This is a genomic window from Paenibacillus ferrarius (genome assembly GCF_002027705.1).
Lineage (GTDB): Bacteria > Bacillota > Bacilli > Paenibacillales > NBRC-103111 > Paenibacillus_E > Paenibacillus_E ferrarius.
Genome location: NZ_MBTG01000012.1, coordinates 1 through 57,671, shown reverse-complemented (window position 1 = coordinate 57,671; position 57,671 = coordinate 1). Strand labels below are relative to the sequence as shown.

General features: G+C 45.9%; 53 protein-coding genes and 1 pseudogene. 11 read left to right on the top strand and 43 right to left on the bottom strand.

Annotated features, from left to right (window positions below; all coding sequences use genetic code 11):
* Positions 1–92 precede the first annotated feature (92 nt).
* A complete protein-coding gene (locus BC351_RS13520; RefSeq protein WP_079412808.1) occupies positions 93–1,208 on the top strand; it encodes an aminopeptidase in 1,116 nt (371 codons plus the stop codon).
* A gap of 103 nt (positions 1,209–1,311) precedes the next feature.
* On the opposite strand, the gene BC351_RS13515 is transcribed toward BC351_RS13520, so the two are convergent.
* Positions 1,312–2,793, bottom strand: a complete 1,482-nt coding sequence (locus BC351_RS13515; protein WP_079412806.1) for a L,D-transpeptidase — start codon at positions 2,791–2,793, stop codon at positions 1,312–1,314.
* Positions 2,794–2,961: 168 nt separating this feature from the next.
* Between BC351_RS13515 and BC351_RS43895 the strand changes: the two genes are divergently transcribed.
* A complete protein-coding gene (locus BC351_RS43895) occupies positions 2,962–3,096 on the top strand; it encodes a hypothetical protein (RefSeq protein WP_279628337.1) in 135 nt (44 codons plus the stop codon).
* A 72-nt stretch (positions 3,097–3,168) separates the two neighbouring features.
* Here BC351_RS43895 and cyoD read toward each other — a convergent pair whose 3' ends face one another.
* The 5 genes from cyoD to BC351_RS13490 form a co-directional block, all read right to left on the bottom strand.
* Positions 3,169–3,498, bottom strand: a complete 330-nt coding sequence (gene cyoD, locus BC351_RS13510; protein WP_079412804.1) for a cytochrome o ubiquinol oxidase subunit IV — start codon at positions 3,496–3,498, stop codon at positions 3,169–3,171.
* Position 3,499: 1 nt separating this feature from the next.
* On the bottom strand, positions 3,500–4,117 hold the full coding sequence (gene cyoC / locus BC351_RS13505; protein WP_079412802.1) for a cytochrome o ubiquinol oxidase subunit III: 618 nt from the start codon (positions 4,115–4,117) through the stop codon (positions 3,500–3,502).
* Positions 4,117–6,090, bottom strand: coding sequence for a cbb3-type cytochrome c oxidase subunit I (locus tag BC351_RS13500; RefSeq protein WP_079412800.1), 1,974 nt, complete (start codon positions 6,088–6,090; stop codon positions 4,117–4,119). Before BC351_RS13500 ends, cyoC begins: the two co-directional genes overlap by 1 nt.
* Before the next feature lie 34 nt (positions 6,091–6,124).
* On the bottom strand, positions 6,125–7,105 hold the full coding sequence (cyoA, locus tag BC351_RS13495) for a ubiquinol oxidase subunit II (RefSeq protein ID WP_079412798.1): 981 nt from the start codon (positions 7,103–7,105) through the stop codon (positions 6,125–6,127).
* Positions 7,106–7,379: 274 nt separating this feature from the next.
* Positions 7,380–7,640, bottom strand: a complete 261-nt coding sequence (locus tag BC351_RS13490) for a hypothetical protein (RefSeq protein ID WP_079412796.1) — start codon at positions 7,638–7,640, stop codon at positions 7,380–7,382.
* A 247-nt stretch (positions 7,641–7,887) separates the two neighbouring features.
* On the opposite strand from BC351_RS13490, the gene BC351_RS13485 reads away from it, so the two are divergent.
* Entirely contained in the window at positions 7,888–8,640 is a 753-nt protein-coding gene (locus BC351_RS13485; protein WP_079412794.1) for an MBL fold metallo-hydrolase, read from the top strand.
* A 450-nt stretch (positions 8,641–9,090) separates the two neighbouring features.
* Here the strand turns inward: BC351_RS13485 and BC351_RS13480 are convergent, their stop codons facing one another.
* From BC351_RS13480 to BC351_RS13470, 4 genes are all read right to left on the bottom strand, one after another.
* On the bottom strand, positions 9,091–9,396 hold the full coding sequence (locus BC351_RS13480; RefSeq protein ID WP_079412792.1) for a magnetosome magnetite crystal formation protein family: 306 nt from the start codon (positions 9,394–9,396) through the stop codon (positions 9,091–9,093).
* A gap of 134 nt (positions 9,397–9,530) precedes the next feature.
* Complete coding sequence (locus BC351_RS13475; RefSeq protein ID WP_079412790.1) at positions 9,531–10,715, bottom strand: FAD-dependent monooxygenase; 1,185 nt, start codon at positions 10,713–10,715, stop codon at positions 9,531–9,533.
* A gap of 119 nt (positions 10,716–10,834) precedes the next feature.
* Positions 10,835–10,984 carry a hypothetical protein gene (locus BC351_RS42225; protein WP_158082077.1) on the bottom strand — a complete coding sequence of 50 codons (150 nt, stop codon included), beginning with the start codon at positions 10,982–10,984 and terminating at the stop codon, positions 10,835–10,837.
* A gap of 234 nt (positions 10,985–11,218) precedes the next feature.
* Positions 11,219–11,875, bottom strand: coding sequence for a deoxynucleoside kinase (locus BC351_RS13470; RefSeq protein WP_079412788.1), 657 nt, complete (start codon positions 11,873–11,875; stop codon positions 11,219–11,221).
* 264 nt (positions 11,876–12,139) lie between these two features.
* Here BC351_RS13470 and BC351_RS13465 point away from each other — a divergent pair, with 264 nt between their 5' ends.
* Positions 12,140–12,370 carry a hypothetical protein gene (locus tag BC351_RS13465; protein WP_244208988.1) on the top strand — a complete coding sequence of 77 codons (231 nt, stop codon included), beginning with the start codon at positions 12,140–12,142 and terminating at the stop codon, positions 12,368–12,370.
* Between the two features lie 55 nt (positions 12,371–12,425).
* Here the strand turns inward: BC351_RS13465 and BC351_RS13460 are convergent, their stop codons facing one another.
* Positions 12,426–14,672 carry a PAS domain S-box protein gene (locus BC351_RS13460; RefSeq protein ID WP_079412786.1) on the bottom strand — a complete coding sequence of 749 codons (2,247 nt, stop codon included), beginning with the start codon at positions 14,670–14,672 and terminating at the stop codon, positions 12,426–12,428.
* A gap of 197 nt (positions 14,673–14,869) precedes the next feature.
* Here BC351_RS13460 and BC351_RS13455 point away from each other — a divergent pair, with 197 nt between their 5' ends.
* Entirely contained in the window at positions 14,870–15,802 is a 933-nt protein-coding gene (locus BC351_RS13455; RefSeq protein ID WP_079412784.1) for a zinc dependent phospholipase C family protein, read from the top strand.
* Here the strand turns inward: BC351_RS13455 and BC351_RS13450 are convergent.
* Genes BC351_RS13450 through BC351_RS13435 form a run of 4 tightly spaced genes read right to left on the bottom strand, consistent with a single transcriptional unit; the run spans position 15,799 to position 20,793 of the window.
* Complete coding sequence (locus BC351_RS13450; protein WP_079412782.1) at positions 15,799–17,493, bottom strand: M3 family oligoendopeptidase; 1,695 nt, start codon at positions 17,491–17,493, stop codon at positions 15,799–15,801. The two genes, BC351_RS13455 and BC351_RS13450, sit on opposite strands and share 4 nt — an antisense overlap.
* Before the next feature lie 24 nt (positions 17,494–17,517).
* Positions 17,518–17,823 (bottom strand): YciI family protein, encoded by a 306-nt coding sequence (locus BC351_RS13445; protein WP_079412780.1) that lies wholly within the window; start codon positions 17,821–17,823, stop codon positions 17,518–17,520.
* Positions 17,816–18,523 (bottom strand): uracil-DNA glycosylase, encoded by a 708-nt coding sequence (locus BC351_RS13440; RefSeq protein WP_079412778.1) that lies wholly within the window; start codon positions 18,521–18,523, stop codon positions 17,816–17,818. Before BC351_RS13440 ends, BC351_RS13445 begins: the two co-directional genes overlap by 8 nt.
* A gap of 14 nt (positions 18,524–18,537) precedes the next feature.
* Positions 18,538–20,793 (bottom strand): type IA DNA topoisomerase, encoded by a 2,256-nt coding sequence (locus BC351_RS13435; RefSeq protein WP_079412776.1) that lies wholly within the window; start codon positions 20,791–20,793, stop codon positions 18,538–18,540.
* A gap of 272 nt (positions 20,794–21,065) precedes the next feature.
* On the opposite strand from BC351_RS13435, the gene BC351_RS13430 reads away from it, so the two are divergent.
* Entirely contained in the window at positions 21,066–22,109 is a 1,044-nt protein-coding gene (locus BC351_RS13430) for a glycosyltransferase family 4 protein (protein ID WP_158082076.1), read from the top strand.
* A 59-nt stretch (positions 22,110–22,168) separates the two neighbouring features.
* Here BC351_RS13430 and BC351_RS13425 read toward each other — a convergent pair whose 3' ends face one another.
* Positions 22,169–22,774, bottom strand: coding sequence for a DedA family protein (locus tag BC351_RS13425; RefSeq protein WP_079412772.1), 606 nt, complete (start codon positions 22,772–22,774; stop codon positions 22,169–22,171).
* A 273-nt stretch (positions 22,775–23,047) separates the two neighbouring features.
* Between BC351_RS13425 and BC351_RS13420 the strand changes: the two genes are divergently transcribed.
* Positions 23,048–23,554, top strand: coding sequence for a C40 family peptidase (locus BC351_RS13420; RefSeq protein ID WP_079413546.1), 507 nt, complete (start codon positions 23,048–23,050; stop codon positions 23,552–23,554).
* 65 nt (positions 23,555–23,619) lie between these two features.
* Here the strand turns inward: BC351_RS13420 and BC351_RS13415 are convergent, their stop codons facing one another.
* The 20 genes from BC351_RS13415 to BC351_RS13320 form a co-directional block, all read right to left on the bottom strand.
* Positions 23,620–23,799: a hypothetical protein gene (locus tag BC351_RS13415; protein WP_079412770.1), complete on the bottom strand. Its 180-nt coding sequence runs from the start codon at positions 23,797–23,799 to the stop codon at positions 23,620–23,622.
* A 20-nt stretch (positions 23,800–23,819) separates the two neighbouring features.
* The gene (locus BC351_RS13410) at positions 23,820–24,938 is read right to left on the bottom strand and encodes an MGDG synthase family glycosyltransferase (protein WP_158082075.1); all 1,119 of its coding nucleotides are present in this window, start codon (positions 24,936–24,938) and stop codon (positions 23,820–23,822) included.
* A 31-nt stretch (positions 24,939–24,969) separates the two neighbouring features.
* Entirely contained in the window at positions 24,970–25,656 is a 687-nt protein-coding gene (locus BC351_RS13405; RefSeq protein WP_079412766.1) for a response regulator transcription factor, read from the bottom strand.
* On the bottom strand, positions 25,653–27,131 hold the full coding sequence (locus tag BC351_RS13400) for a sensor histidine kinase (protein ID WP_079412764.1): 1,479 nt from the start codon (positions 27,129–27,131) through the stop codon (positions 25,653–25,655). Before BC351_RS13400 ends, BC351_RS13405 begins: the two co-directional genes overlap by 4 nt.
* 15 nt (positions 27,132–27,146) lie before the next feature.
* Positions 27,147–27,893, bottom strand: coding sequence for an ABC transporter permease (locus BC351_RS13395; protein ID WP_079412762.1), 747 nt, complete (start codon positions 27,891–27,893; stop codon positions 27,147–27,149).
* Positions 27,886–28,623 carry an ABC transporter ATP-binding protein gene (locus BC351_RS13390; RefSeq protein ID WP_079412760.1) on the bottom strand — a complete coding sequence of 246 codons (738 nt, stop codon included), beginning with the start codon at positions 28,621–28,623 and terminating at the stop codon, positions 27,886–27,888. The genes BC351_RS13395 and BC351_RS13390 overlap by 8 nt, the downstream gene beginning before the upstream one ends.
* A gap of 91 nt (positions 28,624–28,714) precedes the next feature.
* Positions 28,715–29,635, bottom strand: coding sequence for a hypothetical protein (locus BC351_RS13385; RefSeq protein ID WP_079412758.1), 921 nt, complete (start codon positions 29,633–29,635; stop codon positions 28,715–28,717).
* A gap of 203 nt (positions 29,636–29,838) precedes the next feature.
* A complete protein-coding gene (locus BC351_RS13380; RefSeq protein ID WP_079412756.1) occupies positions 29,839–30,456 on the bottom strand; it encodes an undecaprenyl-diphosphatase in 618 nt (205 codons plus the stop codon).
* Positions 30,457–30,548: 92 nt separating this feature from the next.
* A complete protein-coding gene (locus BC351_RS13375) occupies positions 30,549–31,967 on the bottom strand; it encodes a HAMP domain-containing sensor histidine kinase (RefSeq protein ID WP_079412754.1) in 1,419 nt (472 codons plus the stop codon).
* Positions 31,964–32,638 carry a response regulator transcription factor gene (locus BC351_RS13370; RefSeq protein ID WP_079412752.1) on the bottom strand — a complete coding sequence of 225 codons (675 nt, stop codon included), beginning with the start codon at positions 32,636–32,638 and terminating at the stop codon, positions 31,964–31,966. Before BC351_RS13370 ends, BC351_RS13375 begins: the two co-directional genes overlap by 4 nt.
* Before the next feature lie 554 nt (positions 32,639–33,192).
* Entirely contained in the window at positions 33,193–36,831 is a 3,639-nt protein-coding gene (locus BC351_RS13365; RefSeq protein WP_079412750.1) for an alpha-helical endospore appendage domain-containing protein, read from the bottom strand.
* Positions 36,832–36,947: 116 nt separating this feature from the next.
* Positions 36,948–38,534, bottom strand: a complete 1,587-nt coding sequence (locus BC351_RS13360; protein WP_079412748.1) for an exosporium glycoprotein BclB-related protein — start codon at positions 38,532–38,534, stop codon at positions 36,948–36,950.
* A gap of 164 nt (positions 38,535–38,698) precedes the next feature.
* A complete protein-coding gene (locus tag BC351_RS13355; RefSeq protein WP_079412746.1) occupies positions 38,699–39,265 on the bottom strand; it encodes a hypothetical protein in 567 nt (188 codons plus the stop codon).
* Positions 39,246–39,626 (bottom strand): alpha-helical endospore appendage domain-containing protein, encoded by a 381-nt coding sequence (locus tag BC351_RS13350; RefSeq protein ID WP_079412744.1) that lies wholly within the window; start codon positions 39,624–39,626, stop codon positions 39,246–39,248. The genes BC351_RS13355 and BC351_RS13350 overlap by 20 nt, the downstream gene beginning before the upstream one ends.
* A 32-nt stretch (positions 39,627–39,658) precedes the next feature.
* Entirely contained in the window at positions 39,659–39,979 is a 321-nt protein-coding gene (locus BC351_RS13345; protein ID WP_079412742.1) for an alpha-helical endospore appendage domain-containing protein, read from the bottom strand.
* Positions 39,980–40,135: 156 nt separating this feature from the next.
* Positions 40,136–40,450 carry an alpha-helical endospore appendage domain-containing protein gene (locus BC351_RS13340; protein WP_079412741.1) on the bottom strand — a complete coding sequence of 105 codons (315 nt, stop codon included), beginning with the start codon at positions 40,448–40,450 and terminating at the stop codon, positions 40,136–40,138.
* A gap of 81 nt (positions 40,451–40,531) precedes the next feature.
* Complete coding sequence (locus BC351_RS13335) at positions 40,532–42,436, bottom strand: glycosyltransferase (RefSeq protein WP_144028382.1); 1,905 nt, start codon at positions 42,434–42,436, stop codon at positions 40,532–40,534.
* Positions 42,433–43,518, bottom strand: coding sequence for a glycosyltransferase family 2 protein (locus tag BC351_RS13330; protein ID WP_208629717.1), 1,086 nt, complete (start codon positions 43,516–43,518; stop codon positions 42,433–42,435). Before BC351_RS13330 ends, BC351_RS13335 begins: the two co-directional genes overlap by 4 nt.
* Before the next feature lie 4 nt (positions 43,519–43,522).
* Positions 43,523–44,218 (bottom strand): glycosyltransferase, encoded by a 696-nt coding sequence (locus BC351_RS13325; RefSeq protein ID WP_079412737.1) that lies wholly within the window; start codon positions 44,216–44,218, stop codon positions 43,523–43,525.
* Positions 44,211–45,062 carry a class I SAM-dependent methyltransferase gene (locus tag BC351_RS13320; RefSeq protein ID WP_079412736.1) on the bottom strand — a complete coding sequence of 284 codons (852 nt, stop codon included), beginning with the start codon at positions 45,060–45,062 and terminating at the stop codon, positions 44,211–44,213. The genes BC351_RS13325 and BC351_RS13320 overlap by 8 nt, the downstream gene beginning before the upstream one ends.
* Positions 45,063–45,161: 99 nt before the next feature.
* On the opposite strand from BC351_RS13320, the gene BC351_RS13315 reads away from it, so the two are divergent.
* Positions 45,162–46,310 (top strand): glycosyltransferase family 2 protein, encoded by a 1,149-nt coding sequence (locus tag BC351_RS13315; RefSeq protein ID WP_079412734.1) that lies wholly within the window; start codon positions 45,162–45,164, stop codon positions 46,308–46,310.
* A 103-nt stretch (positions 46,311–46,413) separates the two neighbouring features.
* Here BC351_RS13315 and BC351_RS13310 read toward each other — a convergent pair whose 3' ends face one another.
* Complete coding sequence (locus BC351_RS13310; protein ID WP_079412732.1) at positions 46,414–46,911, bottom strand: metallophosphoesterase family protein; 498 nt, start codon at positions 46,909–46,911, stop codon at positions 46,414–46,416.
* Between the two features lie 116 nt (positions 46,912–47,027).
* Between BC351_RS13310 and BC351_RS13305 the strand changes: the two genes are divergently transcribed.
* Together BC351_RS13305 and BC351_RS13300 are read left to right on the top strand one after the other, a co-directional pair.
* Positions 47,028–48,329, top strand: coding sequence for an AAA family ATPase (locus tag BC351_RS13305; protein ID WP_079412730.1), 1,302 nt, complete (start codon positions 47,028–47,030; stop codon positions 48,327–48,329).
* 12 nt (positions 48,330–48,341) lie between these two features.
* The gene (locus BC351_RS13300) at positions 48,342–50,054 is read left to right on the top strand and encodes a vWA domain-containing protein (protein ID WP_079412728.1); all 1,713 of its coding nucleotides are present in this window, start codon (positions 48,342–48,344) and stop codon (positions 50,052–50,054) included.
* 81 nt (positions 50,055–50,135) lie between these two features.
* On the opposite strand, the gene BC351_RS13295 is transcribed toward BC351_RS13300, so the two are convergent.
* From BC351_RS13295 to BC351_RS13275, 5 genes are all read right to left on the bottom strand, one after another.
* Entirely contained in the window at positions 50,136–51,269 is a 1,134-nt protein-coding gene (locus BC351_RS13295; protein ID WP_079412726.1) for a DNA methyltransferase, read from the bottom strand.
* 174 nt (positions 51,270–51,443) lie between these two features.
* Positions 51,444–51,647 (bottom strand): hypothetical protein, encoded by a 204-nt coding sequence (locus tag BC351_RS13290; protein WP_079412724.1) that lies wholly within the window; start codon positions 51,645–51,647, stop codon positions 51,444–51,446.
* 125 nt (positions 51,648–51,772) lie between these two features.
* Positions 51,773–52,462 (bottom strand): PIG-L deacetylase family protein, encoded by a 690-nt coding sequence (locus tag BC351_RS13285; RefSeq protein WP_079412722.1) that lies wholly within the window; start codon positions 52,460–52,462, stop codon positions 51,773–51,775.
* A 26-nt stretch (positions 52,463–52,488) separates the two neighbouring features.
* Positions 52,489–52,851 carry a His/Gly/Thr/Pro-type tRNA ligase C-terminal domain-containing protein gene (locus BC351_RS13280; RefSeq protein WP_079412720.1) on the bottom strand — a complete coding sequence of 121 codons (363 nt, stop codon included), beginning with the start codon at positions 52,849–52,851 and terminating at the stop codon, positions 52,489–52,491.
* A gap of 250 nt (positions 52,852–53,101) precedes the next feature.
* Complete coding sequence (locus BC351_RS13275; RefSeq protein WP_079412718.1) at positions 53,102–53,581, bottom strand: glutathione peroxidase; 480 nt, start codon at positions 53,579–53,581, stop codon at positions 53,102–53,104.
* Between the two features lie 172 nt (positions 53,582–53,753).
* Between BC351_RS13275 and BC351_RS13270 the strand changes: the two genes are divergently transcribed.
* Complete coding sequence (locus BC351_RS13270) at positions 53,754–55,916, top strand: HelD family protein (protein WP_079412716.1); 2,163 nt, start codon at positions 53,754–53,756, stop codon at positions 55,914–55,916.
* Between the two features lie 520 nt (positions 55,917–56,436).
* Here BC351_RS13270 and BC351_RS13265 read toward each other — a convergent pair.
* Positions 56,437–57,593 (bottom strand): annotated as a pseudogene (locus BC351_RS13265) (IS3 family transposase).
* Between the last annotated feature and the right edge of the window lie 78 nt (positions 57,594–57,671).

The following is a 57,671-nucleotide window of genomic DNA, read 5'->3' as shown; positions in this document are numbered from 1 at the left end:
AAGCCTAAGAAATGATTGCTCACATTGGCTTTAGCTCTTGTAGTGCGATATAATTTCTAAGTATTAATTTTAAATTAAGGGAGACCTAACGAATGAGAGATCCACGACTGCAAACTTTTGCCCGCAACATTATTCGCTACTCGGTAAGCCTTCAACCCGGCGAGAACATATTGATTGAAATGATTGGCGTCAAAGATCCTGAGCTTGCCAAATGCTTGATTGAAGAAGTATACGCGGTAGGCGGCAAACCATTCATCGAGCTTCGTGATCCCATGATTACCAGAAGTTTGCAAATGAAAGGCACTCAAGAACAATTCAGCGAGTGGTCTGACTTTGAGCTCGCACGCATGAAGCAAATGGACGCTTATGTGGCTGTGCGCAGCGGAGACAACATTACTGAGTCATCCGATGTGCCTGAAGATCAAATGAAACTTTATCTCAAGTATTTCCAGCGTCCGCTCTTCGACGAGCGTATTAACAATACGAAGTGGTGCGTCATGCGCTACCCGAACCCTTCCATGGCTCAACTGGCAGGCAAAAGCACGGAAGAATTCGAAAACTTCTACTTCAATGTGTGCAATCTGGATTACAGCAAAATGGCTGTCGCCATGGAATCGCTTGTTGATCTCATGAATCGGACAGACCGTGTACGACTTGTTTCCAAAGGAACAGATCTCAGCTTCTCCATCAAAAATATTGGTTCTGTCCCTTGCTCCGGCCTGAGAAACATCCCGGATGGCGAAGTTTATTCCGCTCCTGTGAAAGACTCTGTGAATGGCGTAATCAGCTACAATACGCCTACGATTTACTCCGGTACTTCGTTCGAGAACATTGTGCTCCGTTTTGAGAATGGACGCATTGTTGAAGCAACCAGCAATGATACGAAGAAATTGAATGACATTTTGGATACGGATGAAGGCGCGCGTTATATCGGTGAGTTCGCCATTGGCGTAAACCCCTATATCCAACATCCTATGAAAGATATTTTATTTGATGAGAAGATTGACGGCAGCATCCACTTTACACCAGGGCAAGCCTATGAAACCGCAGATAATACCAATCGTTCCTCCGTTCACTGGGATATGGTATTGATTCAACGTCCTGAATACGGTGGCGGCGAAATTTACTTTGATGATGTGCTGATTCGCAAAGATGGACGCTTCGTGATTCCAGAGCTTGAGAAGCTAAACCCCGAAAACTTAATGTAGTTAACGATAAAAAAGCAGTTGAGGCCTCTGGTTCACCAGAGAGCTTCAGCTGCTTTTTTCTATGGAATATGAGGAACATTAGCCTCATTAACGATCATAATACTTAACCCAGCCAATGAAATATCACCTTTTCCGGCGATTGGTCAAGAGCAGGCTGCTTCGCTGGAATAAGCGTTTCGGTATGCTCAACCGGTACAGCGGCAGCCGAGTTCCACTTCGCAGCTTCAATCTGGACTTCGGTCCCTTTGGGGACAAAAGGAAACAATTGCTGCACGTCCTCATTCGAGAGCCGCACACAACCCAGCGATTTATCGGTGCCGATCGAGCTCTCATCATAGGTGCCATGAAGAGCAATGCTGCCCAGCCCCAATCCCGCGTCGCCATAACTGAGCACATGGCTGCCTTTGGGCTGTTGAACGCGGTCCAGCACGATGAAATCCCCCTGCGGTGTCCCCCCGTTGGCTCCAAGCCCGATTTCCTTATCCCAGATTACATAGTCGCCGCTCACCAGCTTCAAGTGATGCTCAGCTTTATTAATCTCAATGTGGACGGGTTCATAAGGAATACGGCCAACGCCTGATGCGTTTGCGTAAAACATCTGCTCCGGATCCACTGCCTTGCCATCATAGACCCATCCGCCTCGACCGTTATAAGCCGCTGAGACCTCATTAGAGCCTGTTTCAGCCTCGTTTGGAATAAAGCTTAGGTAGTTGTTTGGATAGTCCTGTAGAAGCGAATCCAGGCTCTCTGGAGCATTTCCGTGATCCTTCTTGTAGCCTTCCAGCGCCGTACGAACTAAATTAGCACCAATCGCACTAAGCGGTTGGTGCTTGTCATACTCGGAATTAAGGAATCGAATTCGTACAGAGTTATCTGATGCTGGGTAATACTGAGCGACGACAATCGCGCTTTTCGTTAAAGCGTCATTGGTGAGCAGCATTGTTTTTCCTTTATTGGTATTATCCAAGGAAACAACGCCATAAATGAGAATGCTGCGATTAGGCATTTCATCTGCTAACACTAGCGCCTGCTTGTGCAGGGCATTTTCAATCTCCTCGTTTTTGGTATCGGGCGCCAAGTACATGACGAATGGGACATCAACCGTCTCATAGGTAATATCGCTCCCTACTCCCCATACCTTCATTTTGGAGATCGTTTTGTAAATCGGACTATCTCCCACGAACAGCAGCACCAGCAGCAAGTTAAGGACGAGCAGAACGAGCAGCAGTGTTTTCAAGAAAGGCGGCAGCAGCGGCTTATTCTTCCCTGGAAATGCTTGCTGCAGGCTTGCGGCATGCGCAGCTTGTTGTTGGTCTAGATGTTGAATGGCTCGATTAGCAGCAGAATAAAACGGCGAAGGATACGTTCTTAGCACTTCTTTGTAATGAAAAACAGCTCGCTTCACATTGCCTTTCAGCTGGAATTTCTGCCCAATTTTGAAATGAGCTTCTGGCGAGTTGGCATCCAAATACCGTATAACTTTCTCATAGTATTGAGGATCGGAAGGGCTTACAAAGAAATTCTTGTGCAAATGAATCAGATTGTCATCCAGATGGTTGCGAAAACGCTGGTTTCGGCGAATCATTCGGCTCCTCTCCGTTCTATGTAGTTGCTTGTCCAATCATGGTGTTGATACATTTAGTATCTCTGATACATAATGTATCATATTGATTTTGGAAAGACAACCCTTTTGTTCTTCCCCTGAATGATTGGTCTGCGTTTAGCAAAAGCTGAAACACGGAGGTGATCAACCATGGGTGGAAGAAACAACAAACCGAAGAACACCGGACCTGCCGGCAGCCCTTCTCGCTTGGATCAATTCGGGGAGAAAGCCGTTCAACAAGAAAAACAAGAATCCAAAGAGCAAAAAAGACTACCGATTCTTTAAGGCATTAACGAAAGACAAAGACGCCCTCACCTATGCAAGATGAGGGCGTCTTTTTATTAACCAAATTCACACTTAATGCGCAACTTGGTTGTAAGTCATAATCCAGATGGAACCAGCGACAATTGTTATTAAGATAACTAAACCAAAGATCAGCGCCATGATGTTCCATTTCGCGTTCTCGCCTTCCTTCACATGCATGAAGAACAGGAGTTGTACGCAGAATTGCAGAATCGCCATAATGAGAATCAAAACCAGCGTACCAGTTCTGTTCAGCATGTGATTCATCACCACGACCAATGGGATGATCGTCAGGATAATCGATAAGGCGAAGCCCAGGATATAAGATTTCAACGAACCATGAGCGTCATGATTCTGATGTGAATCTGTATGCGGTTGACTCATCTTACATCACCCCCATCAAGTAAACGATCGTAAATACGAAGATCCAAACCACATCAAGAAAATGCCAGTACAACGAAATAACTGCGACTTTGCGCTTCGTTACTGCTGTAATCCCTCTACGTTTCAACTGAATCATGAGTCCCACCATCCAGATCAAACCAACCGAAACGTGCAAACCATGCGTTCCTACCAAAGCGAAAAAGGCAGATAAGAATGCGCTCGTGCTGATTGTTGCTCCTTCATGATTAACCATGGTAATAAACTCATTCAGCTCTAAACCGACGAATGAAGCTCCTAGCAGCACGGTAACAGCTAACCAGCCAAGCAATTGCTTCATGTTCCCTTTGTTCATGCCAAGGACGGCTAGACCGCTTGTGAAGCTGCTCGTAAGCAAGATGAAGGTCTCGGCAATGATCCCTGGCATCTTAAATAGTTCTTCCGGTGTTGGTCCACCGTTCGTATTCTGGTGCAGAACCATATAGGTCGCAAACAACGATCCAAAAAGAATACAGTCCGTTATTAGAAATATCCAAAAACCAAACGTTTTGAGCGATTCGTGATCATGCTCATGGTCGTGTGCATGGTCGTGCTGACCACCTTGCGCGGCTGCATGTGCCATTAGACTTTCGCTCCTTTCAATGCGGCTTCTGTACGTTTCACTTCATCAGCCGGAATATAATAATCCGTATCATACGAGAACGAACGTGCAATCATACAGATCCCAACACCGATTAAAGCCGGAATTGTGAGCCACATCCAGCCCCACACAAACCCGAATCCGGCAAAAAACCATAAGGCCGAAATGAGGAATGGAATAGCTGAATTCTTAGGCATATGAATCGGTTCATACACTATCGGTGCCGACGGCTTAGCGGAGGCTCCTGATTTCTCCTTCTCTTCCCACCAAGCGTCTGCTTCGCTAACTTGCGGCAGCACAGCAAAGTTATAGATCGGTGCCGGCGAAGGAATGGACCATTCCAGTGTCCGGCCATCCCATGGATCTCCGGAAACATCCGGCTCTCTGAATTTAATCGAGTGGGCAATTTGCCACACTTGGAAGAGGAACCCGATCCCCATCAGGAAACCACCGACGGTGGATACCAGATTGAGCGGTCCCCAGCCCATATCGAAGCTGTACGTGTAGGTACGACGCGTCATACCATCCAAGCCCAAGAAGTATTGCGGCATGAAGCACACGTAGAAGCCAATGTTCCACAGCCAGAAAGCCCATTTCCCTAAATGCTCGTTAAGCTTGAAACCGAACATTTTTGGCCACCAGTAGTACAGTCCTGCGAAGTAACCGAACGCTACCCCACCGATCAACACTTGGTGGAAATGCGCAATCAAGAAGTAACTGTTATGGAACTGGAAGTCTGCAGGTGCAACCGAAAGCAGCACCCCGGTCATCCCCCCAATGACGAAACATGGAATGAACGCGACTGTCCACATCATTGGCGTAGTGAATCGAATTTTACCGCGGTACATCGTGAAGAGCCAGTTGAACACTTTGGCTCCTGTCGGGATAGCAATCAGCATGGTACTGATGGCGAAAAAGGCGTTGACATTCGCGCCGGATCCCATGGTGAAGAAGTGATGCGCCCAGGTGAAGAAGGACAGTAAACTAATAATCAACATGGCGAACACCATGGATTTGTAACCAAACAACTTCTTTTTGGAGAAGGTTGACACCACTTCCGAGAAGATCCCGAAAGCAGGAACAACAACAATGTAAACCTCGGGGTGCCCCCACATCCAAATCAAGTTGATGTACATCATCGGATTTCCTCCACCATCCAAGGTGAAGAAGTGCGCGCCAAGGAAGCGATCCAGGAACAGCAGCGCAAGCGTCACTGTTAAGATCGGGAATGCAAAGATAATCATGATACAACTGGAAAATACGGACCATGTGAACATTGGCATTTTCATCAATTTCATGCCTGGTGCGCGCATTTTCAGAATCGTTACGATAAAGTTAATCCCTGTTGCTAAACTGCCGATACCTGAAATTTGAATACCCCAGATATAGAAGTTTTCTCCCACGCCGGGACTATGCGACATCTCTGAAAGCGGCGGATAGCTCAGCCATCCTGCATCTGGTGATCCACCGATAACGAACGATACGTTGAACAGCATCGCTCCCCAGAAGAACATCCAGAAACTTAGCGAGTTCAGAAACGGATACGCGACGTCTCTGGCTCCAATTTGCAGAGGAACAACGATATTAAACAAACCAAACATCAATGGCATCGCCATGAACAAAATCATAATTACGCCATGTGTTGTAAAAATTTGATTATAGTGGTCTGCTTGCAGAAATTCACTATTCGGCATAGCCAACTGCAGACGCATCAGAAGTGCATCCACGCCGCCGCGGAACAACATCATAATCGAACAGATGATATACATAATACCAATCCGTTTATGATCGACGCTTGTTAACCATTCACGCCAGAGCCAGACCCATTTTTTGAAATAGGTCAGCACGAATACCATGGCGACCATTGACAGTCCAATACTGACTTGAGCGCCTAAGATGAGTGGATCGCCCGTTACGAAAAATTCCGATGCGAACTGTTTGATTGTATCCAACATGAGCATGACTTCCTTTCTTTGAAGCTTCAGTCGATCACTTCGTCGTTTTCATTTGACTGTGGTCCATTTGATGTTCCATCGTTCCATTCTTATCTGAACCCGAGGATTTTGGCGTTTCTTTCGTGGTTTCAGCTGCTGCGCCATGTCCACTGTGAATGGATTGGCCTTTCGTATATTTCGTAACAATTTTCTCGAACAACCCATCAGGAATTGCTGAGAAATATTGAACGCCAGACTTGCCTGGCTTCGCTAATGCTTCGTAGCTTTCCATTGTAAGCTTATTTGGCACTTTTTTCGTTTTGGCTACGAATGCATCAAAATCCTGCTTGGATGTTGCATTCACGTCAAAAGTCATATCCGCGAAGTGTTCGCCACTGAAATTTGCCCCTGTCCCGAAATAATGACCAATCTCATCCGCTTGCAAGTAAAGCGTCATGGCCATGCCGGACATCGTGTAGATTTGGCCGCCAAGCTGCGGAACCCAGAATGAGTTCATCGGCGCATCCGAGGTCAGTTCGAACTTAATTGGCGTGTCCTCCGGTATTTGCAAATAGTTAACGGTTGCGATACCCAGCTCCGGATACGTGAACAACCATTTCCAATCAAGGGATGTCACTTGAACCGTAATTGGTGCTTTATCGGATTTCAATGGCTTAGATGGTTCGAGCGCATGCGTGTAACGGATAGTTACAACAGCCAGCGTCGCGATAATGACGATCGGAATTGCCCACCATACAACTTCTAATGTTGTACTGTGTGCCCAATTTGGTTTATAAGAGGCTCTATTGCCCTCTTTATCCCGATACCGCCAAACAATCCAGGCCGTAAGAGCAAGCACCGGCACGAGGATAATCGTGCATAACACGGTTGATATCATAATTAAATCTCTTTGTTCGGCACCTACAGGACCTTTGGGGTCCAATACCATCGGTTGAGTACCGCAGCCTGCCAGAAGCACAATCATGGCAATCATCATGACGGGCATCAAAGCTTGTACGAATTTTCTTTTCTTCATTCCGCTAACCTCCCTGTCCGCAAATCTGCAAAATGCTCATTTCTCATTTTTTTATTTAACTTGCATGATATCGTTCTATTAACAAGATATCAAATTGCGCTTAAAAGTACACATCCATAAACATGACTTAACAAATACGTCAAAGGATCGACGTTTTACTGTAAAACAAATGTCACAGAACGTTTGTTGACTATTATGAAAATGTATGAAAACCAAAAAGCCCTTCAAGTTACTCACTTGAAAGGCTTTATTCAATTGTTTAATTGCCGGAACCTTATTCAGACTTCGAAACAGCACGTGAATGAACCAGATGAATCGCTGTCCGAATCACATAAATATGCACACTGCCGACCATGAAGCCAACGCCAACCATTAATGAAGCATTGCGGTCACTAAAATGATTTATGTTGAGCAAGCTCAAAACTAATCCTATACCTAGTAAAGCCCATGCCGCAATCGTCATCATCTTCACTAATGGCATCACATCGCGCTCATTGTGCTCAATACTACTGATTGAAATAGCTTTATTCGCCATATTTATCACTCCAAACTCAAATGTAAGTGCTTAATAAATATAGTATACCACAAAAAAAGAATTTTGTTCATATTTTATTCACACGTTGCTCAAATTTTAGACAAAACTAAGTCTGCAAGCGCTAAAATAATATTCACTTGACTTTTAAACTAAATTATGTTATATTTAAATATTTATTTGACATATAACCTCCTTTTAGATAAGATAGCCCTATTCTTTCTAATCGATTTTCCATGGAGGGTTTCTGATGCAAATTGCTGCTGGTCTTTTTGTGCTTGAACTAGCTGTTCCTATGATGGGCGGTATAGACGTTATCCATCCCACACTTTTACTCGATCAGCATGGCGCCGTTTTAGTGGATACCGGTTATCCAGGTGTCTTCCCCCTCATTCGCAAAGCGATGGAACAACATCATGCAGCTGTGCAAGACCTACACACGATTATTATTACCCACCAAGACATTGATCATATCGGCAGCTTGCCGACTATTAGGCAAGAATCCCCTCAGAAGCTGAATGTACTAGCTAATGAATTAGAAAAGCCTTATATTCAAGGCGACAAATTGCTGATTAAAATTACACCGGAAACCATCGACAAAGCCGTTGCAAGTCTGCCTGCGGATACTTCCCCCGAGTGGCGCAAAGCTTTTCGCTCAACGCTGGAGAATCCTCCCAAGGGCGAGGTCACCGGGCTTCTCGCAGACGGTCAACAGCTGCCTTATGCAGGCGGCCTTACAGTCATTGAAACGCCGGGGCATACCCCTGGCCATATCAGTCTTTATCATACCCCCAGCAAAACATTAATTGCAGCCGATGCATTGGTCATCGTGGACGGTCAACTTCTAGGACCCGTGCCGGAATACTGCGTTAACTATGAACAAGCCTTGCAGTCAGTGAAGAAGCTTACAGCGTTTGATATTGAAACCGTGATTTGTTATCATGGCGGCGTTTATAGAAACAACGTCAATCATCGCATGGCTGAGATCGCGGCTGATCTTTAATTTCTGGGAAACACAAAGAGCTGTCCCATAAGTAGATAAACTACTTGAAGACAGCCCTCATTTGTTCTAACACTTTCCTCATTGCCTTGTTGCAGATCTGCTCTAGTTCCACTCGTAATGGCCACATTCATAAAAATTCCTGCAATTGTGCATCCTTTTTACTCTTGGAGTAGCCCCAATCAGTAAATTCCTGCAATTGTGCATGCTTTTGAGGATTTCCCTGCATTAGAAGCCCTAAAAGATGAAAATACCTGCACATTTGCAGGTATTTCCACTTTTCAACCGAAATCACCCAAAAATCCCTGCACTTTCGCAGGTTTTCCCAAACAGGTGAACCGAACTAGAAACCCAACAATCCCACGTCATGCTGCAAAGTATGAACTCCATAAGCGATCGACGCTTGAACACTAAACTCGGCTTATCGCAAAGCCTTATTTATGTACGTCAAACTTATTTCAAAAGCGTGTAATTGCCGATGATCGGCAGAGGTTTGACTTGACCTTGTGCGGCAGCAACAATACCAAGAATGGCAAAAATAAAAATCGCCAAGTTCACCAGCGGCAGCAAGAGAAAACCAATAAACGGAATAATACTCAAAACCACATTGAGAATAACAGCCACTACCAGCAAGGTGAGACCTTGGTTTGCATGATACCACGCAAATTTTGAATCTTTGGCCAAGATAAGCGGGATGAAAAACAAGATGTACCCTACAATAGCCATACCCTTATTACTTTGAATATCCGTTGAATCCATGGACAGCACCTCTTTTTCTCAAAGTTTACTCTTTCATTATATTCGGAGTTTTCCATCAATTCTATGGATTTTTCATAATTCCAAAAATATTTTTCAAGTAAAATCGGTCATAGGCGGATCTGCCTTTATCGGACTTACACACGATGCCCCAGCAGACCGTCCAGTTGTTTGATTTGCAGCTTCGCCGGCAATCGGCTCAGCAGCTGATTACGAAGCACCGTCCCCAGAGGGCTGCTCATCTGTACGAGGCGAGCCATTCTTCTGGACTGCTTTACCACTTGGTAGACGCGCGGCATCCGAATCTTCTCATAATCGGTCAAAGCAGCCCGCATCGCCTCACTCGAATTTACATCCACTTGCGCAAGTCTACTCGTCAGCACATAAGCATCTTCCATTGCTTGTGCTCCGCCTTGTCCCAAATTCGGCAGCATCGGGTGTGCGGCATCTCCAAGCAGCGTGACCCTGCCGATGCTCCACCGAGCAAGCGGTTTGCGATCATAAATATCATGAACCAGAATAGAAGTCTCCTTTGTTGCCCGGATGACATCCTCAATAGGATCATGCCAGCCTTCAAGCTGCTTAAGAACAAATTCTTTCTTATGAACAATCTCCGAGCCGTGCGCTGCATTGATCGCAGCGAACCAATAGACCTGATTCTCACCGATTTGCGAGAAGCCGAAGCGCTTCCCTTTGCCCCATGCTTCAAATCCCCCGCCGATCTCAGCCAAATACCGCTGATCCGTATAGGGGGTTATCCCGCGCAAAGCCTTAAAACCCGAATACCGCAGCAGGCTGCGACCAAACAGCATATTCGCAGCTTGTGAATGAATGCCATCTGCTCCGATGAGGATATGCCCCGTATCTGCCGTTCCATCCTCAAATCGAACCGTGACGCTTTGCTCAGCCTGCTCCAGAGCCATCAGTCTTTTATTCACATGCAGCGTTACTCGCTCATTCAGGTGTTCGACCAAGATACCTTGGAGCTTGGCTCTATGAATGAGGTAACTGTAGGTTCCATATAAAGCTGCTTGCTGATCTACCGGCACCGCCGTAATGGCTTTGCCCTGCCAGCTGCCAATGTCCGCTTTCCCCACTTTAGCTCCCGCCTGCTTTACTTTCTCCGCTAATCCGAGCTTATCCAATACATGCAGAGCATTCGCGGCAAGGACAAGCCCTGCCCCGAATTCGGAGAGTTCTTGTTTTTTTTCATAGATGACGATGTCCCAGCCTTGTTCCTGCAAGAAAAGGGCGGACATTAAACCACCAATGCCAGCTCCCAGAATGAGCGCCTTTTTTGAAGCAGGTGCGCTACTGTTCATGTCAGTTTCCCACTTTCAGCCATTTCCATCTACTGTACCATATCCATAGCAAGACAAAAACTCCTTAAATAAAGCACTAAGGAGTTAAGATGCAAAACTGCACGTAGTTGTTGGAGAGATTAGGTGGCAACCAATTGCTGCTGAACTTCAACTAATTCAAGATTCGAAAAAAAACGGCTAAGCTTTGCCATTTTCTCTGTTGCTGCCAATTGAGGCATCGGTTTGGACATCGGCTTTCCTTGATAACATACGATAAATAACAAATTCATCACCTTAACCTTCAATGAATTCTGGTTCGATACAAATTGTATCACACTTATGTATTCCCGACAATATCAGATTCTATTCGCTAAATAATTGTAAGTTCTCAGGACTATATACCCGCAAGTCCCCTCTTTCAAACAAGCATTTCAAAAAAGAATTAAAAAACTTTTTAATTCGACATCAAATGCTAGCTTCTATATAATACGAAAGACCCCCTCATAATTGAGGGGGTCTCCTAATCACATGATAGATAATTCTGAAAGCTTAGCACGCACTTGATCAACTAGCGCGGCAGCGTCTTCCTCGCGATTCACAACATCCACCCGATCCATATCGACAATCAGCACTTCTGAGGCGTGATAATGGTTCATGACCCAGTCATCATAGCCCGACCACAGCTGTCGATAATATTCGACTAAGGATTCATCTTGTTCAAAGCTGCGGCCGCGCAACCCAATACGATGCAAAACCGTATCAAAGGACGCTTTGAGGTATACCATGAGATCAGGCGCCTTCTTAGGAAGCTCAGCCAGCTCGGCCATCATATTGTCAGCTAATCCTTCATAAACATCAAATTCCAGTTGAGAAATACGGCCCAGCTCGCGATTTACTTTCGCAAAGTACCAATCTTCATAGATGCTGCGATCGAGAACATTGCGATTATGTACCAATGCCTGTTTAATCGCCTTAAATCTTGTATTCAGAAAGTGCAATTGCAGGAGAAACGGATATCGTTTCTTCTCAATCTCTTCCGGAGATGACGTATAAAATAACGGTAATATCGGATTATCATCAACACTCTCATAAAATACATTTGAATTCAGCTCTTGTCCCAGCAACGTGGATACTGATGTCTTACCAAGACCGATCATTCCCCCAACCACAATCACAGCCATTGACCCCTTTCTCCTTCTGCCCATTCATAATCTACCAATAGTCAATTCTCACAAAGCTTCCCTATTATACAAGGAATTCTATGCGGTGGGAACCCACTTTTTTTACCTGTCCCTCTCCTGGATTGCTCATATTCTACATATTTCAGGAAATCCTCAACGGAAACGTCACAAAATAATCCAAGATCATTTGTGATTATTTCTGCGTTCATGCTGTCACTACTTATATGCGCAACTTCATCAAAAAAAATAGACAGAGGTGTGAAGATGATTTACGGAACTAAACTACTGGATACAGATATAGAGATATTCATTGCAGCTCTCTCCAAAACACCAGTCTATGTTTGGTCGTTAGATCCATTAGGCGTTTATTATCAGGTAAATTCGGGGATTATCGTCAAATATACACCTGATGCAGTACGAATTCATAATGAACAAGATCCTCAAATCACACAATGGTATTCCAGAGAATCAAATGAATTTAGCATTAATTTCTAACATAAGAAACCGCCTTTCCTGTTCTCAGGTCAGGCGGTTTTTTGGCATTTGCACCTTAAGGCATATCAATTCTATCTTGATCATCTGGTTGGAGCGGCAAAAACACATCAATAATCGTGCCTTCACCCAGTTGGCTTTGAATCGTCATCGTCCCTTTATGGGCTTCGACGATTTTGAAACACATCATTAATCCAAGCCCTGTCCCTTTTTCCTTCGTTGTATAGAAGGGTTCCCCTAACTGTTTAAGCCTCTCCTCCGGAATACCACAGCCGTTATCCACAGTTCGGATTCGAATCAGATCACTTTCCTGGATCGAAACCGTCAATTTAATCTGCCCATCCTTCGGAATAGCCTCCATTGCATTTTTAACCAGATTAATAAATAATTGCTTCAAGTGCATCTCAGAGCAAATCAATTCCGGAATCTCTGACTCAAACTCCAAGACCAACTCCACATCACAAAGCACGGCTTGCGTATCCAATAAGGCGATCACGGTTTGTAAAATCTCTTTCAAGTCGCTCTTTTTATAATGAATCGCTTCCGGTTTAGCTATGACGAGAAATTCACTGACAATGAAATTGATCCGATCCAACTCGGAGAGCATAATGTCAAAATAATGCTGTTTTCCCTTCATATCGTTCTGCAGAAGCTGCAGAAAGCCGCGCAGGGAAGTAAGCGGATTGCGAATTTCATGAGCAAGTCCTGCCGCTAATTGGCCGGCAACAGAAAGCTTATCCGACTTTCGCAGCAATTCCTCCGTGCGTTTCCGCTCCGTAATATCACGCGTAATTCCAGCGAATCCGATGATCTCGCCCTTTTCATTCTTCCTTGGCGTTTTGGTCACACTGACATGGACGAGCTGACCATCCTTGCGCAAACGGACCGTTTCCAACCCGGAAATTTGCTTGCCGGCTTTCAGCATCTCATAAATTTCTTTGCGCTGTTCCTCCAGAAACTCTGGATAGATCGGCAAAGTTTGACCCAGCAGCTCATCTTGGTTCCAGCCAAAAATATGCTCATAGGCCGCATTCACAGAAATTACGCAGGAATGCAAATCAAGAACACAAATCGCATCTGTTGTATTATTAATGAATGATTCCAGAAGCTCCTTGGTTTCCCTGAGCTCTGTCTCCATCTGTTTGCGTTCTGTGATATCTACACATGAGCCGATCACTTCAATGACGCGCCCTTGTTCAAATATGGGCCTCAAGGAGGTTAGATAAGTAATCCCTCGAAAGGTCGTTTCATAGAGTACATTTTCATCGCCATTCCATGCCATTCTATAATATCTTTCAATATTCGCAGCCATTTCATATGGCCAAATTTGAAACAAATCATTGCCGATAATTTGGGACGGCTTATTGCCCAGTCGATAAAGAAGCTCCCCATCACATAACGTATGGATGAAGTTCCCGCGCATATATCTGAATTTCATCGTCATCCCTTGTTGTCTGCGGACAGTATCATGCAGATCCTGCTGCGCAATTCTAAGCGATTCGCGATCCAGATTGTGCTGGGTAATATCCCTGGCTATGAGATAGACGCCTTCGAACGTTCCATCCACAATAATAGGCACATTTTTCAAGCCTAGTTCTATTTTGTCCCCATTTTTGTGGGAAACCTTAAGCATGTAATTATCTGCTTGCAGGATTAGATTATCCGTTGAGCTTTCAATCAGACTCTCTTCGCCCCAGAAGTGGTTGATGGACAATCCAAGCATTTCCGATTCCAAATACCCCAGAATTCGTTCCATGGCGGGATTCACACTTTTGATCCAACCATCCAAGTCACAGGTTAGAATCCCTGCCGGATTATGTTCAATTAGGGATTTATAGCGCTGTTCGCTTTCAGCAAGCTTTTGTTCCATTTCCGATTTCGTAGGCAGTGCTTTGAGTTGAAAGATATAGTAAAGTGGTTGGTTATATGCGTCTCTTGCCAACGAAATTCCGCATTCCACGTCCAGAAGCGTATTATCCTTCTGCTTCATTCGCTTGTCGAATTGAGCAGAACGAATTTCACCAGACAGCAATTGAGCGTTGATTCCCCGCATTTTCACAATTTCTTCAGGCAGAAATAGGTCATTAAGATCCCTGTATAATAATTCATCCTCGGAATAACCTGACAGCTGACATAGACTAGGGTTGACCCTGATCCATCGTCCTTGAAGTGAAACAAGTGCCATTCCAACCGTACTAAATTCAAAGACTGAAGCAAACGAAGGTTCCGTACTCGAAAACAGACCCTGAATATTGTCTGGATCTGCACTGCGCATTACATTCAGCGGATTATTGACCATATTCATTCTATATCTCCCATCTTAAAAGTGCATTGGATGGTTTCCATCACCGACTGTTTGAATTCGACGATTTGCAGATTATTCCTGCCTTAGTAAGAGTTGGATCTGAAATTGTTCATGAAATGTGACCTCAAGTTTCCTTGATATGTTAAAATGTAAGGGCTCTATCCCATCAACTCGTCTATTTAGGGAGGAATATCGGTTTGCCTAATATTTGGACTCATCTTATTTTTGGTCAAGAATTGATGAAACAACTGGGCCATGCCCCCATGCTGAATGATAAGCAATTGCGGAACCTATTTTCACTTGGATGTCAGGGGCCTGATTTCCTGTTCTATCATAACTATTTGCCTTGGAAAAAGGACAAAAAAATGAATGAGCTAGGGAGTCTGATGCATACGCAGCAGTGCGGCCCTTTTATTGAAGATTTGCTCCGCCAAGTGGGAGGAAGAGGCTTATATAATCCCGCTGTCGTATATGTGCTTGGATTCGTGACACACCATATTCTAGACCGCAACATGCATCCCTATGTCTTCTATAAATCCGGCTTCAAGAAATGGGATCACCAACGGTTTGAAATTATTATGGACACCCTGATTGTACGCAAAAAATTAGGCTTGCAGACTTGGAAAACGCCTGTGTGGAAAGAAATTTATGTAGGCGAGACGCTCCCGCTTGGCATCGTACCCGCACTCGCTCATGCAGCTGCCAACCAGTACAAGGACCATGTCGCAGCTATATCTGACCAAGATTGGAACGATGCTTACCTTGATATGATTCGAGCGCAGCGGCTGTTTCACGATCCTAAAGGCATAAAACGCATCCTAACCTTCGGTCAAATATCCCCGCTGGTCTATACCAAACATCCGGCTCCACTCGATTATTTGAACGAAGCCCAGACGGTTTGGCATTGTCCTACCTCTGAGGAGGAAACGTACACCTACAGCATTTGGGACTTATGGGATATCGCCCTCAAAGATGGCATGCGTGTGCTTCAAGCGGCCATAAAGGCTTTGCAAAGCGGCTCTTCAGAAGATCACCACATATTCCATGACATGCTTGGCAATCGCTCTTATGAAACCGGCAAAGCCTGTGACAGCGGACTGAAGATCACGTATGTGAAGCCCATGATTTAAAGGCTTTTGTCATCAATCTGATCAAGCCAGGATTCTATTTGACCAATGACTGACGCTACGCAGCCGTCTTTAAAAGGAGAAATCAGCTGAGCGACTTCAACCAGCTCCGTGAAATTTCGGCTTCCTCCCTGCTGGCATAGACGCAAGTAATCTTGCCAAGCTAGTGCCGGATTCTCATTTGCTCTTTTCCAGAACTGAAACGCGCACACTTGAGCCAAGGTGTAGTCGATGTAATAGAAAGGGCTCTTGAAGATGTGCTGCTGCTGATGCCAGAAGCCGCCTCTCTCCAAATAATCATTATCCGCGTATTCACGGTGCGGCAAATATTTGCGCTCAACCTCACGCCAAACCTGCTTCCGCTCTGCTGGAGTCAGATCCGGTTGTTCATAAACGCGATGCTGGAATTCATCAACGGCAACCCCATACGGGATGAACAGAAGCGATTCGCTCAGATGTTTAAATTTATATTTATCCGTTTCGTCTTCGAAGAACAAGGACATCCATGGCCAAGCAAGAAACTCCATACTCATCGAATGAATTTCGCACGCTTCCAAGGTTGGAAACGTATATTCCGGCACTTGGAATTCGCGGCTGCTGAAGCCTTGAAAAGCGTGGCCGACTTCATGCGTCAGCACATCAATATCACCGGAAGTACCGTTAAAGTTGGAGAAAATATACGGAGCTTTGTAACTGCTAATATACGAACAATAGCCGCCGACGCGTTTCCCCTTCTTAGCCACCAAGTCCATCAAGCCATTCTCAATCATGAAAGTAAAGAACTCATTCGTTTCAGGTGAAAGCTCTGCGTACATGTGCCTTGCTTGCTGCACAATCCAGTCAGCATCGCCTTTGGGGGTGGCATTTCCTGTAGGAAAGCCAAACTTGTCATCATAATAATGAAGCGTTTCAACACCAATTCTTGCTTTCTGACGCTCCTTCAGCTTCGTTGCTGCAGGCACAATGTGTTCAAGCACCTGATCACGGAACGCTTCCACGTCTTTGGCATTGTAATCCGAGCGGTTCAATCGCGCATAAGCCAGCTCTACAAAATTGGCATATCCCAGCTTCTTGGCAATGACGGTACGTATTTTGACTAATTGATCGTACAGTTCGTCCAATTTGGCTTCATTTTCAATAAAGAAACTATATTTCACATCATTCGCTGCTTTGCGCACGTTTCGGTCTGTCGCTAGCTGAAAAGGAACCAATTGCGATAAATTTCTTTCTTCACCTTCAAAAACAAGCTTGGCCGAAGCTAGCAATTTGGAATATTCACTAGCCAATTTGTTCTCTTGTACAAGATCATCGACAATTTCAGGTGAGAACGTTTTCAATGCCAAAGAGGCTATTGTAAACAACTGCTTGCCCCATTTATTCTCAAGTTCGCTGCGATAGGTGGAATGAATCAGTGCTTGATAGAATTCCGTAATCAACCCCTGGTACAGCGGCTCGATTTCATCCAGAAACTCTTGTTCCGCTTTGTAGAATTCATCCGTTGTATCTACACTGTGACGAATTCTTGCTATTGACTCCATGGATTCAAGCTCGCTGCGAAGCTGAACGATAGCTTCCATGGCTTGATCTTGCTCTAGGAAGGAGGAAGATTGCCGGAAATGTGCCAATAGCTCCTTAAACTTGGTTTCAAACGCCTTAAAATCAGGTCTCTCATACGTAAAGTCTTGAAATTTCATTTGAATCTCTCCTTTATATGTATTTCACATCACGGCAATCCGATATGGATACAACTCGCTTATCATCAGCTGACTGGAGACAGCAGGGTCTTGTTCCATAATCAGTCTAGCTTCTAATTCATTATCCACCCTGAGGATCACGATGCCAAATGTTTTTTCGTCATATGTTTCTGTACGTCCAGCCAAAATAAGCTCTCCCGCCTCTTTCAATTGCAAGAGGTACTGAAAGTGTTCTTCGACAATCGTATTTTCTCTGTCTGTCCATGTGCTGCGATCTACATAAGCAGGTTGTAATCGGATGACATATATAAACTCTTGTTTGTCACTCATGGTTCCCGCTCCTTGGTGATAAATTTGGAATTTGCCAATCAATTTCGGCAACTTTCCATTTTCTTAAATAGGCATTCGCCTTTGAATAAGGTTTGCTGCCAAAAAATCCGCGATACGATGACAGCGGACTAGGGTGAACGGATTTGATAATAGCATGCTTAGTCGTGTCGATGAGGCGTTCCTTGGCCTGCGCATGACTCCCCCAAAGAATAAAAATAACGGGCTGCTCCCGCTCGCTCAAGGCACGAATGACAGTGTCTGTAAATGTCTCCCAGCCTTTTCCTTTGTGAGAATTCGCCATTTCCGCCCGCACCGTCAATACCGTGTTCAGCAATAAGACACCTTGGTCCGCCCATTTCTTCAGATAGCCGTTATCCGGGATCTCACAGCCAAGATCGGACTGCAATTCTTTATACATATTCTGTAAAGAGGGTGGGATTGTTATTCCTGGTTTAACGGAAAAACTGAGGCCATGGGCTTGGCCTCTTCCGTGATAGGGATCTTGCCCCAAAATAACGACTTTGGTCGAGGCGTAGGAAGTAAGGTGCAAGGCACTATAAATGTCTGGTAGTTCAGGGTAAACCGTTAAGGTCTGGTATTCCTCTATCAGAAATTGCTTCAAATCTTGGAAATATGGCTTCTCGAATTCAGCGCCTGCGATAGCAGCCCAATCGTTCGATAAGCTAGTTAACTCATTCATTCGTTCGCCTCCGCTCATTCCGTCTCGGTTCCAAGCTCGCCGGTATCGATGTTCTTCAATATAATTCGACCGTCCGCCGCGGTTCCATCCGGTAGCACGAGCTTGAGCTTCGTCGTCTTCCCTTTATTCACGAGTGCCTGCACTTGTGCATCCGTTAGATTCCGGCCAAAGCTTTCCTTCCAGATGACGAATTTACAGCCTTCTTTGTAGTGCGAGCAGCCATACCCTTTGCGCCCCATGAAAAGAGAGCCGCCACATCCTGGTCTCGGGCAAGTTGCAAGGAAGGAACTCGCGCCATCCGCTGGTTTGACAGAGGGCTCCTTTTTCCTTGCTGCCGCTTTCTTGGCAGTCCCCTCCGGCGAAGTCGAATTCGACCTCGCAGCTCCACGTTTCGCTGGAGTGGCAGAAGGCGTCTCGCCTTCGAAAGCAGTCTTCAAGGCTCTTGCTTGCCCGCGAACTTTATCGACAATCAAAGTTGCAAACTTTTTGACATTCAGCATGAACTGCTCGTCCGACGCGGTACCGCGGGAGATTTCATTCAATCTGCGCTCCCATTGCCCCGTCATTTCCGGAGAAGTCAGAAGCTCAATACCCGCGCCGCGAATCAGCTCTACGGCTGTCCGCCCCTTCTGGGTAAGGAGAATCTTCTTGCCTTGCATATCAATGTAGCCGACTTTCTTCAGTCTCTCGATGGTTGCCGCGCGTGTTGCCGGCGTACCAAGCCCAGAATCCTTCATCGCATCGCGAAGCTCTTCATCCTCAATCTGCTTGCCTGCGCTCTCCATCGCTTTGAGCAATGTGCCTTCATTGAAATGCTTGGGCGGCTGCGTATCTTTCTCCTTCACAATCGCATCGTGGCAAATGACATTCCCTTGCGAATCCAACGAGAAGGGCTCGCTTACTTCCACTTCTTCGTCTTCTTCCTCTTCCTTGTCTTTGCCTTTCACAGCTTTCGGCTTGTCTTTTTTCTGATCAGCGTAGATGACCTTCCAGCCTAGATCGAGCAATTCCTTAACTGTAGTCTTAAACATCTCTTGCTCAACTTCCGTCATCACCGTATGAACCTTATACTCAGCGGGAGGATAAAATTGCGATAAGAACCGCCGTACGATCAAATCGTACAACTTCTGCTCATCAGGACTTAAACCGGATGCTTTGCGATTCGTTGGAAGGATAGCATGGTGATCCTCTACCTTGGTTGGATTACAAATGAATTTATTGTTCTTATGCACCAGGTTGCGGTTGGCGCCTTGCACAAGCTCGTGGTAAACCGTCCCTTGCAGCGCAGACAGCGACTTGTGCATCTCCGGAATATTTTGCTCCGTCACGTAGTTGGAATTCGTTCTCGGATAGGAAATAACCTTATGCTTCTCATAAAGGGCTTGAGCGGTGTCGAGCGTCTTTTTCGCGGAGAAGGCGTATTTCCCATTCGCTTCACGCTGCAGCAGTGTCAAATCATACAATTTGAAAGGATATTCCTTCGTATCTTTGACTTCGTAGGACTGAATACGCGCTGGTTTACCTTTGACCTTGGCTGCAAGCGCCTCAACCTTAGGCTGATCCGTCAATCTCTCCCCTTGCCACATCCCTTTGTAGAGTGTGTCTCCCTGGGTGAAATGCCCTTCCAGCTCATAGAATTTCAGCGATGAGAACGCCTCGATCTGCTTCTGCCGATCATAGATAAGCGCAAGAACAGGTGTCTGAACACGGCCGACAGACAGCAGCACATTATGCTTCGTCGTGAAGGCGCGCGATCCATTCATACCGATCAGCCAGTCCGCTTCACTTCGCGAGCGGGCAGCTCGTGTCAAATTCTCGTACTCTGCGCCGTCCTTCAACGTGGCAAAGCCATTACGGATCGTCTCTGATGTTAGATCCGATATCCACAGTCTTTTGACCGGCTGGGTAAGCTTGAGATGCCGCTGGATGAGCGAAAAGATATGCTGCCCTTCCCGCCCGGCATCGCAGGCATTGACAAGCTGATCACATTGCTTGGCCAGCTCAGCGATAACTTTCAGCTGATCATACGTTCGCGGATTGGGAATCAGCTTGAATTCCTCCGGAATGATCGGCAAATGGTTGATATTCCACTTTTTATATTTATCATCATATTTATCCGGCTCAGCCAGCTCAATTAAATGTCCGATTGCCCAGGTGATGATATACTGCTCACCTTCCAAATAGGACCTGAGATTCTTGGCTTTGGGTTCTATTGCGGCGGCTATATTTCGCCCCATATCAGGTTTTTCCGCAATAATTAAAGTCTTCAAAAGAAAATCGCTCCTTAATCAATCGTTGTATTCAATCTTTCTAGATAAATCGGAATCTGTTGACTCAGTTTATCCCACTTTATAACTGGCTGCAATATGGAAGCAGCTGAAAATAATAATTTCCTGACTAGACTTTACTCCAAGTCCTATCGTTTTCTTTGAATATGATAACTGGAAACACCATTTGAAACCAAGAGGTGAGCACTGAAAATATGCATATTCTCATTATAGCACCTGAGCAAATTCCCGTACCTCCTCCTTATGGAGGCTCCGTGGAACATTGTATTTATCAAATAGCTCGAAAGATTTCCTCCAGACATAAAGTAACCATCGTCAGCAAGCTGCGGGCAAACTTTCCTAAGAAGAGCACGCTAGGACATATCACCATTCATCGTGTACCCGGCGGCAATAAACAAACCTATTTATCTAATGTGCTGAAAATGGTCAAAGGCCATCATTACGATATCATTCAAATCGATAATCGTCCAAGATTCGTGCCAGCCGTGAGAAGAGCCTTCCCTCATACGGCCATTTCCGTTTTTTTGCATTCAACTACCTTCATCTCTGCGCCTATGACTTCCAGGAAACAAGCTGCAAGTGATCTTAGCAGCGCAAATTTCATTGTCGGAAACAGCCTTTCTTTGCAAAATCATTTGAAACGAACGTTCCCAAACATTCGTCACAAGGTTCGATACGTTCATCTTGGCGTTGAACTCAATCAATTCCGGCCTGGTCTGGCTAGGACCAGAAGCAAGCACCACCCCTTCATCATTCTTTTTGCAGGCAGGCTCATTCCTCGCAAAGGAATACCGGTGCTCATGAGAGCCACTCAAATTATAAGAAGAACCGTTCCTTCCGCAAGACTTCATATTGCCGGCGGGACGGGTAAGCCCAGCTACAAGAAACAGCTGCAACAACTCGCCGCCTCACTCCGAATTCCAGTGACCTTCAAGGGGAACATTTCACGCCGTCAAATGCCGCAATTCTACCGGTCCGGGGATTGCTTTGTGTGCCCGTCTCAGGGTCATGAAGCGTTTGGCTTAGTCAATGTGGAGGCTATGGCTTCAGGGCTCCCTACAGTCGCTTCTCGAAACGGAGGCATCCCGGAAATTATTCGTCATGCGTCTAATGGACTCTTAGTAACCAATTACCGAAGCCCTGCGGCTTTTGCCAAAGAAATCATTCAGATCGCCACCGATTCGTCCAAAGCCAAAAGATTGGCCAAACAAGCCAGGATCGATGTGACGAGAAGATTCAGCTGGCGAGCCACGGCTAGCAAATTAGAAACGATTTATGCTTCCAAGTCCTCTAGGTAGATCAGACAAAAAAACCTCGAAACCCCACTGATTAATTGGGCTTCGAGGTTTTATTCTATCTATGAAGCAACGCGTCTTTGCCGAACTAATCGCTTAGCTCCTATCCAACCAAGGACGAGCACGCCCGCAACAATAATCAAGCCTAATGGATGATGGAAATGGATTGATAGGTGATGCCAAGCTTTACCCAGCTTCTGACCCAGAAGAACAATAACCAAAATCCAAGCCAAGGCGCCAAAGTAAGAGACCGCTATGAATTTAGCGAAACGCATCTTGGTAGCACCTGCAATGAACGGGGCTGCATGACGCAGTCCTGCTACATAGAAGCCAACTAAGAGAAGAATGGCTCCATGCTTTTGAACATATTCCGCCCAAGTGTCCAATCGCTTCTCTGACAGCTTGATCCACTTGGTCACTTTGCTGATTCTTTGGAGGCCTATTCGTTGACCAAGCACGTAATTAAGTGTCATCCCGGCGCAAGCACCAAGCCAAGCAAATCCAATGATCCCTTCCATCTGAAGATTTGCTTTTACTGCGATATATCCAGCACCTAATAGAATAATCTCAATGGGGAGCGGTAGGCCGACGATGCCTACAAAAAGCAAGACAACGATAGATGCATATCCGTAATGCGTAATTAACATGATCATCGAATGTTGATTCATTGATACTCACCTGCCTTGTATTGATCGTACCATAGGAATGGAAGAAGAGCATGAGAGGAGGATTAGAAACGAAAAGAATTTGCATATTCCAGAAAGTCAAGGTTTTAAACCCGATAAAATTCTCATCGTTTTCTAATAATCCGGCCTTAACTCAGAATAGGACTAGCTTTCAGCCATGATTGGTAATCATTAGGCGGCTCTAGGCATGTTAAGGTTATCTCAGGTGGAAGCCTAAAACACGATCCTTAAGGAGGATATCCAATCATGAATATCATGACGAAGAGTCGCCTGAAAAAATCGCTATTAGGAATTACACTTAGTGTATCCTTAATTACTTCAATTAACCTAATCGCGATACCGCAATCCGCACATGCTGCAAGCAGTGATTCAACATCAGTTTCAACAACGGCTTCTAGCAAGGCAAAATCCATCATTTCGACTGGTAAACAATATCTAGGTGTACGCTATCAATTTGGGGCCACGAAAGATCGGACTACGTCCTTTGATTGCTCATCTTTTACTCAATTTATTTATGAGAAGAACGGCATTACGCTGCCGCGTTCATCCAAAGAGCAATCGCAAACTGGCACCTTTGTAGCCAAAAATCAGCTTCAACCTGGGGACCTTGTCTTCTTCTATTCACCTATTCATCATGTAGGTATTTATATAGGCAACGGCAAGATCATGCATACGTATGGCAGTCCAGGTGTAACCATTTCTGATATCACTTCAGGCTGGTGGAGCGACCATTACAAAACAGCTAGACGTGTGATTAACTAAGTTGAAGCTCAGCAAAAGACCTCCTTTCAGATAACCATTCTGAAGGAGGTCTTTTTTTATACATATTAAATTGCTTTGCTCTCTTCATGTTCGCCTCTTTTTCCGGGAATAATAAGAATATGGTCCAAAATGAATTGCTTTTCCACCAATGTCAAATCAGATTGCAGGATTAACTTGACTATTTTTTCTTCTAAGTGACTAATTGATTCCAAGAATTCATCGAATTCTTCACTTTTCGCCATCATTCATCTCACGCCTCTCATTATTAAATAGATATCGGAACTTGCTGATGAATTCTTTGCAAAATATCATTCACGATATGAGAAGCTGCTTGATGGTGCTGCAATCCTATCATGCGTTCCCTTACTTCATCATACAAACGTGGATGAGTCATAAATTCGTTAATTTTTTTTGTTAATTCTCCCATATTCGATGAAACTGAAGCAACACCGCGGCTGGAAAGATACAAAGCATTTTCCTTTTCTTGCCCCGCGTATGGTTTATATATGAAAATAGGAAGCTGCAAGGCAATGGCTTCAGTTAGAGTTAAACCTCCAGCCTTCGTTACAATGCACGTAGCCCTGGACATCCATTCATGCATATTATCAACAAAACCTAAAATGGTCACATCTGTATAAGCAGCAAAATGTTCTTCAAGCCTCAGCTTGATCTTCTCATTATTTCGGCCGCAGACAACAACGATTTGACATTGACTTACTCCCACTAATCCGTGCAGCAATTCCTCCAAATAACTAATAACGCCTTGATCTGAGGCCATTATTAAGATCATTTTCTTATGTTGTATTTGTTGAGCATCCGGGCCCTTAGAGAACTCTTGACGCAGCGGGATGCCAGTCACCTCAACGCGCTCTTTGCTGAAACCTTTGAAAATGATTTGCCGCTTTAATTCTTCTGTCGCTACATAGTACTTATCCACCTTCGGATGCAGCCAACTGGCATGTAGAGCATAGTCTGTAAGCACCGTGAAATTCGTAATTCCCAATGAACTGCATACTTCTGGTGAGGCACCGAACGGAAACGTATTGACAACGACATCTGGACGCTCTTGATGAATAAGCTCCTTCAGCTTCTTTTGTCCCAAATAGGTCATGGATCTCTGAAATAAAGCGGTTCGTTTCGTATCGCGAGTTAAATAGTAGCTCCACCCATAATAGTCAAGACCCAACCTTGAACTTGTGGTACTTTTGTTAATCAGCGAGGCTGTGAGCAAATGAATGAAAGGATGCCCTTCCTTCATAAGATTGACAATTTTAACATTGTCTACACCTTGTTTTAGAAATTGCTGCTGTAGTGCTTTAGAGGCTTGAACATGTCCATTACCATAGCTTTCGGTAAGAATTAATATACGAGGATTCATATTCATACTTAAGATAACCTCCATTCCATGCTTTGTACTAAATCCGAAAACGATACCCAGCTCCCCATACCGTTTCGATGTATTGCGAGTTGGACGGATCAATTTCGATCTTTTCTCTTAACTTACGGATATGAACCGTAACCGTTTGTGAATCACCTGTCGCATCATATCCCCAAATTCGTTCAAACAGGTGATCCTTGCTAAACACGCGATTCGGATTATTGGCGAGAAAATAGAGCAAATCAAATTCCTTCGTAGTTAAGTTCATTTCTTGCTGGTGGACAAAGACGCGGCGGGAACTGTTGTCAATAAGAAGTCCCTGAATTCGAATTTCATCCTTATGTTCTTTGGTGCCAATCAAACGCTCATAACGCGTTAAATGGGCTTTGACCCTTGCAACAAGCTCCCCAGGCTTGAACGGCTTCGTAATATAGTCATCCGCTCCAAGTCCAAGTCCACGGATGACATCAATATCCTCTTTTTTGGCCGTAACCATCAATATCGGAATTTGATGCTTCTCACGTATTTGCTTGCAGACTTCAAAGCCATTCAGCAAAGGCAGCATGACATCAAGAATAATTAAATCATAATCGCCACGAAGACCCAGCTTCAGTCCTTGCTCTCCATCTGTCGCAATATCCACTTTAAAACCGTTTACTTCCAAGTAATCTCGCTCAAGCTCAGCAATGAGCTGCTCATCTTCTACAATAAGTATATGTTTCATTCATACCCACCATCTTTGTGCCTTCTTTGCGGCAAGTTTATCGTCATACAAGTTCCTTCTCCCTTCCTACTAGTTGCTCCGATAGTTCCACCATGCCCTTCTATCATTTGCTTCGAGATTGCCAACCCCAGCCCACTTCCACCATGATGAGAGTTTCTAGATGGGTCTGCCCGGTAAAAACGATCAAAAATATGGGGCAAAGCTTCAGCATCCACTCCTGCACCGTTATCCGTAATTTCAATGACAACACGCGCCCCTGCCAATCTGGCATGCAAAGAAATAGTTTTCTCTGATTTGTTCATATATTTCAAGCAATTATCCAGGATGTTAGAAAATACGCGCCTCATTTTGTCTCGATCAATCGAGACTTGAACCTGCTGTGGTAGAACGATATCCGATTTATAGTGAACGCCTTTTTTGCCAAGTTCAAAATCAAGCTCATCTGACCAATCAGCTAAAAAAGATGCGAAATCTACGACTTCAAAATTAAAAGGTACTCGTTTTAAATCTAATTTGGAATATAGAAATAATTCATCAATTAAATGATCCATTTCTTCCGCTTTAGATGAAATGATATCAATATATTTTTGCTTTTTATCCGCGGTATCGGCAATTCCGTCACCTAATCCGTCTACATACCCTCTAATGGCTGTAAGCGGAGTCCGAATGTCATGGGAAATATTTGAAATCAGTTCTTTTCGGTTTTCCTCATATTGTACTTGCGTTTGAATGGATTCTAGCAGTTGTTTGCGCATTTGCTCGAAGGCGATGCTCAGCTGCCCAATTTCATCCTTGCTTGTAATCTGAACTTGAAAGTCAAGATCACCTGATTGAATCCGCTTCATCGCATTCTTGAGCTTCCGAAGTGGATTGATAATGCTTTTGGAAACAAAATAAGTTAGCAAGGTATGCGTTACAACCAGAATGATAAGCAAAATAATAAAAAGGATAGGGAAAAATTTCTGTGTAAAATTAACTAATGGATTTATCGTCGTGATAACGAAGATGCTCCCTGTATGCTGCTCGGGATAATTAAAATCAAACGAATTGATCTCAAGTAATTCTTTGCCATATCGTTTGGCATCTTCACGTTCCGGATGTCCGGGATGCTTGAATGGAGGCAGCTGCTGGAGTACGTCAGAATCTTTCAAAGCAGGTGAAACATACACCAGCGCATTATCCTTGCGAACAACCAGCTTCGAGTTATTGAGTTGAAGTTCTTGATCTATGTCTGCTATATAGGTCAAGTCTACTAAGATGGACGGATTTTTCTCCGAAGTTCGCTTCAATTCTTTGAATGTATGCTCCACATTCTGATTTTCGAACAAGCCGACACCTGAACGCAATTGCTCTCGAATGCTTTGGAAATCCCCTCGAAAAACAACAACAAGCAGCATAGCCGTGATGATCATCATAATGAGTGGAATAAGCAGCATAGCCGCATATGAATACAATAATTTTAGCCGAATAGACATGTGCAGACCCCGTTTTTATACTTCTTTTCTATCAAATTTATAGTAACCTAGTGCCCAAAACAACATACAACTTGAAATTAAGAAAAGTGATGTCGTCAATAATTTAGCCATGGGAACCGTCTGACTTAACCATAACATATGCCAATCTGTATAGGATGCGGGTGAGAAAGCGGCAACAGAACTTAACAAGAATGGCGCAACTTTGGCGGCAGCGTATAAGACTAGCGAAAAGACCATAAAGCTGCTGGCACTTTTGAAAAACTGTGAAACAAAAACAAACAATGCCGACAAGGCTACCATGGAGACGAAAGCAGCCATATAGGCTTTCACCATTCCAAACGAATCCGTAAAGCCCGCCGTTGTTCCCGTGAAAAGGTTGCAAATGAAAGTCACAAGACCAAGTATCATCAGGATACCGGCAATTCCTGTGCTTAAAGCAGCAATTTTCGTACCAAATACTTGAAACCTTGAATTCGGACGAAGTAACGCCAGCTTCAACGTTCTGGCACTAACTTCATTAGGGAACAAATCCCCCGTAATTGTCAACATAAATAATGGAATCCAAATACTTGTGTAAATCGTCAGCATTTCGATCGGGAAAGATTGGCTGACAGCAATTAATCCCAAAAGAGGCTGTAATGCCTTCAGAGAGATAGCAAGCAAGATCGGCAAGATCGCTGAAAAAACGGCGAACATGACGACTTTCTTCCGATAGAACAAGAGATAAAGTTCATTTAAGTAACCAGCTCGCCATCTATGCACAATCTTCGTCCTCCTTAGAAAGCTGAAGTTCATCGATATAGAACTGCTCTAATGACTGATTGTTTTGCAGCAATTCAGAAACGTATCCTTCCTTTTTCAAATGCCCCTCCACAACAATCCCGACTCGATTGCATAACTGTTCCAATTCGTGGATCATATGGCTCGAAATAATAAATGATGTCCCCTTCTCTTCCGACAGCTGTGTAATCAACTTTCGAAACATGACCGTTCCTTCAATATCCAACCCATTCGTCGGCTCATCAAGGATAACAAGCTTTGGTTCAGGCAAGATTGCCGCGGCAAGTGCTAATTTTTGTTTCATTCCTGTTGAAAAGCCCTTGATCTTCTCTTTACGAACCTTATGCAAGCCTACAAGCTCTAACACCTCTTCCATATGCTTTGGGGTAACAGACGGATAGAAGCGGGCTACTAGCTCTAAATACTGCCGAGCACTAAGAAAATCATGAAAATCGGCAGATTCAATCATGCTGCCAACATGCTCCATGCCAAGTTCGAAATGATCGGCTAAGTTGTTCCCAAACAAGGTAACACTGCCTTGATCCGGCCGAATTAAGCCCGTTATTAACTTAAGAAACGTCGTTTTCCCTGCACCGTTTGGTCCCAGAAGACCATATACATCGCCAGCATGCAATTGCAGGCTGATTTCACGAATTCCGCGTTTATTGTTGTATATTTTGCTCAAATGAGCTGTTTCTAATATGGTGTTCATGGCAACTCCCCTATTCATCAAAAATGAAGCAGATAGGCTCGGACAGGGAAGCCTATCTGCTGTTAACCATTTAATTCTAGAATGCAACTATTTATTCGTTGTCGTCGTGTTTCCCTTGGTGATCATGCTTCAAGGTTTGCACCGTTTTACCTGTAAGATCAACGTTGTCAGGGGTTGTGCTGTTATAACCGGAAAGATCCGCCTGAAGGTGAAGAGTCACTTGGTGCGCTGCACCGCTGGCATCTTTCCCGGAAACCGTTACATCCGCTTCTTGATGAGAAATATAATTATTAGCATTAATCGTTGCTTTCACAGCTACTTTTTCGATTTTAATGTCTTGCGTCAACTGCGGCGCTGCATGTTTGAGGAAATCCTCGTTGAACGGGAACTTGCCTGTACTAGCGGTGTCATCCTTCTTCTCGCCGTCATTCTCTTCCTTGGTAGCTTCCTTAATGGCGATTGGCGCTAAGGCGTTAACGACCGTAGGGATCTGAGCATTATCCAGCTCAATGGCGATTTCTTTGGACCCATCCGCTTTGGTATCCACTGCTACATAGTCCTTCAAATTCCCGACTAATGCATCAATCACCGTTTCAACTTGCTGCGGAATTTCTGTACCCGTTTGAGTCTTTTCGTTTTTGTGCTTCTTCTGGGTCTCTTGGTTAACAAAATAAACATCGCTGGCGTTTGATTTAAGTACGGTTTGATTCTCTTGCTTGTAGAAGCTGAGGGACTGCTGAGTGCCATTCGTCAGTACATCCGCGTTCCCGCTTGCTGTTTTGGAATCCAAGCTTACTTTGAAGCTCCCATTTGCACTGGCAAGCACATTCCCGTTATCTTGTAATGCAGCTGCTGCTTGCACAGCAACATTTTGAACTGTTTTAGTATTTTTCAGCGCAGATTTATATGCGTCATACCCTGATGTGCTCGCTAATGCACTGAACCCGGTTGTGACCATTACAATACTGCTAATGCCAACAGCGCCACCTACCATTAACCACTTCTTTTTCATGTTATCCTCCTCATTTTGGGAGCTTTAAGATGATCTTAAAGTCTCTCCTTTTATGAAATATGGGCTTACAACTACATCTTAGACAACAAAAATGAAATGCTGGTGAACCATTTCTTAAATCTTTCTTAACTCCTTGTTGGGAAAAAAGAAAAATCCGTTCAGCAACTAAACGGATTTCAAACGTCGGTATTTGATTGTCTCAATCACTTTCTGATTATATGTGAGCGATCCTCGTGACTTGGCCAAATCTTGGCCTCAACCCTCGTGTACATATCAATCAGCTGTTTCAGACCTTTCTCTGCTACAGACGAATGTTTGAATACGAGATGAACTGCAGCCGCTGCAACTACGCCAATAAACGCTCCTCCGAGTACATCCGAAGGATAATGGACCCCTGTCCATACTCTGGAGAAAGCTATACACCCGGCTAGAATCAGCCATAACCAGCCATCTTTTTTGCGATATATCCAAATCGACGTGGCGATGACAAAAGCCCCAATCGCATGATCACTTGGAAATGAAGCGTTAGCCGGGTGTGCAATCAATTGAAGGACCGTATGTGTGACAAACGGGCGATCTCGATAGAAGAAATGACCGATAATCCCACTGCTCAGAAGCGCTAAACAAGCTGCAACGATGGATTCACCAACCATACGACGCTTAACTTCATGCCTGGTAAACCAATAAATAACAACACCAACATAAAACACATACTCAGCATATGATGCGAACAACCGCATAATTGGATTTAAAACAGCCAGCGTATGCCCTAATTCGTTAATCATCTGAAACCAATGATAATCTACCTCTGTGAAACTCATCCTCATCATCCTTTGTATTTACTGAAATGCTTTGAAAATCGGCATTTACAATAACTTTAAACGAAGAAGATGAGAAGAAAATGAGAAATTCATCACTCTATGTTTGGATGGATGGGGAAACTTATCGTTACCTTCGTTCCTATATTTTCTTCGCTGGCGATCGTCATAACACCTCGATAATTATGCACGAACTGTTTGGCAATAGCTAACCCTAACCCTGTGCCTGCTATTTCACGATTCCGTGCTTTGTTAACCCGATAGAAGCGATCAAATACGTAGGGTAAGTCAGCCACAGGAATGCCTATTCCGTGATCCTTTACGGAAACTTGCACATCGTTTCTCAAACGTACGGCCTCAATTTCAATACGTTTATTATTCGCTGAGTATTTTACGGCATTATCGAGAATGATCAGCATAATTTGTTCCAAATGCAGCGGGCTAATCGACAGCCTCACATCTTTCAAAGACTGCGTGCTTTCGATGAATTCAAAATCAGGATGAAGTACCTCACATCTTTTTGCCGTCTCGTGAATAATAGGTTCAATCTCAATCGGTTCTACATTTTCGCTCAACGAATTGGATTCAACTCTGGTAAGCGTGATTAGTTCTTGAACAATCCCTTTCAACCGCCTAACTTCCTGCAAAGAGGCTTGCAGAGATTCATCCAGAACATCCGGTTCTGATTTGCCCCATCGATGCAAGAGGGACAAATGGCCCTCCAAGATAGTAATCGGTGTCCGGAGCTCATGCGAAGCATCTTCAACAAACTGTTTTTGCTGGAGAAAGGAAGTTTCCAGTTGATTCATCAACTCATTAAAAAGCTGTGCCAAGTTGGCTAATTCATCTCCGTTTTCGATCTTGCTGACCCGTGCTGTGAGACCTTTTTCCTTCACACTCCGGATCGTTGAGGCTAGTCGCCGAATGGGACGCATGAACTGCTTGGCCAGCGCTAAGCCACTGATTCCACTAATGAAAACCGCCAAAACTCCGCCAATCAACATGACCCATAGTAAAGTTTGACTGAAATGATCAAAAGTCTCCAAATTACTGGCAACTTCAATCGTGCCAACCATTTGAGCTGTAACGATCGGGCTCCGATAAACGAGAATATGATCTTCCAGGTGCGTAATATCGAAAAGTTCGGACACTGAAACCGATTTCGGCGGGATCCAGCTTTCATCAAAATGGTTCGTAACCGTTAGGAGAATCTCGCCTTCCTTGCCAAGAATACGAACTAATTGATTTTTCCCCATTAATTTCTCTATGTACAATCGACTATCGGCGACCGGAAAAGCATCCGTTCGATTCGATTTCTCCTGAAAGTAATCCTGCAGCTGTGCCATATTCACTTGAATCTTATCTTTCTCTTGATTCATCATCCAATGCTTAAGCACTAAATATTGCGCATAATTATAAGTTGAAAATAGCAGAAAAATAAGCGCAGCGGCACCTAGCATAAGCTTCCATTTAATGGGGAGGCGTCGTACAAAAAAAGTTAATTTTTCCCTCATCTCATCACATATCCAATTCCGCGCACCGTTTGAATACAGCTATTCTCCCCGACCTGGTCAAGCTTGTTCCGCAAATATCTCACATATACATCGACGACATTCGTCTCCACTAAAGAATCATATCCCCAAACATGATCCAAAAGCATATCACGGGTCAAAACGAGATTATGGTTTCTCATAAACATAACCAACAAATCAAATTCACGCTTCGTCAGCTCAACAATTTGCTTATCCTTGTAAACGATCCTAGCATCTACATCTACTTGGATATCTTGAAAAGATAGCCGAGTATGAGTTGTATGGCCCTCTAGCTCCAAACGTCTGAAAATCGCCCTTATCCGAGCTAATAATTCTTCTATAGCAAAAGGCTTGGGCATATAATCATCGGCTCCGCTATCTAACCCAGATACCCGATCCACAACGCTGTCTCTGGCTGTAAGCATAAGTATCGGCGTTTTGTGGGAAGCGCGAATACGGCGGCACACCTCAATGCCATCCATTTCTGGCAGCATAATATCTAGCAATATCAAATCCCAAGAACCTTGCAGCGCTAATTCCAGCCCCGATTTCCCGTCATATGCAGCCTCAACCTCAAAAGATTCATGCTCCAGCTCCAATTGAATGAAGCGAACTAAATTTCTTTCATCCTCTATGAGCAATATCCGTTTCATCGTCATCTCCTTTGAACCATGCTTCTCCTAACTATATGTTATTTTGATTAGAAAACAATGAGAATCCTTTAGATTCCTAAATCCAACGCTTAGTTTGAATATCTTGTTGTTCTTTTATGCAAGATGAGGTTGTGTTGTCTCAAAAGTCGAAAATGACTGCGAGGCAGCCCCTTCTGTCTCAGAAGTTTCAACTGGTACCGCCTACCCCTAAGTGCTATCGCAGTTGCAACTGCGACTGCGACTGCCTATTCAACTGTGGCTGTTGCCCAACCCTGTTGCCAAATTCCACTGGAATAACTCCAGTGTTATCGAGTTTGAGAGGTGGGTAGGCTACTTTGACTGGAGTTTATACAGTGAAATGCAAAAAATACCCACCTCGAAGCCGCAAACCCAAGTTCCACTGGAATAATTCCAGTGTTATCGGGTTTGGGAAGGAGGAAATACTACTTTGACTGGAGTTTATACAGTGAAAAAAGAAATCTCTCCTTGCTAAAATGGAGGTACCACCCGGCCATTTAAACAATAGGAGAGATATTCTGACTAAATATGCTTATTTAACTAAGCTGAATAATATTAATAGTTGCCCCTGGCGGTGCCAGTACAACAGTTGCTACAAGGCCAAATAACTGAAGAATGATCGTAGAGGATGCCGGAACCGTTATAATAAAATCACCCAAAAAGCCTGTAACACTTAGTGCAGGTGTATTTACGGAAGCCGGAACGGATACACCATTTAACAACACTCTGGACTGCGCAAGCACAGCGGCTGTTGCATTTATTTTATAAGAAATATAGTAATTGCCCGCATTCGCAAGAGTAAATGTCGTATTTGCTCCATTAATCGTAATCCCTCCGCCTAAAACTTGATTATTTGGCAATGGGATATTTAATCCACCTAAAACGACCAACAATGTGCCCGAAGTGTTCCCAGCGAATGCTGAATTAGCAGTCACCCCTGTACCCGTGGCTCCTGTTGCTCCCGTTGCTCCCGTTGCTCCTACGGTTCCTGTCGCTCCCGTTACTCCTTCGATACCTGTCGCTCCCGTTGCTCCTGCTGTTCCTGTCGCTCCCGTTACTCCCGCTGTTCCTGTCGCTCCCGTTGCTCCTGCTGTTCCGGTTGCTCCCGTTACTCCTGCTGTCCCCGTCGCTCCCGTGGCTCCTGCTGTTCCGGTTGCTCCCGTTACTCCTGCTGTCCCCGTCGCTCCCGTGGCTCCTGCTGTTCCTGTCGCTCCCGTGGCTCCTGCTGTTCCTGTCGCTCCCGTTGCTCCTGCTGTTCCTGTCGCTCCCGTTACTCCCGCGGTTCCTGTCGCTCCCGTTCCTCCTGCTGTTCCGGTTGCTCCTGTAGCCCCCGCGATACCTGTCGCTCCCGTTACTCCCGCGGTTCCTGTTGCTCCGGTTGCTCCAGTCACTCCTGCGGTCCCTGTCGCACCCGTTACTCCCGCTGTTCCGGTTGCTCCTGTTACTCCCGCTGTTCCGGTTGCTCCTGTTACTCCTGGATCACCAGTTGCCCCCGTCGCTCCTGCGGTCCCGGTTGCTCCCGTCACTCCTGCGGTTCCGGTTGCTCCCGTTACTCCTGCTGTTCCGGTTGCTCCGGTTACTCCTGCTGTTCCGGTTGCTCCTGTTACTCCCGCTGTTCCGGTTGATCCTGTTACTCCCGCTGTTCCGGTTGCTCCTGTTACTCCTGGATCACCAGTTGCCCCTGTCACTCCTGGATCACCAGTTGCCCCCGTCACTCCTGCGGCCCCGGTTGCTCCCGTTACTCCTGCTGTTCCGGTTGCTCCGGTTACTCCTGCGGTTCCGGTTGCTCCTGTTACTCCCGCTGTACCGGTTGCTCCTGTTACTCCTGTGGTACCTGTCGCTCCCGTTACTCCCGCTGTTCCGGTTGCTCCCGTTACTCCTGGATCACCAGTTGCTCCCGTTACTCCTGCTGACCCGGTTGCTCCCGTTACTCCTGCTGACCCGGTTGCTCCCGTTACTCCTGCTGCCCCGGTTGCTCCCGTCACTCCTGCGGCCCCAGTTGCTCCCGTTACTCCCACTGCCCCAGTTGCTCCCGTTACTCCTGCGATACCTGTCGCTCCCGTTACTCCTGCGATACCTGTCGCTCCTGTAGCCCCCGCGGTACCTGTCGCTCCAGTTGCTCCTGGATCACCTGTAGCCCCTGTAACTCCCGCTGTTCCTGTCGCTCCAGTTGCTCCCGTTACTCCCACTGCCCCAGTTGCTCCCGTTACTCCTGCGATACCTGTCGCCCCCGTTACTCCTGCGATACCTGTCGCTCCTGTAGCCCCCGCGGTACCTGTCGCTCCAGTTGCTCCTGGATCACCTGTAGCCCCTGTAACTCCCGCTGTTCCTGTCGCTCCAGTTGCTCCTGGATCACCTGTAGCCCCTGTAACTCCCGCTGTTCCTGTCGCTCCCGTTACTCCTGCTGTCCCGGTCGCCCCCGTCACTCCTGGATCCCCAGTTGCTCCCGTTACTCCTGCTGCCCCGGTTGCTCCCGTCACTCCTGCGGCCCCAGTTGCTCCCGTTACTCCTGCTGTCCCTGTTGCCCCCGTCACTCCTGGATCCCCAGTTGCTCCCGTTACTCCCGCTGCCCCAGTTGCTCCCGCTGCCCCAGTTGCTCCCGTTACTCCTGCTGCCCCGGTTGCTCCCGTCACTCCTGCGGCCCCGGTTGCTCCCGTTACTCCTGCGGTCCCTGTTGCTCCCGTTACTCCCGCTGCCCCAGTTGCTCCCGTTACTCCTGCTGTCCCGGTTGCTCCCGTTACTCCTGGATCCCCAGTTGCTCCTGTAACTCCTGCGGTACCTGTCGCTCCCGTTACTCCTGCTGCCCCGGTTGCTCCCGTTACTCCCGCTGCCCCAGTTGCTCCCGTTACTCCCGCTGCCCCAGTTGCTCCCGTTACTCCTGCGATACCTGTCGCTCCTGTAGCCCCCGCGGTACCTGTCGCTCCCGTTACTCCCGTTACCCCGGTTGCTCCCGTCACTCCTGCAGCCCCTGTTGCTCCCGTTACTCCTGCGGTCCCTGTTGCTCCCGTTACTCCTGCTGTCCCGGTTGCTCCCGTTACTCCTGCTGTCCCGGTTGCTCCCGTTACTCCTGGATCCCCAGTTGCTCCTGTAACTCCTGCGGTACCTGTCGCTCCCGTTACTCCTGCTGCCCCGGTTGCTCCCGTTACTCCCGCTGCCCCAGTTGCTCCCGTTACTCCCGCTGCCCCAGTTGCTCCCGTTACTCCTGCGATACCTGTCGCTCCTGTAGCCCCCGAGGTACCTGTCGCTCCTGTAGCCCCCGCGGTACCTGTCGCTCCCGTTACTCCCGCTACCCCGGTCGCTCCCGTTACTCCTGCTGCCCCGGTTGCCCCCGTCACTCCTGCTGTTCCTGTCGCACCTGTAACTCCCGCTGTTCCAGTTGCTCCAGTTGCTCCTGGATCACCAGTTGCCCCCGTCACCCCTGCTACCCCAGTTGCTCCCGTTACTCCTGCGGTCCCGGTTGCTCCCGTCACTCCCGCTGCCCCGGTCACTCCTGTTACTCCTGTTACTCCTGCTGCCCCGGTTGCTCCCCTAGCTCCTGTTGTCCCTGCTACTCCTGAATCCCCAGTTGCTCCCGTCACTCCTGCTGTCCCTGTTGCTCCGGTTGCCCCTGGATCACCTGTTGCTCCCGTAACTCCCGCAGCACCAGTTGCTCCTGTCACTCCTACTGCCCCAGTTGCTCCCGTTACTCCTGCTATTCCTGCTACCCCGGTTGCTCCCGTGGCTCCTGTTGCTCCCGTGGCTCCAGTTGCTCCCGTAGCTCCTGTTGTCCCTGCTACTCCTCGATCACCAGTTGCTCCCGTTGCTCCAGTCACACCTGTTGGACCCGACGGTCCGCCAAGGGGTCCTGTCGGACCTGTTGCGCCAGTAGGCCCTATTAATGTAGGAGCTGACAGAACACTTTCCAATTTTGTTTGCAATAGATATTCTTCTTTACTAACGACTGAAATCATATCTCTTATACTTTCGTTCACTAATAAAATGTCACTTATTGTAGCGGTTGGAGAAGTTAAGCCTGGTAATGTACCCAACACATACTGCAGCTTTTCGCCTTCCGCATTCAAAATATGGCTCAGACCCAACTCTTCTAGCGCGATAGACGTCAAAAGTAAATTAATCGCATCATCTCTCGTAACAGAAATAATTGGGGTAATGTTAGGTATATCAGGTTGAGACATTACTTACAACCTCCAATTGAACGCAATTAGCGCCAACTTAATTTCACAAAATAAAAATATTAAAAGAGTTGACTTTTCACAAGTCAACCCTTTCATAGTGTAACTAAAACTAATTTCTATACCAAACCTAAACCAGCACTTGCGTATCCTTCAATTGAATTCACTAGAGAAAGTCCAGTTGCCGTTGAAGAATAAACAAGTATAAATCTTGTTTGTGCTGTCACCGGGATCGATAACCCAGTTACAATACCGGTGCTAATGTTCCCAAGTGTGATAGTGCCCGTTAAGGCAGGTGCGAGAGTAACTACTGCTCCAGGTACGGCTGTGAACGAGTTATTTGGTGTCGTAGAACTATACAATTGAGCTGTAATAGTAACGGTCGAACCAATTAAAGATAAACCAAGAGTTGTGCTGAAATAAGCAGTAAGGGAAGTAATTGTTCCAGCTCTTGGCATCGAAAATGCAAAGTTTAGTAATGTACCACTTGCTCCTGTAAGATCAATAACCCCGCCCAAAATCGTAACGCCTGTTGCAGAGCTTCCAAAACCAACCATACTGACAGTTCCTACTAACCCACCTGCAATTGTGGTCACTGTAACTGGAAGACCTGAAGCATAAGGAATAATTGGACCCGAACCATTCAAGCCCGTTGCTCCAGTTGCCCCAGCTACACCCGTTGCTCCGGTTGCTCCGGTTGCTCCCGTTGCTCCAGTTGCCCCAGCTGTACCCGTTGCTCCCGTTGCGCCTGCTACACCCGTTGCTCCGGTTGCCCCAGCTACGCCCGTCGCTCCGGTTGCTCCAGCTACACCCGTTGCTCCCGTTGCCCCAGCTGTACCCGTTGCTCCCGTTGCGCCTGCTACACCCGTTGCTCCCGTTGCTCCCGTTGCCCCAGCTGTACCCGTTGCTCCCGTTGCGCCTGCTACACCCGTTGCTCCCGTTGCCCCAGCTACGCCCGTTGCTCCGGTTGCTCCAGCTACGCCCGTTGCTCCGGTTGCCCCTGCTACACCCGTTGCTCCCGTTGCCCCTACTACACCCGTTGCTCCGGTTGCTCCAGCTACACCCGTCGCTCCGGTTGCCCCAGCTACGCCCGTTGCTCCGGTTGCCCCAGCTACGCCCGTTGCTCCGGTTGCCCCAGCTACGCCCGTTGCTCCGGTTGCCCCAGCTGCTCCCGTTGCTCCGGTTGCCCCAGCTACGCCCGTTGCTCCGGTTGCCCCAGCTGTACCCGTTGCTCCCGTTGCCCCAGCTGCTCCCGTTGCTCCGGTTGCCCCAACTGCTCCCGTTGCTCCGGTTGCCCCAGCTGCACCCGTCGCTCCAGTCGCCCCAGGATCACCCGTTGCTCCTGTTGGACCCACAGCAGGACCGCCCGTCGCACCAGTAGGGCCAACTGGACCAGGTGGGCCTACGGAAATGGGCAAAGTCAGGATACTATCAAGTTTGGACTGCAATAAGAATTCCTTTTTGGCTACCGTATTTATGGTGCTTTTTACACTGTCATTAATTAATAGAAGATCACTAATGGTTGCAGGCGGCCCAGATAAACCTGGGAGCGTTCCTAGCACGTATTGAATTTTTTCGCCTTCAGCATTGAGAATGTGACTTAATCCCAGTTCTTCCATAGCAATGGATGACAATAATAAGTTAATTGCTTGATCTCGAGTAACCGAAATATTCGGTGAAATATTTGGTATATTAGCTTGTGACATCGTAACGACCTCCAGTAGATAATTATTAAGGTATTCAGGGTTGTCAAATTGGTGATAACTGCTGCTCGAAAACAATACAACCCAAGAAAAAGTATATATTTGAAAAATATGGAATTCGCTTCTTCTTGGGTGTTTAAAAGGCAAACAAAAGACCTTACGGAAGATTAATCTTCTCGTAAGGTCTTTGGCGAACTTATGGATTTTTCAGAAGCTTCTATAAATAATAGCGGTGGCGCCGCATGTTTATTAGCCAACCTTTTTGGCCTATTACTAGGTTTTTGGGATTGAATTGCCGTTTCTTCCTCAGCTTTGCTTACAATCTCAGTCGATGTTTCCATCCTTTGCAATGACTTATCAACGAAATAAATTTTAAATAACTCATCAAGATGACGTATGCAGTCTAGTGAAGAACGTATTTCCTTCTGGAGGATAAGCAAACGTAACTTCATGATCAACTCGCTGATTTCATCAACGTAACCCCATGATGGAACCAGCAGCCTGTTGGTTACAGTTGACGAGAGTCTTTGATACTTCCGCTGATGAAAATAATGGGCGTCTATACTTGAACTTATCATTATGTATGTATCCTGAGTAATGCTGATCTTCTCGGTGTCACTAGCCTGTGAATATCTAAGTAATAGTCCCTCAATAAGTCCCAGAACGGATAAAGTGATCTGCGAAATTGAAGCTGCCTGTGATTGCATGGCTTGCTCAATAGTCGATATTGTCATACTCCCAATTTTCCAGTCCTGAGATTTTATCTGAATATCTATTTTCAGTTTCATCCTGATTTTTCGTCTGGAGGCTCTGAATATGAGTAATGGCATTTAATTTCTTCAGCATGAGCCACTGGGTCATGATCATTGTATCCATAAATTGAATGACACCTTGATTATAGGTCAAAATGTCTTGCATAGACGGCTCTGAAGTGAAATTACGCTCACCCCCTATGAAAGAGGACGTTTTATTAGCCTCGGTTCGAATGAGATTGGCCAGTGCTTCTTCTTCTATCGCAATCGACTCTAATAAATGGGTCACCGCAGACGAATGTGAGGATGCTTCAACAGATGAACGCTGATTATTGCTATTCAACCTTTGGTGCTCCTTTCCATACAGGTATTTTTCTATTCTTCACAATCTTCGATTATACACTCGTGTTCCTCTTTCTCTTCCAACCGGATAATATCGGACAACTTAAAGCTGAGCAGCATTTGATTGCTAATCACATTTCGCATCATACGATCTATACTGGAATTAATTTGCAAGGCTTCATGGATAGTTAGGCAATGATCTCTAAGAACATGTTGAAGCTTCTCCGCTTCAGCATTAATGATGTGAGACAGTCCAATTTCTTCCAGCGCGATAGAGGTCAACAATAAATTGATAACTTCTTTTCTCTTTAGAATAATCTCTGGCTTGATATCAGGAATGTTAGGCATCGACATTGCTTTCAACTCCTGTATTTGAAATCGGAATACCTCATTATAAATATCGTACGCCGTTTAATTATATATATGAGCTTTGTCCTAAAACATGTTGTTAAACCTCAAATTGGAATAAAAAAAGCCCATCTGGGCTTAGAGAAAAGAAATGGGGTTGATTTATGCAAGCGTATTGGGAAAATGCTCCATAATGGAGTCCATTTTAAATTGCAAAAGCATTTCTTTCTTAATAACATCCTGCAGTGTTTTCCTCACACTTTCATTAATCAACAAAATATTTGAAATCGTTGGTGCAATCGGAGGCGTCAATGGTGTCAGTGTACCTAAGACATATTGAATTTTCTCGGCTTCCGCATTAACGATATGAGCAAGCGCAAGTTCCTCCAAAGCGATGGATGCCAGTAATAAATTAACTGCTCCACCCAGCGTAATGGATATAATTGGCGTTATATTGGGGATGTTGGCTTGTGACATGTTCATTCCTCCTTAAGCTCTGGTGTAACTCTTGGATGTATATGCCGCAACTTTCTGTATTTGAACATTTATCTTTTAAAATTACACAACCCCGGTTTGTTCCAAATAACGTTTATTATGAAGAATGGAAGGATGTGTAGGATGATACGAAAAGGCGATATCATTATGAAACTTTGCTTTGATCAAATCCCCAATGCGATCATAACAAAGACAGAGCTGCACATGAGGCAGCCAAGTCCAGAAGGAATGATTCACAACCCCCATCATCTCAGCAGGTTTAGAACATTGCGCAGCTGATTCATACCAGTAAATGGCTTGATGGTAATCCAACTCTTCTAGAAAAATCGATCCTATCCGGCAGCAAGTATCCGCCCGGGGAAGATCATATTCCAAAGTTCGAAATAACGCTGTCAACTGCTCATCTCTTAGCCCTTTATGGCTATAGCATTCCGCCAAATGCAGAGAAGCAGCAATTTGATCTTCCTGCCACCCAGCAGGATCTGCTAGAAATAGCTCATATAAAGGGATTGCTTCGTCAAAAAAGCCATGCTCTCGGCACTCATTTGCAAAATAGTAATGATCACGTGTGGAAAATGGCTCGCCTCTTTCCCTGCGTTTGCGATAGATTTGCAAATTACGGTCTGTGTGAACTTTGTCCTTCTGATGAGTAATGGCAACCTCACTATGATAGACGCTGCCGCTTGCATTCAAATATTCATGGACGGCGCCAATCCATTCGAATTGACAAGCACGACGAACCAGTCGATTGCGGCGCAGACTATGTGTGACTTGATTGTTCTCATCAAAACTCAAATGATAAGCCATGGTCACACGATCTACCTTTGTCTCCATCGAGCCAATCAAGGCTAAGAATAAGCCGCGATCTTTCTCGGTCAGGACATCATCCGCGTCTAACCATAGAATGTATTGCTTTGTCGCCTTAGAAAATGCGAAATTTCTTGCAGCCGCAAAATCTTCTACCCAAGCGAAATCATAAATCTGATCCGTGTACTTAGCGGCTAATTCTTTGGTCCGATCGGATGAACCTGTATCTACAATAATGATTTCATCTGCAATGCCTCTTACCGAATGAAGGCAGATGGGTAAGGCATTTTCTTCATTTTTAACAATCATGCAAAGGCTTATCGTAATCTTCCGTTCTGTTATAGCGACTGGCTTATTCGTTTTCTTGAATGCTTCAACCCCTGTTAATTCCGATTTTCGGTAAATATGATAAGCTGGATAATGGGTATCTACAAACAGTGAAAAGCCCATGGCACGGGCACGAATACAGAAATGCCTGTCTTCCCCCCAGAAGGATAAGTTAGGAATTTCTGCGAATCGCACCCCATCTTTCAACGCTTTTCTGCTAATTAAAGTACATGCCCCTAAACCACCTACTTCGTGCACGCCAGGAATTCGCAATTGCTTGAAAAATTGCCAAGTCCGTGCAGCTGCTTCCTCATCGGTTAATGTCTCTTTTCTCTCTTTGTGGTACAACGTGTACTGATCGCACACCCATACTTGCGGCATCTCAATTGTATCCGGCTGCCATTTTGTCCAGAAAATATTAGAGACAATATCCTTCTTCGCAAGTACAAGCTGCTCAAGCGTTTGTGGATGTAGGATCAAATCCGAATCAAGGAGAAATAAATAATCAAAATTCCTTTCAATCGCATAGACAATCATCGCGTCTTTCATTCTGGCTACTTTCCAAATCGTTTCCTCTTGCCAATAGTGCGTATACTCATCTTTCTGGTAGTGTTTGAGCTCAGCCGCTTCAACCTGAATTTCTGTTCGCCCTCGCTCAGCTTGAAATTGCTGTAACAATAGTGAGGAAGCTTTATCTTCATTATCATCTATAAAGAAGTAGCTTACCTCAACAGTCTCTTGTTCCAGTTCCGTAAGAGAGGTTAGAAATGGCTTCAGAATATCAGGCGATTGACGAATAGGACTGCTGATCAATACTCGCTTTTTCTTCCTCAAACAGACCTCTCCTCTCGGCGCAGCTGAGCAAAATAAGCTTTGTTATGCAAAATGCTGGGATGCGTCGGGTTGTGGACAGCTGCCAGCTCATTATGGAGCTCTGCCTTTTGTTTATTGCCTAGCCGATCATAGCATAAGCATAACTGGAGATGCGGCAGCCACGTCCATGCGGAATGATCAACGACGCCTGAATAGCCAAGCGGCTCCCCCAGAGTCGTCGCTGTGTGAAACCAGTGAGCCGCTAATTCCACGCGATTATCTTCTAAGAATAATGCTCCTACTCGGCAGCACATCTCTGCTCTTGGTTTTCCGTACAAGAGTGTTCGAAATAAAGCTCTCATCTGCAACGTTCGCTGATTCAATCTGCCGTAACAATCTCCCATTTTCAAGCAAGCTGCGAAACAATCCTCACTCCATCCCCGCTTCGTACGCAGAAAACGCTCGTAATAATCCACAGCTTCCTCATCACAGCTATGATCCCTTAGTTCATTAGCGAAGTAATATAAATCCCGAGGTGTAAATTCTTCTTCAGCTGCTTCCCGCTGCCGATATATACGCAAATTGCGATCCGTATAAGGTTTATCTTTCTTATGGGTAATCGCAATATCGGTATGAATGATATTCCCGCTTACAAGAAGGACTTCATGCACAGGTCCTTCCCAGCGAAATCCGCAGGCCCGCCGAACTAACCGATTGCGCTTTAGGCTGGTAATAACCTTGTTATCCGCATCTAAACCCAAGTGATAATGCATCATAACGCTATCTACGCTTGCATCTAAAGTTTGCTTAAGGGCAATGAATTTCGCTCTATCCTCTTCTTCAAGCTCATCATCTGCATCCAGCCATAAGATATACTCCTGTGTCGCTTTGGAAAAGGCATAATTCCGGGCATCTCCGAAATGATCGTTCCACACCTGATCATAGATCAAATCCGTGAATGCGGCGGCGGTCTCTTTAGTCTGATCCGTCGATCCTGTGTCAACAATAATAATCTCGTCTGCAATATCCTTAACGGATTGAAGACAGCGGGCCAGCGACTGTTCCTCGTTTTTGACAATCATACAAAGACTTATGGTGATCAACGGGCTATTCCTCCCATTTTATAAGACGTGGCTGATCGTCCAGGATGGATTCATATTGTTCTTTCCAACCAAACTGGGCATTCGGATCCAGCCTCATATATCTTTCATACTTCATCTTTCGATCCTCTGCATTCGCCCAGCCAAAGTGCTTTACTCTTGCAGGATGGCATACGTAGCTGAACTGATTGATCGTGGCCGGGAATCTTCCGCAATGCTGCGCCGTCTCTTTCCACAAATAAGGAAAATTAGGCTTATAGCGCAGAAGGAACGGCCGGTAGGTATGATGAGCGCTCCAATAGGCATCCTCTCGATAGCAGGTCTCATTCCACATATCGTACAACCGAAAATAAACAACATCCTGCTCACACTGTGATAATAAGTCAGCAACTTGTTTGGCAAACTGATCTTCCATGATTTCGTCTGCATCCAAGTTCAGAATCCACTCTGGATTCGTTCTGATCGTTTCCTCCCACTGCTGCTTGCGTAAAATCACCTCATTCGAGAAACGGGATTCCGCGTTCTGGATAAGTTGAAGCGGGATACCTGTTAGCAGCTCTTTACATATCTCCACCGTGTCATCGGTGCTTCCGTCATCTATGATGACCGCTTCATCAATCCAGTCTCGATGCTTGATCAGCGCAGTGCGGAGATACCGGTGACTTTCATTTTTGACAATCATGGATAACGTCAATTTACTCATGGCGGTGTCCCACAATTCCGAAGATTTCATGACCATGCCAGCCGGCCTGCAGGCCAATCATCATTTTAATTTTCTCGGTTTCTCTCATGTTCGTCAGGTATCCTTGAACAGCCGGATTCAACTGCAAGTCACGCTCAAGCCTTGAAGGCTCTTCTCGGGAAAATAAGGAAATAATGTCATATCCATTGAGGCTCATGAGCTGCTCAATATGTTCTTTGGCGTAATGGCACAAATGGTCTTCTTCTACTAAAATAGGCGAAGCCGTTCCCAGTATCGCATTCGTTAAGGAATGCAGATTCGGCAAGCTGAACAGAACGCGCCCCTCTGGTTTAAGAAGACGCTTCACCTGCTTCAGGAATGATTTGGGATTCGGGATATGCTCAAGGACATGCCAGAACACAATCGCATCAAAAGATTCCCCCTGCTCAAATATGGATTCATGCCATATTTCATTATGAAGGGCTAAGCCATACCGATGATTGGCATATTCACAGGCTACAGCGGATGGCTCTACCCCCGTAACTTCCCACCCGGCCTCACGCGCTAGCCACAGGAATTCACCAGTGCCTGAGCCAATCTCCAGCAGCTTTCCTTTTTTCTGGACAAACATATCCAATAGCATCGTGTTGAAAGAAGCATGCTCCCTTAGGGTATTGACCGCATATCGATCCCGCATAGCTACCCAATTCTCGTCATAAATATCCCTGATAAGTTGATCGTGCTGCACGCTTTCCAGACTTTCCCGATAAATCACTTCACATCCGCTGCACTTCATTAGATTAAAGCGCGGGTAACGATAGTACAGCTTGCTTTCCGCTTCTTCACAGATCGGACATGACGTCATGCAGAATCCCTTCTTTCATTTTATTGCTCGAAGCCGCATAGGTATGGCCATAAGATTCGCTCCAGCTCATATCCATCTGATAACCGGAGGTGTCGTCCAATGAGCCGACCAACAATTTCGCTTTGTATGATCGTGAAAGATGAAGAGGAATTAATCGCAGCCTGCTTGAACAGTGTGAAGGACTGGATTGACGAGATGATTATTGTGGATACCGGCTCTACCGACCGAACCGTTGAAATTTGCCAGTCATTTGGTGCTAAAGTGCTTGCCTATGAGTGGAATAACCATTTTGCGGATGCGAGGAACCACGGATTAGCCCATGCGACTGGGGATTGGATACTCTACTTGGACGCAGATGAAGAGTTAGCACCATTAGGCGATTATGATTTGCATGCACAGCTGCGTCAGGAACATGCTTCCATCCTTTCGCTGCATTTGATTAATTATATTGGCGAAGTGCCAAATGAAGACGAAGCATTTCATATTGCTCATCCACGTTTTTTCCGCAACTATAGGGGTCTCAAGTTCAAATATCCGATTCATGAGACACTGAATGTTGATGAAATTTACGAGAATCAAGATCTGTCCGCCATCATGGGGCATGTCCCTTTGAAACTATGGCACCGCGGCTATATGGATTCTATTACCCAGCAGAAAAATAAATATGAGCGCAATATGACCCTGCTTTTGCAAGAAGCGAATGAGCAGTCATCCAATCCTTGGACCCAGTATCATATGGCTAGTGAATATTACCGTGTCCACAGGTATGACAAAGCGTTCGAATATGTCAATTTATCCATTGTACGTTTCATTCAAAGCGGCAGGATGCCGCCATCGCTTCTGTACAAATTGAAATATGCCATCCTCTTCAACACCGGAAGCATTGACGGGGCTTGGCCTGGAATTGATAAAGCCATTGCGCTCTATCCCGATTATGTTGATCTTCATTTCTACAAAGGGGTTATTTTTTATTTGAAAACCTGGTATGCAGGCGCGTTAGATGTGTTTCAACATTGCCTTGTTTTAGGGGAAACGATGGGTCAACACTTGACGTTGCGAGGCACGGGCAGCTTTCATGCGTGGTATTACATAGGTTTATGTTCAGAGAATCTCGGTAACAGCCAGCAAGCAGCACAAGCTTACGAAGCCGCATTGCGGTTATCGCCGACGTACACACTAGCTTCCGACGCTTTGTTGAAACTGAGGATAGGAAGAGCAAACAAGGAGGGAACAGAAAGTCGAGGCTAGGGAGTCATGCTGGGAGCATCTGAAGTGCCTACCATGCTAGTTCAAGCCGGATGTATCCTATGAAGCCATAGATTCGGAGAACTAGCATGCACAGCAGCTTTGCTTAAACCTTACTTTCATAGTAAAAATGCTCAGCTTGAATCGTTTCTCCTAATTCGATGATGCCGTAGGAGTACTGGGGCTGTCTTCTTTTATCCGTAGGCGAACCGGGATTGAACATCAAAATGCCATCTACCGTTTGCTTATAGGGAATATGGGAATGCCCGAAGATGACGATATCCGGCCGATCGGCTTGAAATGCTTCACGAGCTCTTTCCTCCGTGGTTTTCCGAAATCCATCTCCGTGAATTAATCCGATTCGGTAATCTCCCAGTGTGAGGATTTTCCTTAATCCGAACCGCTCGATTATACTTGAGCCATCATTGTTGCCTGCCACAGATTCACACGGCGCTATCGCTTCCACCAAATCAACGATGTGCTCGCTCACCCAGTCGCCTGCATGAATGATGAGATCAACCCCCTGCAAGCCAAGGATAAGCGCATCAGGAAGCTTGGAAACGTGTGCCGATAAATGGGTATCCGATATAACACCAATCCGCATGGAAATCTCTCCTTTGATTACTTCGTCAGCTCATATTGTAGCATATTCGATGTTTGCGCGGCAGTTTGGTACAATGAAGCATACGAGCTTTGAATACGTCAAGGGGGACACCAGTCATGAAAGAACCCATCGTTATACAGAATAAATTACGAGAAGCTATGGCGCATCTCGAGAACAGGTTCATGGAACGGGAGGAGCTTATCAGAGTCTTGCTGCTGGCTATCATGAGCGGAGAACATCTGTTATTAGTCGGACCTCCCGGTTCTGCCAAATCACAATTGGCACGTGCCGCGGCAGATCTTTTTGGCAATGAGCCTTATTTCGACTATTTGCTGACACGCTTTACAACTCCCGATGAATTATTCGGACCCGTCTCGCTGCAAAAATTAAAAAACGACGAATATATTCGACTAACCGATGGATACTTGCCCAGCGCTCGCTTCGCTTTCCTTGATGAAATATTCAAAGCGAACAGCGCGATATTGAATTCACTCTTATCCGTCTTAAATGAACGTATCTTCTTCAATGGTCGGCAGAAGCAAACGTCTCCACTGCTGTTCCTGATGGCTGCCTCCAATGAGCTTCCAGAAGACAACGAACAATTAGCTGCCCTTTACGACCGCTTCCTGTTCCGCTTTGAGGTCGAATATGTCAAGCAAATATCCAGCTTTGAGCTTATGTTTCAAGCGCCCACTTCCAAGCTGCCCATGCTATTAACGACTGATTTGGTTAAACAGCTGCATACGCAAACAGCCGATATCCAGCTGCCGGATGCTCTGATTTATATGCTTTTTCAATTAAAAACGGCACTGGAAGAGAAAGAATACGTGCTGTCGGATCGCCGATGGCACAAGATTGGCCATACATGGAAAGTCTCTGCGGCGATCCACGGACGAAGTGCTGTGAATGTCTGGGACACCGTGCTTACGCCGCACCTATTATGGGACTTCCCTGAGGATTTGGTGGAGATTAGGGGCATCTTTGATACGTTGTTTCAAGACATGCTCAAACGTGAGATGGAACAAGAGCTGCCTCTGCTTCACTACAATCTGACAGTTAAAAAGTGGCTGGAAAAAGAAGACGAGCTGCATGCTTTTCAGTTTAAAAAAGAGATCGGCGGCGCTCTAAACAAAGATACCGTTGAACGTTTGAAAGCTACCTCCGAGGAATGCCGCTTAGAGCTTGAGGAAACAGCAAGAAGCTTGCGCGGCAGACTCGTCTCTTGGCAAGAGAAGGAGAAGAAGCTGCCCGAATGGATTGCTTCCCAGTCCATTTTCCTGCAGCATCCTGATCAATATGCTGTCAAATTTACACACCTTCGGATTCAAGGAGAACGTATTCTGCAAACCATTCAAGGCTTGTACCGCACGCTCTTCGACCGTGAAATTCCCGGTATCGTTTACGACTATACGCTATAAGAGGTTACTCCTATGATCATTCGCTGCACTCGTGTAGACAGGTACGTATTCGATGGCTATGTCCATTCATCACGCGTTGCGGGGGAATGGATGCGTGAAGCTGTCCGGCAAGCCCCGTGGTTCAATTTGGAACTATTCGCTGATTTCTTTATGTGCTTTTACCTATCAAAGCCTGACATTGATGGAACGATCGAGGAAACTCCCTTTCACCGTTGGATGATTATGACGCTGCGCAAGCAGTATTTCTACGTATCCATCCACCCTCGTACGATCGGACAAGTGAATGCTTCCTTCAGAACTGCGCTTAAAGCTCTTATGTGGCTGACGGAGTCTTACGAAAAGGAAGTCAACAAGCGTCAGAAAGAGCAAAAGCAAAGCGGTGTAGGTCTTGAAAGGAAGCAGCTTCAAAGCGGACAAGAGGAAAAGAACGTCTGCGAGCGGCTCTCCGAGAAGCAAATCGAGAAGCTGCGGCTCGTAGGCTACACGCTGCAGCAAGGCAAGCGTGCTGTCGAAGACAAGCACGAAGCCGTTGACTCTCGGCCGCTGATTGCCGAGGAGATCCGTGCGCTGAAGCAGCGCATCACGGAGCTGCAAAGCGAGATGCGCACTGAGTTCATGAAGCGCGACAAGCTGAAAGCGAAGCTGCGCAAGGCGGAAGAGGAACTCGAGCGCCGCGAGCGGCAGCTGAACCGCATGAGCGCGCGCGAGCTCGCCGCCATGAAGGAGATTGAGAGCGAGCTGGGGGACTGGCTCGGTCGATCCTTGAAGGAAACGCTGTCCCTCGAGGAGGTAGACAGCTTCAATGTGCACGAGCTCGTACAGGCGAGTCAACGGCTTGCGAACCGGCGCTGGGGCAGTGAGCTCGGGAAGCTGCGAAGGCAGACGTTCGAGCATTACGTCCAGTGGATCGAGAAGCTGAAGCGCAGCAAGGATCTGGTGTCTTTCCTGCAGGAGGTCGGACGCAATGTCCATCACCTGCGCGTGGAGCGCAAGAAGCTGCGCTCGCCCTATGTGCCGGAAGCCTACGATGATCTGCGTCAGTCCGGCGATATCGCGCATATGCTTCCCAGCGAAGCCAGCCTGCTCGCAGATGAAGAGTTTGAGCCTTATTTTCTTTTCAAATGGATGGAAAATAAGCTCATGACTTACAACTACACAGGCGCCACCTTGGAACCGCAGAAGGGTCCGGTCATCTGCATGCTCGATACCTCGCATTCAATGCGAGGCAGCAAGCTGCGGCTGGCGCAGCTGTTCACCGCGACCTTCGCCTCCTTCGCTCTCCTTGAGCGGCGTGACTTCGTTTTGCTCCTTTTTGGAGCAAAGGGCGAGCTGATTGAGCATGTACTCTCCTATAAACGTCCCGATTGGGAGCGTTTCTATGGGCTTGCTCAATTGGCCTTCGGCGGCGGCACGAATTTCGACGCCCCGTTAAGCAGGGGCATGGACATCGTTCAACATCAGCCGCAATTTCATGATGCGGACTTCGTGATGGTCACCGATGGCGTCGGCCAGATGACCAAGGCGGTTCAGCTGAGGCTGGCGACACTTGGTCAGAAGAAGCAGCTGCGCCTTCATTCGCTGATCATTGGCTCAGCAAGGCAGCATCTCGTTCAGAAATATGACATTGCCGGTGTTTCGCATCAAGTCAGATTTGCAACCGCCTGGGATATGCAAGATCCCGTAAAAGATGAGCTTCTGCTGGATGTGTTTGCGAAGAGATCCTAGCTGTTCATAACCCAAAGAAGAAGATGGGCCAATTAGCTCCTGCTTGAATGCTGGAGTTAATTGGCCCATCTTCGACTACAATTATATGCTTTCTGGAACCGAAAACTTGTACTTTCTATTGTGGTAATAATAATCACAACCGAAAATATCATTTATGCGAATATCTCCATCTTTGCCTCGGTGGCTTTCTTGGATATATGTGTCCTTCGGCAGCGAAAGCAGCTCATCTATCCGTTCTTGTATACGATCCCATTCAAATATATGCTTACCCTCTCGCAATGTTACATGAAGCACGTTGTACAAACACCACGTTCTCCAATCTTCATGCTCTAATACAAAATTATTATCCTGAAAAACGAGAGTTGGCAACGGAATTCTCACTTTCTGAGATTCGTGGATTCCATCCTCATTAATATAGGGGACTTCCCAGCAGCCTTCCATATCCGCAGGTATATTAGCTTTTATACGGAAAATATGAGGTCGAACGCCAATTTCATATAGTCGATCCTTGGTAACTTGAACAGCCTGCCAACTAGTATCGCTGGCGATCCACTTGCGTCCCAAGGCTTGTGCCATGAATGGCATACTGCCGCTGCCGCAATAAAAATCACCAATCAGATCTCCCCGTTTTGTTGTAGCTTCCAGAATTCGACGCATCAGTTTTTGCGGCTTTTGTGAAGGGTATAACGTGTCTTCTTCCCCCAGTTCTTCGTAAAATCCAACATCATCCCAAATGGAGGGAAATAAGAGTCGATTATGCTTCTTAACCATGTCTGTTTTGGCATAGAAAAAAAGCGATTCATGAGACAGCCCGAACTGGCCTCGAAGTGGGTAAGGCTTCTCTGCCATCTTCCAGATGACTTCACATAGAAAGTGCTCTCTACCAAAGATCGAATCGAGAAGCACCTTCAAATAGTGTCCTTCTTTCTGGGAAATCTGCAAAACCAGCACACCTCTGTTGTTCAGCAGCTCCCTTGCCAGCTCAATTCTTTTTTTATAATCTTCCAAATAAAGCTCAGGCTTGTCATACAGCTGCATGCTCTTTAACTCATGCCACGGATCGACCAACTCTACGTTTGTTCCCCGAATTTGTCTAGTAAATATACGACCAGAGTTAAAGGGCCCATCCAAATAGATCATGTCAAAGCAGCCGGCATAGCCTTCATCAATCAATTTCTTCATAATGTCATAATTATCGCCGTGATAAATGTTCATAATCTCAGCTGCCCCCACTATATCATCTATACCACTCTAATATGACATTAATTCCTTTTCTTGTATATATAATGAAATAGAAAAAATGAGATAGATACATAACAAAAAAACCATGGCATCTTGGTATAAGATAGTCATAGTTTTATGGGTTCAGCTTATCATTGTGGGATACAATCATGCCCTCATCAGCTCTTTAATCGTCTTAAGGGAGACGCCTGTTTGATGATACACTTCAATAAGTGTCGCGTGCGGATGGTTTCGAACGAAATCCTTCACCTTGTGTGACTCGTTCAACTGCAGCTGAGAACATGCCTTGCAGCGCTTTTCAAACTTCGTTATGAACAGTTGTCCGCATCTCTCGCAGTTGCAAAGGGTCATCTTCCACACCTTCCTTGGGCATTTCTCTATCCGCTATATTTAGTAGCTTTCGAGACACAGCGCATATTTCGGGGGGGGCCCTGCCCTATTCGCCTGCCTTGTACTGAGTATACCACTGTCTGCTTCTACTCTTCCAGTTGCGCTGCAATTTCGGGCTTAGGCCACATCATACCATCCTGCCATCCTAGGACAAAGGCTTCAAAGCGCCGCTCCTCAGGAAAAGCAGTCAGGTCGCCGAAATATTTGGCAATGGCAACATGCTGAGTCGCATGAGCCTGCAGCGCGGCTGCTTTCATCTTCCAGTTTGCTTCTGTATCCACCACAATTGAGCTCTGATGACCATTTGCTCGCAAAGCAGCAGACGACGCGTAATAGAGCTTACGCACGCTTGGACATTGGCCGCTTAAGACCGCTGCAGTTGTCGCTTTGGAAATCGTTACATGATCCGGATGGCCGTTGCCTCCATCTTCCGCAAACGAAAACAGAATCTCCAGTTCGTGCTTTTGGATAAAAGCAATAACTCCCGCTACCAATTCTTCGAAATCGATCGTGGCGAGCTGACCATCCGGCCAGCCTAAGTGCTCAACATCTGCTAGGCCAAGAACTACCGCAGCTGCCTTCATTTCCTCCTCACGCAGTTGAGCTAACTCTTCTCTGTTTGCAGCCCGTTCAAGCCCTTGCCTGCCGGCATCACCGCGTGTAGCAAGCAGCAGTACGGGTGCTTCGCCCTGATCAGCCAGCTCGCGTATCAGACACGCGCTCAGAAAAGTTTCGTCATCCGGATGCGCATAGATAAATCCATAACGTGTTCCCATATGTTTCACTCCATTTCATCGCATAGTTAGGTGAAATTTGCCGGTGGATACTGCTTCTCCAGCAAATATATAGCATGTTCTATGTGTAATTTCCGATTCTCCTGTTCAAACAAATCCCATAGTCGAATTTGATCTGACCCTATTTCTTCCTTGCAAATTTCAAGGATATAACGAATGCCCAGCTTATCAGCCTTCTGTTGAATTTCAACTATGCTTTCACTTACCGTTTCTACAACTATCCCGACCATAGCCAACTCTACAGTCAGCAACCGTGAAGCTGCCGAGTCCAAGAAGGCAGGCGTTCTAACATAGACCACCGCTTGCTCTATGCCTTGAATTGACGTATTCTCTTCCTTCCACTCATCTTGCGTTTGATTGACGTTTCGCATACATTTATCTTCCCCTTCATAACGAGATAAAAAAACGCGCCGGACCTATGGTCCTGCGCGAATGCTATCCCGCAGGGAGGCCAACGCGAAATGCGTTAGCCCACCCTGATTGTTCCAGGTGTGTGCTAACGCCAATGAAAATGATGAAATTGTACGAATCCATTCTTATTTAGCATGTGATTCGACTCCTTCGTTTCATAATTATTCTGATTATAGCTGTCAACACGCTTGGACGCAACTATCTTTTTTCCTACGCCAACAACGCTTCAATATCTGCCGAGATTTCGGCTGGTTCGGTACGTGCGCTATATTGTTTGATGACTTGCCCGTTTGCATCCACCAGGAACTTCACGAAATTCCACTCAATATCGCCTGTCCGAGACGGCTCTGGCGCATGGTTCAGCAAATAAGTAAACAAAGGGTGTGCATTTTCACCTTTAACATCTACTTTAGCAAACATCGGAAATGTCACTTGATAATTAAGTTCGCAGAAACTTTGAGTCTCTTCATTCGTCCCAGGCTCTTGACCGGCAAATTGATTGCACGGAAATCCGAGAATGACCAAACCTTTATCTTCATATTGTTCGTATAAGCTTTGCAGCCCTTTGTACTGCGGAGTAAGTCCACAAGCACTTGCCGTATTCACAACAACCAGCACTTTACCTTTGTACGCAGAAAGTGACTTTGTTTCACCTGTAATCGTCTCAACCTCAATATCATAAATGGACATAATCTCTACTCCTTTGTATGTAGAATGGCAACAATTTCATTATACCATTGATTCCTCTTATGCCCAAATGTCGCGCTTGACAGTTTAGCTTCCCATATACTGACAGGTATGATATATTGTTTACCTGTTTATTCACGAATAGACAACATCTGATCTTAGGAGGTAACTGATCTTGGACACAAAGACTCAAAGTGCCTATCAAGAAGAATTGCAGCGTCTTGAGCAAACCAATATCGAAATTGATAAACAGCTTGAGCGTCTTCGAAAGACACCTGTTTATTATGGACCCGATTTAACCGAACAAGCGCTGGAAGCCGCTCGCGAGAACGGACGCCTTAACTTGACCAAAGCGGTTGACGAACCGTATTTCGGACGTCTTGACTTCCAAGAGTCTGGCACAGCGGCTGCTAATCCGCTTTACATTGGCAAAGCAGGCGTCGAGGACGAACGTACCGGACACCTGCTCGTTATTGATTGGCGCGCGCCTGTAGCCAGCCTATTTTATTCGTTTACCGGCGGACTTGATGCGGCTTCTTATGATTCACCTGACGGCCTGATTGAAGGCCTCGTCTATCTCAAACGCAATCTTGTCGTCCGCAAGCAAATTTTGCAGCGGGTTGTAGACACTTACGACCGGACAGAAGATTCCATGGCCGTTGGTGATGAGTTCCTTCTTTATCGCCTTGGCGAAAATAAAGACAACAAGCTGCGCGATATCGTTTCTACGATTCAAGCTGAGCAGGATCGCATTATTCGTGCCGCGAAAAATACGGCCTTAATTATTCAAGGTGTCGCAGGAAGCGGTAAAACAACCGTCGCCCTCCACCGGCTGGCTTTCCTGCTCTATCAATATCGTGAGCAAGTCCGTGCTGAGCGGATGATTATTTTTGCCCCTAACTCCATGTTTCTCGATTATATCTCCGGGGTACTTCCAGAACTCGGCGTTGGCAATATTGGACAAAGCACCTTTACGGATTGGGCACTGGACGTACTGGATCAAGAAGTGAAATTGGCGGATCAAGCTTTGACCCTTCAAACCTGGTTCTCGCTTGGCAGCAAGAGACCACCCGTTGACGATCACGCACCTGGCCGGTTCAAAGGCGCCATCGCTTTCAAGCACTATCTCGATGAGTGCCTGACCAAGTTTGAAGAATCCTATGTTCCTCAGGCTGACTTCAGCCCATGGGAAGGAATCAAACTGCCGATCACTTCTATTCGCGAGTGGTTTTTTGTCGAAAACAAGCATTATCCGCTTGTCAAACGCCGTGAACGGGTTGTTGCCCGGATCAAGCGCTGGATGGAAATGCAGCTGGACAAGATTTGGGAGCAAAGCAAGAAAAAAGAACTGAAGAAGAAAGCAGCTCAACGCCTTCGCACCTATCTGACAAGCTGGCCTGAGCATACTGCGTTCACCTTTTATAAGATGCTGTTCGCCGACAAAGGTCGTCCTGATCAGCTGCCCGTTGATCTGCTGGCTCAAATTCCAGAGTCGATCGTGGCCTCTTCCAACAAACATTTCAAGAAAAAAGAAGTGCAGCTTGAGGATCTCGCTCCGCTTCTTTATATTCATACTCGATTATATGGCATTCCATCTGATCGACTGTTCGACCATGTTGTCATCGACGAAGCGCAGGATTTCTCACCTTTCCAGGTAGCTGTTCTTGATGCCTATACGCGAAATAGCTCCTTCACCATCTTGGGCGACTTATCGCAAGGGATTCATGCTTATCAAGGCATCACCGATTGGAAAGAGTTTTCAAGCCTATTCCAGACTGAGGCTACCGGCTATTTCGAATTGGAACGAAGCTATCGTTCGACGATGGAAATCATCCAATTTGCCAATCAGGTGCTGCAGCGCGGCGTTGAGAATCCGCTGCTGGCTGTTCCGGTATTCCGCAGCGGGAACAAAGTTCGAGTGCTTCAAACGGACATCAAAGGCAGATTCCCTTTGTTGCAGAGCGCGATTGCGACTTTGCAGCAAGGAACCTCCAGCACGATTGCCGTTGTTGCCCGTACGGAGAAGCAAGCGCAAGAGCTGCATGAGGCTTTAAGCGCTGCAGGCATTGAAACGAATCTCATTACCTCGAAGCAGCGCGTTTATCGCGGCGGCATCTCCGTCCTTCCCGTCTACTTGACCAAAGGACTGGAATTCGATGCTGTATTGCTGATGGATGTCACAGCCGGACACTACGAAGCAACCTTGATGGATGCGAAATTGCTGTATGTAGGCTGTACGCGCGCCCTTCACGAGCTTTGGTTGATGGCGCCGGGTGAGCTGTCGCCTCTCGTTTCTACGGAAGATCAAGAAATCGTGACCACGCAATCACCGGTTTAGAGTGTACTGGGCAGCTTGATGCCTCCTACCTATAGCACAAGCTGCCGTTTGCGGTTTCACTTTTCGCCAGTAACACCTTGGTCATACCTATTTCGCATGCATAATCGCATAATTCCTGCGATTATGCATTTTTTTGGGTTTTGGTAACACCCAAATCAATAAATTCCTGCAATTGTGCATGCTTTTGAAGCATTTTCTTGATTCCAGGATGGAAACGCCAAAAAAGCCTGCACATTTGCAGGCTTCCCCCTCTTTTCACACCATTTCGCCCAAAAAGCCTGCACAATCGCAGGTTTTCAAAGTCGGCTAGCCATATGGGCAGCCTTTCCTTTATGTTATCCCCCTTGGTGGTCCAAACTCTCGATCATCCCACATCCAAAAGGAACTACGATCCGCTATATGTGCCAAAACGCCGTGATTTCATATCCAAAGGGAACTATGATCCGCTAAATCACCGTTTCGAGCCCTGAATGTACTTCTGTCAATAGCGTAGACACAAAATTAAGGAACAACCACGGCATTAGACAGCCTGATTTCTGTAGTAAATTTGTTCGAAATGATGAGCCGTCTCGTATCCTAGAGTAGAATGTGGTCGTAGTCGATTATAGTCAAACTCAATGTAAGCATAGAGTTCTCTCATGGCTTGTTTACGGGTCTTAAATTTTGTTTGGTACACAAATTCTTTTTTCAACGTGCTATGGAAGGACTCGATACAAGCGTTATCATAGCAATTTCCTTTACGGCTCATGCTGCCAATCATTTTGTACTCTTGTAACTTTGCGCGGTAGTCATGACTAGCGTATTGAGAGCCACGATCAGAGTGATGAATTAATCCTGGCTCAGGCTTGCGACGCTTATATGCCTTCTCTAGCGCGTCTAAAACGAGCTCCCTTGTCATTCGAGCTCCCATTGAAAATCCTACAATTCTGCGAGAGTACAAATCCATTACGCTTGCCAAATACAACCAGCCCTCGCCCGTCTGGATGTAAGTGATATCCGTTACCCAAGCTTTATTCGGCGCTAGCACAGTAAACTGACGATTTAACACATTTTCGAACACAGGCAAGTCATGTTTAGAATTCGTCGTAGCCGTTACTTTCCTTACGGTTATTGACTTCAATCCCATTTCCTTCATACGCCGACTGACCGTTTTGGAAGAAACCGCAGTCCCATTTTTTCTTAATACGGCTGTAATCGTCGGACTTCCTGCGCGTTTTTTAAAGTGATTAAACAGTCTTCTTATCTTCCGATCTAGCGCTTTTAAGCGCTTTTCACGAGCACTAGGTTCCCTCTTAATCCATTTGTAATATCCGCTTCGTGAGACTTCTAAAACGGTGCACATCTTCTCGACCCGGTACTGGAAGCGGTGTTTATAAATAAACGAATAAATCAGCACGGGTCCTTTGTGAAGAAGTGCATCGCCTTTTTTAAAATCTCATTTTCCTCTTTTAATTCGAGGATGCTTTGCTCCAACTTCTTCATTCGTTCATAGTCTACAAACACCTGAGACTGAGATTCTACAGTTCTACTGCCGTACTGTTTAATCCACCGACTTAGGGTACTTTTAGGAATATTTAATTCCTTAGAAATTTCAATTGGTCTCTTATTAGCAGACTCCATGTGTTCAACTGTCTTGCGTTTAAATTCCTCATCATAACTTTCACGTTGTGATCCCATGCCACACCTCGACCTTATTTAATATCTATATTATAAAGGTTGTTCCTTAAGGTGTGTCTACGAAATAGTCTAACTTCA

Bases quoted from the DNA above. Each gene is read 5' to 3' on its own strand.
- BC351_RS13515 (WP_079412806.1), bottom strand. From the start codon at position 2,793: ATGATTCGCCGAAACCAGCGTTTTCGCAACCATCTGGATGACAATCTG.
- BC351_RS13445 (WP_079412780.1), bottom strand. From the start codon at position 17,823: ATGAGTGACAAACAAGAGTTTATATATGTCATCCGATTACAACCTGCT.
- BC351_RS13405 (WP_079412766.1), bottom strand. From the start codon at position 25,656: ATGAAACATATACTTATTGTAGAAGATGAGCAGCTCATTGCTGAGCTT.
- BC351_RS13285 (WP_079412722.1), bottom strand. From the start codon at position 52,462: ATGGGAACACGTTATGGATTTATCTATGCGCATCCGGATGACGAAACT.
- BC351_RS13275 (WP_079412718.1), bottom strand. From the start codon at position 53,581: ATGTCCATTTATGATATTGAGGTTGAGACGATTACAGGTGAAACAAAG.
- BC351_RS13390 (WP_079412760.1), bottom strand. From the start codon at position 28,623: ATGAACACCATATTAGAAACAGCTCATTTGAGCAAAATATACAACAAT.
- BC351_RS13325 (WP_079412737.1), bottom strand. From the start codon at position 44,218: ATGAGTAAATTGACGTTATCCATGATTGTCAAAAATGAAAGTCACCGG.
- BC351_RS13365 (WP_079412750.1), bottom strand. From the start codon at position 36,831: ATGTCTCAACCTGATATACCTAACATTACCCCAATTATTTCTGTTACG.
- BC351_RS13385 (WP_079412758.1), bottom strand. From the start codon at position 29,635: ATGAAAAAGAAGTGGTTAATGGTAGGTGGCGCTGTTGGCATTAGCAGT.
- BC351_RS13300 (WP_079412728.1), top strand. From the start codon at position 48,342: ATGATCATTCGCTGCACTCGTGTAGACAGGTACGTATTCGATGGCTAT.
- BC351_RS42225 (WP_158082077.1), bottom strand. From the start codon at position 10,984: ATGAATTTGTTATTTATCGTATGTTATCAAGGAAAGCCGATGTCCAAA.
- BC351_RS13470 (WP_079412788.1), bottom strand. From the start codon at position 11,875: ATGGCTGTGATTGTGGTTGGGGGAATGATCGGTCTTGGTAAGACATCA.
- cyoD (WP_079412804.1), bottom strand. From the start codon at position 3,498: ATGAGTCAACCGCATACAGATTCACATCAGAATCATGACGCTCATGGT.
- BC351_RS13290 (WP_079412724.1), bottom strand. From the start codon at position 51,647: ATGACCCTTTGCAACTGCGAGAGATGCGGACAACTGTTCATAACGAAG.
- BC351_RS13490 (WP_079412796.1), bottom strand. From the start codon at position 7,640: ATGGCGAATAAAGCTATTTCAATCAGTAGTATTGAGCACAATGAGCGC.
- BC351_RS13480 (WP_079412792.1), bottom strand. From the start codon at position 9,396: ATGGATTCAACGGATATTCAAAGTAATAAGGGTATGGCTATTGTAGGG.
- BC351_RS13520 (WP_079412808.1), top strand. From the start codon at position 93: ATGAGAGATCCACGACTGCAAACTTTTGCCCGCAACATTATTCGCTAC.
- BC351_RS13410 (WP_158082075.1), bottom strand. From the start codon at position 24,938: ATGAATATGAATCCTCGTATATTAATTCTTACCGAAAGCTATGGTAAT.
- BC351_RS13475 (WP_079412790.1), bottom strand. From the start codon at position 10,715: ATGAACAGTAGCGCACCTGCTTCAAAAAAGGCGCTCATTCTGGGAGCT.
- BC351_RS13415 (WP_079412770.1), bottom strand. From the start codon at position 23,799: ATGATGGCGAAAAGTGAAGAATTCGATGAATTCTTGGAATCAATTAGT.
- BC351_RS13360 (WP_079412748.1), bottom strand. From the start codon at position 38,534: ATGTCACAAGCTAATATACCAAATATTTCACCGAATATTTCGGTTACT.
- cyoA (WP_079412798.1), bottom strand. From the start codon at position 7,105: ATGAAGAAAAGAAAATTCGTACAAGCTTTGATGCCCGTCATGATGATT.
- BC351_RS13320 (WP_079412736.1), bottom strand. From the start codon at position 45,062: ATGACGTCATGTCCGATCTGTGAAGAAGCGGAAAGCAAGCTGTACTAT.
- BC351_RS13345 (WP_079412742.1), bottom strand. From the start codon at position 39,979: ATGTCGATGCCTAACATTCCTGATATCAAGCCAGAGATTATTCTAAAG.
- cyoC (WP_079412802.1), bottom strand. From the start codon at position 4,117: ATGGCACATGCAGCCGCGCAAGGTGGTCAGCACGACCATGCACACGAC.
- BC351_RS43895 (WP_279628337.1), top strand. From the start codon at position 2,962: ATGGGTGGAAGAAACAACAAACCGAAGAACACCGGACCTGCCGGCAGC.
- BC351_RS13485 (WP_079412794.1), top strand. From the start codon at position 7,888: ATGCAAATTGCTGCTGGTCTTTTTGTGCTTGAACTAGCTGTTCCTATG.
- BC351_RS13440 (WP_079412778.1), bottom strand. From the start codon at position 18,523: ATGAATGAGTTAACTAGCTTATCGAACGATTGGGCTGCTATCGCAGGC.
- BC351_RS13500 (WP_079412800.1), bottom strand. From the start codon at position 6,090: ATGTTGGATACAATCAAACAGTTCGCATCGGAATTTTTCGTAACGGGC.
- BC351_RS13420 (WP_079413546.1), top strand. From the start codon at position 23,048: ATGACGAAGAGTCGCCTGAAAAAATCGCTATTAGGAATTACACTTAGT.
- BC351_RS13425 (WP_079412772.1), bottom strand. From the start codon at position 22,774: ATGAATCAACATTCGATGATCATGTTAATTACGCATTACGGATATGCA.
- BC351_RS13355 (WP_079412746.1), bottom strand. From the start codon at position 39,265: ATGACAATATCGACTATTGAGCAAGCCATGCAATCACAGGCAGCTTCA.
- BC351_RS13400 (WP_079412764.1), bottom strand. From the start codon at position 27,131: ATGTCTATTCGGCTAAAATTATTGTATTCATATGCGGCTATGCTGCTT.
- BC351_RS13310 (WP_079412732.1), bottom strand. From the start codon at position 46,911: ATGCGGATTGGTGTTATATCGGATACCCATTTATCGGCACACGTTTCC.
- BC351_RS13295 (WP_079412726.1), bottom strand. From the start codon at position 51,269: ATGAACATTTATCACGGCGATAATTATGACATTATGAAGAAATTGATT.
- BC351_RS13375 (WP_079412754.1), bottom strand. From the start codon at position 31,967: ATGAGGGAAAAATTAACTTTTTTTGTACGACGCCTCCCCATTAAATGG.
- BC351_RS13380 (WP_079412756.1), bottom strand. From the start codon at position 30,456: ATGAGTTTCACAGAGGTAGATTATCATTGGTTTCAGATGATTAACGAA.
- BC351_RS13340 (WP_079412741.1), bottom strand. From the start codon at position 40,450: ATGTCACAAGCCAACATCCCCAATATAACGCCAATTATATCCATTACG.
- BC351_RS13460 (WP_079412786.1), bottom strand. From the start codon at position 14,672: ATGAATATGGTCAATAATCCGCTGAATGTAATGCGCAGTGCAGATCCA.
- BC351_RS13305 (WP_079412730.1), top strand. From the start codon at position 47,028: ATGAAAGAACCCATCGTTATACAGAATAAATTACGAGAAGCTATGGCG.
- BC351_RS13315 (WP_079412734.1), top strand. From the start codon at position 45,162: ATGAGCCGACCAACAATTTCGCTTTGTATGATCGTGAAAGATGAAGAG.
- BC351_RS13465 (WP_244208988.1), top strand. From the start codon at position 12,140: ATGATTTACGGAACTAAACTACTGGATACAGATATAGAGATATTCATT.
- BC351_RS13450 (WP_079412782.1), bottom strand. From the start codon at position 17,493: ATGAAATTTCAAGACTTTACGTATGAGAGACCTGATTTTAAGGCGTTT.
- BC351_RS13280 (WP_079412720.1), bottom strand. From the start codon at position 52,851: ATGCGAAACGTCAATCAAACGCAAGATGAGTGGAAGGAAGAGAATACG.
- BC351_RS13370 (WP_079412752.1), bottom strand. From the start codon at position 32,638: ATGAAACGGATATTGCTCATAGAGGATGAAAGAAATTTAGTTCGCTTC.